Annotated in this window: 37 protein-coding genes and 1 rRNA gene; 3 read left to right on the forward strand and 35 right to left on the reverse strand. The window is 69.7% G+C overall.

From position 1 onward, the window contains the following. Together VFE28_11270 and tyrS are read right to left on the reverse strand one after the other, a co-directional pair. Positions 1–133 (reverse strand): 16S ribosomal RNA (locus tag VFE28_11270); the annotation flags it as partial. Between the two features lie 459 nt (positions 134–592). After that, positions 593–1819 (reverse strand): tyrosine--tRNA ligase, encoded by a 1227-nt coding sequence (gene tyrS, locus VFE28_11275; GenBank protein ID HZM16572.1) that lies wholly within the window; start codon positions 1817–1819, stop codon positions 593–595. Between the two features lie 220 nt (positions 1820–2039). On the opposite strand from tyrS, the gene VFE28_11280 reads away from it, so the two are divergent. Further along, positions 2040–4169 (forward strand): PBP1A family penicillin-binding protein, encoded by a 2130-nt coding sequence (locus tag VFE28_11280; GenBank protein ID HZM16573.1) that lies wholly within the window; start codon positions 2040–2042, stop codon positions 4167–4169. Between the two features lie 15 nt (positions 4170–4184). Here VFE28_11280 and VFE28_11285 read toward each other — a convergent pair whose 3' ends face one another. The 29 genes from VFE28_11285 to VFE28_11425 form a co-directional block, all read right to left on the reverse strand. After that, on the reverse strand, positions 4185–5090 hold the full coding sequence (locus tag VFE28_11285) for a proline dehydrogenase family protein (GenBank protein ID HZM16574.1): 906 nt from the start codon (positions 5088–5090) through the stop codon (positions 4185–4187). A 77-nt stretch (positions 5091–5167) separates the two neighbouring features. Then, positions 5168–6481 carry a thymidine phosphorylase gene (locus VFE28_11290; GenBank protein HZM16575.1) on the reverse strand — a complete coding sequence of 438 codons (1314 nt, stop codon included), beginning with the start codon at positions 6479–6481 and terminating at the stop codon, positions 5168–5170. Next, complete coding sequence (gene deoC, locus VFE28_11295; protein ID HZM16576.1) at positions 6478–7173, reverse strand: deoxyribose-phosphate aldolase; 696 nt, start codon at positions 7171–7173, stop codon at positions 6478–6480. Before deoC ends, VFE28_11290 begins: the two co-directional genes overlap by 4 nt. A 241-nt stretch (positions 7174–7414) precedes the next feature. Then, positions 7415–7990 (reverse strand): RpiB/LacA/LacB family sugar-phosphate isomerase, encoded by a 576-nt coding sequence (locus VFE28_11300; protein HZM16577.1) that lies wholly within the window; start codon positions 7988–7990, stop codon positions 7415–7417. Between the two features lie 3 nt (positions 7991–7993). Beyond that, positions 7994–8428, reverse strand: a complete 435-nt coding sequence (gene cdd / locus VFE28_11305) for a cytidine deaminase (GenBank protein ID HZM16578.1) — start codon at positions 8426–8428, stop codon at positions 7994–7996. Further along, positions 8425–9603 (reverse strand): phosphopentomutase, encoded by a 1179-nt coding sequence (locus VFE28_11310; GenBank protein ID HZM16579.1) that lies wholly within the window; start codon positions 9601–9603, stop codon positions 8425–8427. The genes cdd and VFE28_11310 overlap by 4 nt, the downstream gene beginning before the upstream one ends. A gap of 11 nt (positions 9604–9614) precedes the next feature. Further along, a complete protein-coding gene (alr, locus tag VFE28_11315) occupies positions 9615–10787 on the reverse strand; it encodes an alanine racemase (protein ID HZM16580.1) in 1173 nt (390 codons plus the stop codon). Between the two features lie 31 nt (positions 10788–10818). After that, the gene (locus tag VFE28_11320) at positions 10819–11823 is read right to left on the reverse strand and encodes an HD domain-containing protein (protein HZM16581.1); all 1005 of its coding nucleotides are present in this window, start codon (positions 11821–11823) and stop codon (positions 10819–10821) included. A gap of 15 nt (positions 11824–11838) precedes the next feature. Beyond that, a complete protein-coding gene (locus VFE28_11325; GenBank protein ID HZM16582.1) occupies positions 11839–12879 on the reverse strand; it encodes a DUF933 domain-containing protein in 1041 nt (346 codons plus the stop codon). Positions 12880–12940: 61 nt separating this feature from the next. Continuing rightward, positions 12941–13429, reverse strand: a complete 489-nt coding sequence (locus tag VFE28_11330; protein ID HZM16583.1) for a hypothetical protein — start codon at positions 13427–13429, stop codon at positions 12941–12943. Positions 13430–13448: 19 nt separating this feature from the next. Next, the gene (locus VFE28_11335) at positions 13449–14270 is read right to left on the reverse strand and encodes a zf-HC2 domain-containing protein (protein HZM16584.1); all 822 of its coding nucleotides are present in this window, start codon (positions 14268–14270) and stop codon (positions 13449–13451) included. Continuing rightward, positions 14267–14848 (reverse strand): sigma-70 family RNA polymerase sigma factor, encoded by a 582-nt coding sequence (locus VFE28_11340; protein HZM16585.1) that lies wholly within the window; start codon positions 14846–14848, stop codon positions 14267–14269. Before VFE28_11340 ends, VFE28_11335 begins: the two co-directional genes overlap by 4 nt. A 61-nt stretch (positions 14849–14909) precedes the next feature. After that, positions 14910–16022, reverse strand: coding sequence for a KpsF/GutQ family sugar-phosphate isomerase (locus tag VFE28_11345; protein HZM16586.1), 1113 nt, complete (start codon positions 16020–16022; stop codon positions 14910–14912). 33 nt (positions 16023–16055) lie between these two features. After that, a complete protein-coding gene (kdsA, locus tag VFE28_11350; protein ID HZM16587.1) occupies positions 16056–16910 on the reverse strand; it encodes a 3-deoxy-8-phosphooctulonate synthase in 855 nt (284 codons plus the stop codon). A gap of 11 nt (positions 16911–16921) precedes the next feature. Continuing rightward, positions 16922–18559 carry a CTP synthase gene (locus VFE28_11355; GenBank protein HZM16588.1) on the reverse strand — a complete coding sequence of 546 codons (1638 nt, stop codon included), beginning with the start codon at positions 18557–18559 and terminating at the stop codon, positions 16922–16924. 31 nt (positions 18560–18590) lie between these two features. Beyond that, positions 18591–19355 (reverse strand): 3-deoxy-manno-octulosonate cytidylyltransferase, encoded by a 765-nt coding sequence (gene kdsB / locus VFE28_11360; protein HZM16589.1) that lies wholly within the window; start codon positions 19353–19355, stop codon positions 18591–18593. Further along, positions 19355–20461, reverse strand: coding sequence for a hypothetical protein (locus VFE28_11365; protein HZM16590.1), 1107 nt, complete (start codon positions 20459–20461; stop codon positions 19355–19357). Before VFE28_11365 ends, kdsB begins: the two co-directional genes overlap by 1 nt. Positions 20462–20563: 102 nt before the next feature. Continuing rightward, positions 20564–20818: a 50S ribosomal protein L27 gene (gene rpmA, locus VFE28_11370; GenBank protein HZM16591.1), complete on the reverse strand. Its 255-nt coding sequence runs from the start codon at positions 20816–20818 to the stop codon at positions 20564–20566. Positions 20819–20843: 25 nt separating this feature from the next. Continuing rightward, positions 20844–21158 carry a 50S ribosomal protein L21 gene (gene rplU, locus VFE28_11375; GenBank protein ID HZM16592.1) on the reverse strand — a complete coding sequence of 105 codons (315 nt, stop codon included), beginning with the start codon at positions 21156–21158 and terminating at the stop codon, positions 20844–20846. Positions 21159–21190: 32 nt separating this feature from the next. Next, positions 21191–23107: an Rne/Rng family ribonuclease gene (locus tag VFE28_11380; GenBank protein ID HZM16593.1), complete on the reverse strand. Its 1917-nt coding sequence runs from the start codon at positions 23105–23107 to the stop codon at positions 21191–21193. 657 nt (positions 23108–23764) lie between these two features. Beyond that, entirely contained in the window at positions 23765–25306 is a 1542-nt protein-coding gene (purF, locus tag VFE28_11385) for an amidophosphoribosyltransferase (protein HZM16594.1), read from the reverse strand. A 1-nt stretch (position 25307) separates the two neighbouring features. Further along, on the reverse strand, positions 25308–25862 hold the full coding sequence (locus tag VFE28_11390; GenBank protein ID HZM16595.1) for a hypothetical protein: 555 nt from the start codon (positions 25860–25862) through the stop codon (positions 25308–25310). Further along, complete coding sequence (gene purQ / locus VFE28_11395; protein HZM16596.1) at positions 25859–26671, reverse strand: phosphoribosylformylglycinamidine synthase I; 813 nt, start codon at positions 26669–26671, stop codon at positions 25859–25861. The genes VFE28_11390 and purQ overlap by 4 nt, the downstream gene beginning before the upstream one ends. Further along, the gene (gene purL / locus VFE28_11400) at positions 26668–29058 is read right to left on the reverse strand and encodes a phosphoribosylformylglycinamidine synthase subunit PurL (protein ID HZM16597.1); all 2391 of its coding nucleotides are present in this window, start codon (positions 29056–29058) and stop codon (positions 26668–26670) included. Before purL ends, purQ begins: the two co-directional genes overlap by 4 nt. Continuing rightward, positions 29055–30368, reverse strand: coding sequence for an adenylosuccinate lyase (purB, locus tag VFE28_11405; protein ID HZM16598.1), 1314 nt, complete (start codon positions 30366–30368; stop codon positions 29055–29057). Before purB ends, purL begins: the two co-directional genes overlap by 4 nt. A gap of 73 nt (positions 30369–30441) precedes the next feature. Then, positions 30442–31695: a trypsin-like peptidase domain-containing protein gene (locus VFE28_11410; protein HZM16599.1), complete on the reverse strand. Its 1254-nt coding sequence runs from the start codon at positions 31693–31695 to the stop codon at positions 30442–30444. Positions 31696–31796: 101 nt separating this feature from the next. Further along, complete coding sequence (truA, locus tag VFE28_11415; GenBank protein ID HZM16600.1) at positions 31797–32576, reverse strand: tRNA pseudouridine(38-40) synthase TruA; 780 nt, start codon at positions 32574–32576, stop codon at positions 31797–31799. Positions 32577–32586: 10 nt separating this feature from the next. Beyond that, positions 32587–33363 (reverse strand): energy-coupling factor transporter transmembrane protein EcfT, encoded by a 777-nt coding sequence (locus VFE28_11420; GenBank protein HZM16601.1) that lies wholly within the window; start codon positions 33361–33363, stop codon positions 32587–32589. Positions 33364–33366: 3 nt separating this feature from the next. After that, entirely contained in the window at positions 33367–34380 is a 1014-nt protein-coding gene (locus tag VFE28_11425) for an aspartate-semialdehyde dehydrogenase (protein HZM16602.1), read from the reverse strand. A gap of 129 nt (positions 34381–34509) precedes the next feature. On the opposite strand from VFE28_11425, the gene VFE28_11430 reads away from it, so the two are divergent. Continuing rightward, positions 34510–36585: a peptidylprolyl isomerase gene (locus VFE28_11430; GenBank protein ID HZM16603.1), complete on the forward strand. Its 2076-nt coding sequence runs from the start codon at positions 34510–34512 to the stop codon at positions 36583–36585. Positions 36586–36601: 16 nt separating this feature from the next. On the opposite strand, the gene VFE28_11435 is transcribed toward VFE28_11430, so the two are convergent. Both VFE28_11435 and VFE28_11440 read right to left on the reverse strand, forming a co-directional pair. Then, the gene (locus tag VFE28_11435) at positions 36602–37330 is read right to left on the reverse strand and encodes a hypothetical protein (GenBank protein ID HZM16604.1); all 729 of its coding nucleotides are present in this window, start codon (positions 37328–37330) and stop codon (positions 36602–36604) included. Positions 37331–37431: 101 nt separating this feature from the next. Continuing rightward, positions 37432–38718, reverse strand: coding sequence for an alanyl-tRNA editing protein (locus VFE28_11440; protein ID HZM16605.1), 1287 nt, complete (start codon positions 38716–38718; stop codon positions 37432–37434). 162 nt (positions 38719–38880) lie between these two features. Between VFE28_11440 and VFE28_11445 the strand changes: the two genes are divergently transcribed. Then, entirely contained in the window at positions 38881–40152 is a 1272-nt protein-coding gene (locus VFE28_11445) for a BamA/TamA family outer membrane protein (GenBank protein ID HZM16606.1), read from the forward strand. Here VFE28_11445 and VFE28_11450 read toward each other — a convergent pair. Beyond that, positions 40149–41918 (reverse strand): hypothetical protein, encoded by a 1770-nt coding sequence (locus VFE28_11450; protein HZM16607.1) that lies wholly within the window; start codon positions 41916–41918, stop codon positions 40149–40151. The genes VFE28_11445 and VFE28_11450 overlap by 4 nt on opposite strands. 223 nt (positions 41919–42141) lie before the next feature. Continuing rightward, positions 42142–43740, reverse strand: a complete 1599-nt coding sequence (locus tag VFE28_11455) for a sigma 54-interacting transcriptional regulator (GenBank protein ID HZM16608.1) — start codon at positions 43738–43740, stop codon at positions 42142–42144. Positions 43741–43983: the final 243 nt, after the last annotated feature.

Raw genomic sequence — 43983 nt, forward strand, 5'->3', positions numbered from 1 at the left:
AGGCAGGTTCCTCACGCGTTACTCACCCGTTTGCCACTTTACTCAGGAGCCGAAGCCCCTTTTCACGTTCGACTTGCATGCCTAATCCACGCCGCCAGCGTTCGTTCTGAGCCAGGATCAAACTCTCCGCTGTAAACACTCGTGCCGCTCGCTTGCGCGAGCGTCGTGAGCGTGACTGGATCGTTCGACCCAGTGATTCGGAGTGTGCCGTGCGAAACACGGCACCTGTCGAAACCCACGAATCGTTTTCAGGGCCAGACGTACGCTATCCAGTTTTCAAAGAGCGCGCCGTTACCGTCTCGGAGGGCGGCAACCAACCAGCTTGCCAGCTTATGCGTGCTGCCCAACCCTGTCAACCCCTGAAGCTCGGAAACACCGCGCCGGGCGCGCGCAGGCAAGGGCCCGCGCTCCAGGCTCCATACGGTCATCCCGAAATTCCTGCGGGGGGACCGGTCCGCGACGTCAACGCCTCCAGCTTCTGGAGTGCGGCGTCGCGCGACGCCACGCAAACAACCAGCCGGCCTTGCGTGCGCCGGAAGTGCCACGGGCGTCGTGCAGCAAGGCGCAGAATAGAGAGAACTCGGCACCCCTGTCAAGTCCCGACGGCGCCGGGGAAGAGGAGGCGGGCGAAGCGCCGCTTCCCCACCTTGAGAGTGCGTTGCCCGGTTCTACCGGGCTCCACCTGCGCCGCTTCGTCGTCCACCACTTGCCCGTCCAGGAGCACCGCTCCTTGCCGGACGAGACGGCGCGCCTCGCCCAGGCTCTGCACCAACCCGGAGCGCACCATCACCTCGATGACCCGCGCCGGCTGCTGCAAACGCACCTCCAGCATCTCGTCCGGCAGCTCCCGGCGGACGAAGATGCGGTCGAAGGCCGCCTCGGCCGCAGCGCTCGCGGCTTCGCCGTGATACTGCCGGACGAGCTCGCGCCCGAGCTCGCGTTTCACCTGTACCGGATTGAGGCGTCCCGCCGCCATCTGCACTCGGCGTTGCTCCACCTCGGCGGTGGGAAGATCGCTCAACAACACGAGATAGGTCATGAGAACGCTGTCCGGTATGGACATGAGCTTGCCGAACATCTCGGCCGGCGGGTCGTCGATGCCGATATGATTGCCCAGGCTCTTGCTCATCTTCTCCACCCCGTCCGTCCCGGGCAGGAGCGGCAGGGTCATCGCCACCTGGGGTTCCAGACCGTACTCGCGCTGCAGCTGCCTTCCCATGAGGAGATTCCACTTCTGATCCGTTCCCCCCAGCTCGACATCGGCCTTGAGCGCCACCGAGTCGTATGCCTGGACGAGGGGATACATGAACTCCAGCAGGCTGATCGGCTTCTGCGCCTCGAACCGGCGGCGGAAGTCGTCCCTCTCCAGCAACCTGGCGACGGTGGCGCGGCTCGCGAGCTCGAGCACCGCCTCGAAGTGCATCGGCTCGCACCATTTCGAATTGAACTCGATCCGCGTTCGTTCCGGGGCGAGGATCTTGAACACCTGGGTCTTGTAGGTTTCGGCGTTGGCCAGCACTTCCTCCCGGCCGAGCTGCTTGCGCGTTTCCGTGCGTCCCGAGGGGTCGCCGATGCGGCCGGTGAAGTCGCCGATGAGGAAGACCACGTCGTGACCCAGACGCTGGAAGTCACGCAACTTGCGTAGGGTGATGGTGTGGCCGAGATGGAGCTCCGGGGCGGTGGGATCGAAGCCCTCTTTGATCACCAGGGGGCGCCCGGTCCGCACGCTGTGGCGCAGCTTGGTCTCCAGCTCCTCCAGCGGGATGATCTCCTCCACGCCGCGCTGGAGGAGCGCGAGCTGTTGTTCCGCCGGGAGCACCTGGGGCCACCTCCGCCGCCGGCACTGGGGCCGGCCCGCCGGGGCCCATCGTCCACGGCCGGGAACCGGGGCGCAAGTCCATTGGTAAGGCGAAGGTGCCGGCTTCGCGCTTCGGGCTTGACGGGGGCACTCCCAGGGGGCCGGAATGCAACGGTCGGCGCGGCCCAAAAGGGGCGCACCGGAGGCCTGAAGGCCGCGAGGTAGCGCGAGGGGAAGACGGATGCCGCTGTTGGATTCCTGGCGTGCCAGCCGCTGGCGCCGGCCGCTCCCGGCCCGCGTCGCGCGGCTGGCGCTGCTCATCAGCCTGGTCCTGGTGACCGCGGGCGCCGGCATGCTTTGGGCGACCTACCGGGCGCTCGCCCCACAGCTCAAGCGCCTGCTGGAGCAGGTCGACTCGGTGAGCCCTGTAGGCGCCACCCTGGTGTTCGCCGGCTCGGGCGACACGCTCACCTCCTTCTATCGCCAGAAGCGGGTGAACGTGGACCTCGCCGATGTCCCCACGGATCTGCGGCAGGCGGTGCTGTCCGTCGAGGACTGGCGCTTCTACCACCACTGGGGCATCGACCTCTGGGGTCTGGCCCGCGCCGTCGTCGCCAACCTGCGCCACGGTTGGGGCAGCCAGGGGGCGAGCACGCTCACCCAGCAGCTGGCCCGCAATCTCATCCTCAAGTCCCACGAGCAGACGCTGACGCGGAAACTGAAGGAAGCGATGCTGACGCTGCGGCTCGAGCGCACCTACACCAAGGACGAGATCCTGCGCATGTACCTGAACGAGATCTATTTCGGCGAGGGGGCCTACGGCATCGAGGCGGCGGCGCGCACCTATTTCTCCAAGTCCGTCCGCGACCTGAATCTGCTCGAGTGCGTCACCCTGGCAGGGGTGCCGAAGAACCCCAACAACTACTCGCCGACGCGCAACCCGGAACGGGCACTGCGGCGGCGCAACCTGGTGCTACGCACCCTGGTGGATCACGACGTCTTGAGCGAGGCGAGCTACGACAGCATGGCGGCGCGCCCGCTCGGCACGCATCCCGCCGCCGGCGGTGACCAGCTCGGCGCCTACTTCGTCGAGGAGGTGCGCAAACACCTGGAGAGCGCCTACGGCGATTCCCTCCTCTACGAAGGCGAGCTGCGCGTCTACACGCGCATCGATCTCCGGCTCCAGGCCAGCATGGAGCGGGCCTTGGAGAAACGGCTGCACGAGATCGAGACCACCTACGACCTGCCCTACGAGCGCAACCTGGCCGATACCCTCGCTGCCGAAGAGCAACCGAAATACCTCCAGGGTGCGGCCATCGCCATCGACCCGCGCAGCGGCGCCGTCCTCGGCATGGTGGGAGGCAGGAGCTTCCACGACAGCCGCTTCAACCGTGCCACCCAGGCGCTCCGGCAACCGGGCTCCTGCTTCAAGCCCTTCGTCTACACCGCCGCCATCCTGGCGCACCGGACGCCCGCCGACATCATCCTCGACACGCCCCTGGTCGTCGACGTGGGCTACGGCCTCGGCCTGTGGAAGCCGCAGAACTACGAAAAGAATTTCAACGGCCCGGTGTCGCTGCGTTATGCCTTGGCCAAGTCGCTCAACATCCCGGCCATCAAGCTGCAAGAAGAAGTGGGCACGGACAAGGTGATCGCCGCGGCGCAGCGCTTGGGCGTCCGGACCAAGCTGGAGGCGGTGAAGTCTCTCGCCCTGGGGACCTCCGAAGTGACGCTGCAGGAGCTGGTGTCGGCGTACGGTACCTTGGCCAACGGCGGCATCTCCGCCGTGCCTTGGCTCATCGAGCGCGTCGAGGATCGTACCGGGAAGATCCTGGAGGAAACCCAGCCGCACCTCCAGGAAGCCTTGGAGCCCCAGGTGGCCTACATCGTCACCAACATGCTGCAGGCGGTGATCGATTGGGGCACTGGGCACAATGCGCGCGACCTGTACGGCCTCACGCTCCCCGCGGCAGGGAAGACCGGCACCACCGACGACACCGCCGACGGTTGGTTCGTGGGCTACACGCCGGAAATCGTGGTGGGCGTCTGGGCCGGCTACGACGAGCGCCGCTCCATCGGCCTCGCCGGTTCCGCCCTCGGACTGCCACCGTGGAGCGACATCATGCGGGAGTACTACGCCGGGAAACCGGCGCCGTCCTTCACGGCGCCCCGCGGCGTCGTCTGGGAGAGCGTCTGCACCGAATCGGGCAAGCTGGCGACGCCGCAATGCCCGAAGGTACAGAGCGAGGTCTTCCTGCAAGACGCCCGGCCCGAGCAGGAGTGCGACATGCACACCACGCGGGTCATGGACCTGGAGCGGAGCAGCAGCCTCCCCAGCCTCGAAGACCTCACGCCGCGCCAGCAACCTTGAGCACGACGGCGCGCCTCAACGACGCTCGAACAGACTCCGCAGCACGTGGCCGGCGATGGCCGGGTTCTCCTTGAGTCGCCGGATGGAGTAGGCGTACCAGTGGCTGCCGAAGGGAACGTAGACGCGGAGCGGATAGCCGGCGGCACGCAGGCGGCGGCGCCGATCCTCGCGGACACCGAGCAGCATCTGGAACTCGTAGCGGTCGCGCTCGACGCCCAGCTGGTGCACCAGCGCGCGGCTGCGCTCGATGAGGACATCGTCGTGGGTGGCGATGCCGACGAAACCGCCGCCGCGCAGCAGACGCTCGACCAGGGCGAGGAAGTTGCGGCGGATCTCCTCTCGGTCCTGAAAGGCGATGGCCCCGGGCTCCACGTAGATCCCCTTGCAGATGCGCACGCTCGGCTGCAGCGGCAGCAGCGCCTCCAGGTCGGCGCCGCTGCGGCGCAGGCGTGCCTGCAGCACCGCGCTCACCTGGGGGCTGTCGCGGCGGAGCGTTCGGTAGAGCTCCAGTGTCGCGTCGGTGCAGCTGCTGTCCTCCATGTCCAGGGTGACCAGGGTTCCCAGCTCCCGCGCGCGTTGCACCAGGGCGCGGAAATGCGACAGGCATGCTGCCGGGTCGAGCTTGAGGCCGAGCTGCGTCGGCTTCACCGATACCTGCGCGTCGAGCTGCTGCACCGCCAGGCCCTCCAGCAAGGCGAGATACTCCCGCCGCGCCGCGGCCGCTTCGTCGAGAGCCGTGACGAACTCGCCGAGCACGTCCACCGTGGCGCTGGCGCCGCTCTCGTTGAGAGCGCGCACCGTCGCCAGCGCATCCTGCAGAGCCTCGCCCGCGATGTAACGCGCCGACACCCGACCCACGACGGCGCGCGGGACGTAGGGCAGCACTTGCGCCACCACTCGATCGAGAGTTCCCAGGGCCACTCCTCCGTCCGCCGGCGCGCCGGTCACCCTCCTTGCCCGCGACGCCAGCGGTCACGAGCTCCTCGGTAGGGCCGCCTTCACACGCTCTCGGGATAACGTCCCAGGATCCAGGGCTTCGGCTCCGGGGCCGTGTCCCCCCAGGCGAGCGCTGCCTGCAACCGCGACACCACTCGCTTCGTGTCCGTCCCGGGCCGGGCCAGCACCTCGGCCACGGTCTCCCCCGCCTCGGCGTGGGCTCCGATCTCGACGTGCCAGCGCAACCCCACGCTCGGGTCGATGCTCTCGCCCTTGCGCTGCCGCCCGCCACCCAGTTCCACCACCGCCCAACCCACCTCGGTGCCCTGCACGGCGTGCAGCCAGGCACGGCGCGGAGCGCGCACCAGCGCCGCTACTGGCGCCAGGGGCAGACCACAATCCGGACGCTCCCAGTCGAGCCGGCCGCCCTGTCCTTCCACCATGCGGCGGAAGCGGTCGAGGGCACTGCCGTCGGCGAGGGTGGCGGCGGCGCGCCCCTTCGCCGCTGCCGCATCGCTTTCGAGACCGCCGAGCTGCAGCATCGCCGCCGCGAGCTCCAGCGTCACCTCGCGCAGCGCCGCCGGGCCGCGGCCGCGCAAGAGCTCCACCGACTCGATCACCTCGCTGGCGTTGCCTACCGCCATGCCGAGAGGTTCGTCCATACGGGTGAAGAGCACGCTCATGCGCAAGCCGAAATACTTTCCCGTCGCCACCAGGGCCTCGGCCAGGGAGCGAGCCTCCGGCAGGCTCTGCATGAAGGCACCGCTTCCGACCTTGACATCCATCACCACCGCACGCACTCCCGCCGCCAGCTTCTTGGAGAGGATGCTGGCGACGATGAGGGGGACGCAGTCCACCGTGGCGGTGACATCCCGCAGGGCATAGAGCTCCCGGTCCGCGGGGACGAGATCGTCACCCTGGCCGACGATGCTGCCGCCCGGAGCGGCGAGGAGACGCAAGAAACGCTGGCGCTCGAACACCGTCGAGTAGCCCGGGATCGATTCGAGCTTGTCCAGGGTGCCGCCGGTGTGACCGAGGGCCCGTCCGGAGAGCATGGGCACGCGCAAGCCGCAGGCCATGGCGATGCCGATGAGGGGCAGCGACACCTTGTCCCCGACCCCACCGGTGGAGTGCTTGTCCACCTTCGGCTCGGGGACGGAGGCGAGATCGATCTCGCTGCCGCTCTTCCACATCGCCCGCGTCAGCGCCGCCGTTTCCTCGACATCGAGACCACGGAACCACACCGCCATGAGGAAGGCGGCCAGCTGGTAGTCCGGGATGCGGCCGGCGACCGTATCCTCGACGAGGGCGGTGATCTCGCCGGCAGCGAGCTTGCCGCCCCGTTTCTTTCGTTCCAGGAGCTCGCGCAGGCTCATCGGCCTTGGCCGCCACCCTCCCGCATGATCTTCACCGAGGCGCTGGCGCCGACGCGATCGGCGCCGGCGCGGATCATGCGCTCCGCGGTTTCCCGGTCACGAATACCGCCGGCAGCCTTGACCCCCAGGTCCTCGCCGACGACGCGCCGCATGAGCTCCACGTCGGCGATGGTGGCGCCGCCGGGGCCAAATCCCGTCGAGGTCTTGACGAAATCGGCGCCAGCGAGCTGGGCGATGGCACAGGCCTGCACCTTCTCCTCGTCCGTGAGCAGTGCGGCTTCGATGATCACCTTGAGCAGAGCGGTGGCACCACAAGCCGCGGCGACGCGCCGAATGTCGCTCTCCACCGTGACGAAGTCGCCGGACTTGAGCGCCCCGACGTGCAACACCATGTCGATCTCGGTGGCGCCGGCGGCGATGGCCTGGCTGGTTTCGAACACCTTCACTTCCGTCGTGGTGGCGCCGAGGGGGAAGCCGACCACGGTGCAGACGGCGACGCCGGAGCCGGCGAGGAGCGCCCTCGCTTTCGCCACGTGCACCGGGTTCAAGCAGACGCTGGCGAAGCGGAACTCCCGGGCTTCGTGGCAGAGCTGCTCCACCTGGGTGTGGGTGGCCTCGGGACGCAGCAAGGTGTGGTCGATGCAGGGTGCGAGCTCGTCGGCGACCGGACCGGCGGGATAGCGCGCCGCCACCCGGCAGGCGCCTGCTTCCAGGATGCGTCGCACGGTGACGGGCCGGCGGCGGTGGCATTCGCCCCGGCCGGTGCAATGGAAGCAGGTCCCGTCGTCGGCCTCTGCTCCGGCGTGGGTCAGCGTTTCGAAGTCCTGGCGGAGGTCCTGCTCGTGCTGCGGTTCGAGCCTGGCCAGCACGAGCGCCGCGACGCGCTCGATGATTTCCTCGTCACCCATCCATCCTCCCCGGGACGGCAGGATCCTAGGGCACGCCGCCACCCCGCGCCAGCGGCGGCTTCTCCTGCCGCGCCGCATCCAAGCCCGCGAGCTTGGCCACCCGGAGGGCGTGCCGGCCAGCGGCGAAGGGCGTGCGCAACCACAGACGCAGCAATCGTCGCGCCTGTCCCGGGTGCAGCACCCGCGCGCCCAGGACCAGCACATTGGCGTCGTTGTGTTCGCGGCTATTGCGGGCGGTGGCTTCGTCGTGGCAGGTGGCGGCGCGGATGCCGGGAATCTTGTTCGCCGCCATGCAGGAGCCGAGCCCGGCGGCATCGATGACGATCCCGAAGCGACAGTCCCCGCTGGCGACGCGGCGAGCCACCGCGGCAGCGATGTCGGGGTAGTCCACAGGCTTCGTGTCCCCGGTACCGAGATCCTCCACCTCGACACCGAGCTCGACGAGCGTATGGTGCAGCTGGGCTTTGAGCGCCACACCGCCGTGATCGGCACCGAGGGCGACGCGGAGCCCGGCGCCCGCGTTCGAGCCCAGGCTGCGGTGCAGCGCCCGGCCGCGCCGGCGCCGCGCGCGCAACTGCTCCTGGATCTCCTCGAGGCGCATCGTTCACCCGCCGCGGGAGCGCAGCGCCCGCCGCCGCGCCGCGCCCGGGAAGCGCCGGAAGGGCCGCGGCAGCAACGCCGTGAGGTGTACCGTCTCCACCCGCCGCGGTCCAGCCAGGTGGATGGGCAGCTCGCGGGCGAACTCGACGAGGAATTGCAAGCACATGCCGCACGGTGGCGTCGGCGTGCCAGCGGCGGTATAGATGGCGAGCGCTTGCAGCTCGCCGACTCGCGTGCCGGCGGCCACCGCTTGCAGGAGCGCCGCGCGCTCGGCACAGATCCCGGCGCCGAAGCTGGCGTTCTCCACGTTGCAGCCGGCGAAGATCCGGCCATCCCGACGGCGCAGTGCCGCGCCCACCTTGAAACCCGAGTACGGCGCGTAGGCTCGCTGCCGCACCGCCCGCGCTGCGGCCACGAGGGCCTGTTCTGGGCGACTCATGGCGACTCCAGTGCGGGGAGGAAGCTGTGGCCCCCGAGCCTTTCCGGCCGTTGCAGGTGCTCCAGCACCGTGGCGGCGACATCCATGTAGCCGCGCCGATCGCCGAGAGCCGCGCCTTCGGCGTGCTGGGCCCGTTGTGCCAGCAGCGGCACGTATTCGCGCGAGTGGTCCGTGCTCGGTGTGGTCGGATCGTTGCCATGGTCCGCGGTCACCAGGAAGAGATCGCCTGACCGCAGTGCCGGCAGGAAGTCCGCGAGCCAGGCGTCGAAGTGGCGCAAGCCCTCGGCGTAACCGGCGACGTCGTTGCGATGCCCCCAGAGGGTGTCGAAGTCGTTGAGGTTGGCGAGGACGAGGCTGCCCGACGGCGCCTCCTGCACCCAGTGCTGCAACGCTGCCATGCCCGCCGCGTTCGTCGTGGTGTGGTCGGTGATGGCGAGGCCGCGACCGGAGAAGAGATCGTCGATTTTTCCGATGCCGACGACGGTGTGACCGGCGTCGTGCAACAGGTCGAGGAGCGAGGGCGCCGGCGGGGGCACGGTGAAATCCCGCCGCCGCGGCGTGCGCTGGTAGCTGCCGCTTGCCCCGGTGAACGGCCGGGCGATGACACGGCCGACACGATGCTCGCCGACGAGCTGCTCCCGCGCCAGGGCGCACCAGCGGTACAGCTCCTCCACCGGCACCACCTCCTCGTGCGCCGCGAGCTGGAAAACACTGTCCGCGGAGGTGTAGACGATCGGGCGCCCGCTCCGCACGTGCTCGTCCCCGAGCTCGTCGAGCAGCACCGTACCCGAAGCGGCGCGGTTGCCGAGCACGCCGCGACCGATGGCGCGCTCGAAGGGCTCGAGCACCGCCGCCGGGAATCCTTGCGGGTAGGTGGGAAAGGGTTGGGCGGTCACGATGCCGCACAGCTCCCAGTGCCCCGTGGTGCTGTCCTTGCCGGCGGAGACCGACGCCAGCCGCCCATGCGCGCCGGCGGGATGCGCCGCGGGTGGCGTCCCCGGAATGGCGGTGAGGTGCCCGAGGCCGAGGCTGCCGAGCACGGGCAACTCCAGCGCCCCGACCGCACGGGCGGTGTTGCCGACCGAATCGCTGCCGGCGTCGCCATAAGCGGCGGCATCCGGTGCTTCGCCGACCCCGACACCATCGAGAACGATGAGGAAGACCCGGCCGAGCAAGAGCCCTCCCGCTAGGCTTGGAGCTGGCGCACGCCGGTGAGGCCGCGCATGGACTCGACGCCGCCGTGACGCCGGAAGACACGCACGACGCGCTTCGAGATCCCGCACAGCACCTCGTAACCGATGACCCCGGTATGGGCGGCGATCTCGTCGACGCTGATCCTTTCCTCCCCCTGAGCGCCGAAGAGGACCACTTCTTCCCCCACCTGCGGCGCCTCGCTGCCGGTGAGGTCGACCATGGTCATGTCCATCGTCACCCGTCCGAGGATGGGGACCCGACGGCCGCGAAAGAGCATGCAGCCCCGCCCGGAAAAGGCCCGCGACAATCCGTGGCCGTAGCCCACCGGGACCACACCGATGTCCGCGGCGCGCCAGGTGTGGACATCGCCGCCGTAGCTGATGGGCGAGCGGGCAGGCAGATGCCGCACTTGCACCAAGCGGGCGTGGAAGCTCATCACCGGCCGCAGCGCCACCGGCGTTGCCAGATTCGGGTACGGCAAGCAGCCGTAGAGCATGCCGCCGGGGCGCACCATGTCCAGATCGGCTTCCCGCAGGTCCAGGATGCCGGCGCTGTTGCTGGCGTGCACCAACGGCACCTGGATGCCCGCGGCGCGCAGCCGCGCCACCAAGGCGGTGAAGGCAGTGCACTGGGCACGGGTGAACTCGGGGTCGGTATCGGAGACGGGGAAATGGGTGAACACGCCTTCGAGGAGGAGTCCCGGCAAACGGCTCAATTGCTCGATGCAGGGGGCGGCAAGGCTGGCGTGGATGCCGCTCCGACCCATGCCCGTGTCCACCTCCACGTGCACGGGGGCCAGCTGGTGCCGCCGCCGCGCCGCCTCGGCGAGCCGGGCGGCGAATTCCAGGTCGGGAACGGTGGTGCGTAGCTGCGCTTCCAGGAGCGCCGGGATCTCTTCCGGGAGACAGGGCGACAGCACCAGGATCGCCGCGTCGGTGCCGGCGGCGCGCAGCTCGCGGCCCTCGTCGACCGTAGCCACGCCGAGCATGTGCACCCCGGCACGCACCGCCTCGCGGGCCACCTCGACAGCTCCATGCCCGTAGGCGTCGGCCTTGACGATGAAGAGGATGCGCGTCTGCGGCCGGATGAGACGGCGAACCGCGCCGACGTTGTGGGCGAGAGCGTCGAGATCCACTTCCACCCACGCCGGCAGCGTGGTCGTCATCGCCACCCACCTCCGCTCTGGCGTCGCGGCTTCACGGCGATTCCCGGCGTCTTCCCCGACTGCCGCGATAGAGCGGCCGCTCCAGGAGTCGCACCGTCTCGGTCCAGCCATCCTCGCCGTGGCTGTCCAACAAGACCTGCGCCACCGCCTGCGTCTGTGCATCCAGATGGTCCAGGAGATGGGTGGCCATGGCCTCCAGGGTCATCGGCGGTTTCGGCGATCCCCGCTCCACGGCGCCATGGTGAGCGACGATGTTGTGTAGCACCCGCGTGCGCAGCTCGTCGGGGAATCCCTCGATGCGGTCGATGAACCGGGCCACCAGGATGCAGCCTTGCACCAGGTGCCCGAGCAGCTTGCCCGCGTTCGAATAGTCGATGCTGCTGTGCACCACCAGTTCCTCGATCTTGCCGATGTCGTGCAGGAGCACGCCCCCGACCAGGAGATCCTGGTCGAGGCTCGGATAGTTGTGGGCGAGGACCGCGGCCAGATCCAACATGGAGAGCACGTGCTCCAACAGGCCGCCGACGTAGGCGTGGTGCCAGCCTTTGCCCGCCGGTGCAACTTGGAAACGCCGGCGCACCTCGGGATCGCGGAAGAGGTCGCCGTAGAGCCGGCGCAACCAGGGATCCTGCACGCCGTCCACCGCCGTGAGCAAGCGCTCGTAGAGGGCGTCTAGATCCTGCCGCGACGTCGGCAGGAAGGCGGCCAGATCGTAGGCGCCGGGATCGGCGCGCTCCATGCGCTGCACCTTGATCTGCCGGGTATTCTGGTAGAGCTGCACCTCGCCGCGCACCCGCGCCAGGTCACCCGCTGCGATCTGCGCATCCACGAGTTCGGCGCCGTGCCAGAGCACGGCGTTGATTTGCCCGCTGCGATCGCCGAGCTGGAAGAGCAGGTAGCGCGAACCGTCCGGCTGCTCCCGTCGCACTTTCTTCTTCACCACCAGCACGCCGTCGGGATGCATGCCCGGCGCCAGATCGGCCACGCGCAGCGGCGGCACCGGTCCCGCGTCCCGCGTCTTCTCCTCCAGCGTCATCGCCGCCTCCGCGCCTCAGGAATGCCGCACGTGCATGATGTCGCCGTCCTGCACCACGTACTGTTTGCCTTCGAGTCGGAGCACGCCTTGCTCTCGCGCCGCGCCGAGGCTCCCGACCCGGAGGAACTCATCGTAGTGGATCACCTCGGCTCGGATGAAGCCCTTCTGCAGGTCCGAGTGGATCTTGCCCGCCGCCTCCGGCGCCTGGGCCCCGCGCCGCACCTGCCAGGCGCGCACTTCGTCCTCCCCGACGGTGAAGAAGCAGATGAGGTCGAGGAGATGGAAGGCGCGGCGCACGAAGGCGTCCCGCGCCTCTTCCACCAGGCCCAAGGAGGCCAGGTACTCCTGTCGTTCCGCCGCCTCCAAGGCGGCCAGCTCGCTTTCGATGCGGGCAGAGAGCACCAGTGCCTGCCGCCCCGGCCGCGTCTCCGGCAGCGGTGGCGGCGCCTGCAGATCTTCCTCACCCACGTTCCACACCACCAGCGCCGGCTTCAGACTGAGGAACTGGAAGCCCCGCAGGCGCACTTGCTCGGCCTCGCTCCACGCCCCCTCACGCAGAGGGATCTCGCTTTCCAGCGCGGTTCGCACCTTCTCCAGTAGCTGCCGTTCCGCTGCCGTCTCGGGTTTCTTGCCCTCCTTCGTCAAGCGCCGCAGACGGGTGTCCACGCGCTCCAGGTCGCGGAGAACGAGCTCCTCTTCCAAGCACTGCAGGTCCGCGCTGGCGGAGACCGAGCCTCGCGGTCGCGGCACCTCCGGCGCCTCGAAGGCGCGCACCACGAGCACGAGGACGTCCACGTCGCGCACGGCCGCCAGCATCGGTTCGGGCAAGACCGGCCCGTCGGCGCCGCGTTCGACGGCGGGATCGAGAAACACGATCTCGGCGAAGGTGGTCTTAGCGGGCGCGAAGAGGGCGGACAAGCGCTCCACCCGCGCATCCGGGACGCGCACCACGCCCGTCGCGGTCGGCGCCGTGCCGCGCCCCGGGGCGCGGCCGGCGACGGCGGCGAAGAGGGTGCTCTTCCCCGCGCCTTGCAAGCCCAGGAAACCGACGCGCACGGCTTCCTCCCTCGGCGGGCGCGACGGCGCCGCGCGGCAGACGACGATGCGAGTGAGAGGGCTACTTGGAAGTGATGGTCAACACCGCGGGAGCACAGGACCACTTCTCGAAGTTCTCGTCGCGGCAGGCCACGATCCCCAGGAAATCGGTCTTGTTTTCCGGCACCGTGCGCAGCGTCGCGCGCTCCAGGGGCTTGGTGGCCACCATCTTGAAGCGGTACACCGGCACCTGCTTCTGCTCCAGGCAATGGAAAGCCAAGTGCATGCCGGCGCGCGGCGTGCCCAGGGCCACCAAGGATTCCACCAGGAGATCCTCGCCCATGACCACGACGCCGTCGGGCACTTCGAGCTTGAACGCCACGGTCGAGATCTGCGGCTTCTCCGCGTCGCGCTCCGCCACCAGGTACACGGTGAAGGGCTTGCGGATCCCCACCGAGACTTGCTGCGCCCTGCTTTCCAGGTCGCTGAGCAGGAGCAAGCGTTCCCCGGCGGACGCCGCGACGGGCCCGAGAGCCAGGGCAAAGAGGACGAGGGCAGAGAGTCGGTTCATCGTACCTGGCGCCATCCGCTCACTCCAAGCGCTGCAAGAGGCCGAGCGCTCGGTCATACTCCGTGCTTCCGTGCGGGCCGACCCACTCGTAGACGAGTCCGCGCCGTTCCCAGAGAGCCACCGCACTGTCGTGCACGCGAAAGCGGGCGTGCCGCAGGCCGCCCTCGCTCCGCAGGTGCAGTGCCTGGAATTTTTCCGCCAAACCGTCGCTGATGTAAAGCGAAAAGAGGGCGCCGCTGCCAGAGCGATAGCAGATCTGGTTCACCGGCGTTCCTCCCCCGCACTGGCTCACCATGACGAGCTCCAGTCCAGCCCCCCGCAAGTCCCGCACCACGGCACCTGCCGATGGCGCCTCGAGGCGGTCGCCGAGACCACGATGGAGGTCGCGGCAGCATCGCGGCACCGGGCCGCCGAAGCTGCGCGCGTGCGCCTCGTGGCGCTGGACCGAATCCTCGGCCAGCGCCGGGGCCCGCAGCACACTGCGAACGGGCAAGAAGACCAGACATGCAAGGACCGTGACCATGGCGAGGCGCGGCGTCCACGGCGAGGCCAGCAGCCGCTGCCAGGGTGCGGCACCGCCGGCTCCCGGGACCGCCGCCGCGGGCCCTGGCGCTGCTCCGGTGCCGAAAGCGGAGCGCAGACGGCGGGAGAAGGCCGGGTTCGCCGCTGGCGCGGGCGGCAACTTCTGGCGCAACAAGCCGGCGAACTCCGGGGGCAGCAAGGGTTCTGCCTGGCAGGTGGGGCACGTCTCCAGGTGGAGCGCCACCTGCGCCGCCGCCGCCGCGGGCAAGGCACCACGCAGGAAGAGGAGCAGCTGGTCGTGCTCCAGGTTGCAACTCATGGATTCGTTTCCTTCAACACCCCGCGACGGCGCGCGTAGCCGCGGAGCGCCGTTTGCAGCAGTTTGCGCGCGCGGAAGAGGCGCGACATCACCGTGCCGATCGGGATGTCGAGGATCGTGGCGATCTCCTTGTACGCGTACCCTTCCTCGGCGTAGAGAAGGAGTATCAGAAGGAACTCTTCCGGCAACTGCTCCAGGGCCGCGGCGAACTCGTCGTCCAGGAGCGCGGCGAAAGCCGCCAGATCGCCGTGGTTCGGCGTTTCGTCCGGCGCTGGCGCCGCCCCAGGCACCGCCGCCGCGACCGCGTCGAAATCGACCTGCGGCGGTTGCTTGGCCTCCTTGACTGCCTGGTTGATCCGCGTGTTCGTCAGGATCTTGAGCAGCCAGGCCTTGCAATGGGTGCCGGGCTCGTACCGATCCCAGAAGCGATAGGCCTTGAAGTAGGTTTCCTGGACCAGGTCCTCGGCATCGCTGGTGTTTCGCGTCAGGCGCACCGCGGTGCGGTAGAGGGCCTCCAGGTGCGGCAAGGCCTCGGCCTCGAAGCGGCGCCGGCGCGCCACCTCGTCCTCGTACGCCATCGCGTCCCCCCGAAAAAAGCATCGCGAGAGCGTTTTTTATTCCAGGGCGCCGCAGCGGCGCTCAAGGCGGCGGCGCCGTGGCGAGTCCCACACGGACGATGTCGTGGAGATGGATGGCCCCGAGCAGCCTCCCCTCCTCATCCACCACCGCGAGCTGGGTGATGGCGCCGCCGGGGTTCTCCTCCATCCGCCGCAGCGCTTGCACCACCAGGGCTGCCGCCTCGATGCGCTTCGGCCCCTGGACCATGACGCTGTGCACCGGCCGCTGCAGCCCCTCGGCATCACGCACCAAGATGCGCTTCAGATCCCCATCGGTGATGATCCCGAGCAGCTTCTCGCCCGAATCCACGACGAAGACGCAGCCCAAGCGCTTCTCCATCATGACGAACAAGGCGTTGCGCAGCGTGGTGTCGGGCTGCACCCGGGGCAGTTCCTCGCCGCGCTTCATCACCTCCCCCACCGTGAGAACGAGGCGGCGGCCGAGAACGCCGCTCGGATGCACGGCGGCGAAGTCCTCGGGCTGGAAGCCCCGACGCTGCAGCAGCGCCACCGCCAGGGCATCGCCCACAGCGAGCGTCGCCGTGGTGCTGGCGGTGGGCGCCAAATTGAGGGGACAGGCTTCCTCGGGAACGCGGCAGTCGATGACCAGTTGGCTCGCTCGAGCGATCCAGGATTCCCGATTCCCGGTGAGCGCGAGGAGCGGGAGATGCATGCGTTTCGCCGCCGTCACCAGCTCCTCGAATTCCTCGTTGGCGCCGCTGTAGGAGACGGCGACCACCACGTCACCAGCGGCGAGGAGCCCCAGGTCGCCGTGGGCTGCTTCCACCGGATGCAGGTAGAAACTCGGCGTTCCCGTGCTCGTCAGCGTCGCGGCGATCTTCTTGGCCGCGATGCCGGACTTGCCGACACCGGAAACCACGACGCGGCCGCTGCAGGCCTCGAGGAGGTCCACGGCGGCCACGAACGAGGCACCCAGGCGCTGTTGCACCGCGCGCAAGCCCGCGATTTCCTTGTCGAAGACGAGATGGGCGTCCTGCAGCGCCTGACGGGCGGCGGCACTCGCTGCCGCGCCGGATCCACCCGGCGCCGCCTCGGATTCATCCTGCCCGGCGGCGGTGACCGCCCCGCCGGCCGGACGCCGGTGGCCCAGGGTGCGACGCTCTGGCCGATCCATCTGCTCCTCCACCGTCGGCTCGACTTCTCGACTCTAGTGTTGCGTTTGCTGGCTGCGACGGCGCGTCTCGTGGAACTCCCGCGCCTCGGCGAGCAGCGCTGGCACCGCCGGCAAGGGAATCTGGGTGTGCCGGTCGCTCCAGGCGCGTTCCGGCTCCGGATGGGCTTCCAAGAAGAGGGCGTCGACGCCAGCGGCGCACGCCGCCCGCGCCAGCACGGGGGCGAATTCGCGCTCGCCGCCGCTTTCGCGGCCGGCGCCACCGGGCCGCTGCAAGCTGTGGGTGACATCGAAGACCACGGGATGCCCGAAGCGACGCAGGATGGCGAGGCTGCGCATGTCCACCACCAGGTTGCCGTAGCCGAAGGTGGTGCCGCGCTCGGTGAGCAGGAGACCGCCGCTGCCGCGAGCCTCGTATTTGCGCACCAAGTGCTCCACATCGTCGGGGGCGAGGAACTGCCCCTTCTTCACGTTCACGCACCGCCCGGTGGCCGCCGCTTCCAGCAGCAAGCGGGTCTGGCGGCAGAGGAACGCCGGGATCTGCAGCACGTCCAGAACCTGGGCCGCCGCGGCGATCTCGCCGCGTTCGTGCACATCCGAGAGCACCGGCACGCCGATCTCGGCGCGCACTCGCTCCAGCACGCGCAAGCCTTCTTCCAACCCGGGGCCCACCGGGGAATCCACGGCGGTACGATTGTCCTTCAGGTAGCTCGACTTGAAGACGAAACCCAGCTCCAAGCCGCGACAGAGCTGGGCCAGGGTGGCGGCGGTGCGCAGCGCTTGGTCGGCGCTCTCGATGACGCAGGGACCGGCGATGACCAGCAACGGCGCCTGCCCGCCCACGCGTGCCGGCGTGCCGGCATCGCCGCCGATGACGAATTCCCGCGCCATGGAGCTCCTCGTCAGTGCAGACCCGCCTGCGCCGCTTCGGGCGCTCCGGGGGCGCCGGCATCACGCTGCGCCTTGGCGGCGGCCACGAAGCGCCGGAAGAGCGGGTGCGGGCGTTCGGGCCGGCTCTTCAGCTCCGGGTGGAACTGGACCGCCAGGAAGAATGGATGCTCGGGGATCTCGACGATCTCGACCAGCTGACCGTCGGGAGACACGCCGGAGATCGCCATCCCCGCAGCGGCGAGACGTTCGGCGTAGGCCGGGCTCACTTCCCAGCGATGCCGGTGGCGTTCGTGCACCTCCGCGGTGCCGTAGGCTGCGGCCGCCAGCGACCCCGCGCGCAGCTTGCAAGGGTAGCTCCCGAGTCGCATGGTGCCGCCTTTCACGACCCCGTTCTGGTCCGGCAGGAGATCGATGACCGGATCCGGAGTGGTGGGAGCGAACTCGGAGCTGTTGGCTTCGGCGAGACCGAGGACGTTGCGGGCGAACTCGATCACCGCGCACTGCAGCCCCAAGCAGATGCCGAAGAGCGGCACCCGGTGCTCTCGCGCCCAACGACAAGCGGCGATCTTGCCCTCGATTCCCCGCTCGCCGAAACCGCCGGGGACGAGAACCCCGCTCACCCCGCGCAGCAGTGCGGCGGCGCCCCGACCCTCCACTTCCTCCGAGCTCACCCAGCGGATGCGGACCCGGACGCGATTCTCCACCCCGGCGTGGGTGAAGGCCTCGATGATGCTCTTGTAGGCGTCCTGCAGCTGCACGTACTTGCCACAGACGGCGATCTCCACTTCGTCGCGGATCTCGCGCAGGCGCTGCACCATCTGCCGCCAGGAGTCCAGCTGCAGGGGCTGCGCTTCCACGCCCAGTCGCTCCAGGACGATGGCGTCGAGCTCCTGCTCGGAGAGCAAGAGCGGCACCTCGTAAATGGATTGCACGTCCGGGACGGCGATGACGGCACGGGTCTCGACGTTGCAATAGAGGCCGATCTTGCGCAACACCGCTTCGCCGAGCGCCATCTCGGTGCGGCAGAGCAGCACGTCGGGCTGCAGCCCGATGGAGCGCAAGGTGGCGACGCTGTGCTGCGTCGGCTTGGTCTTCACTTCCTTGGCGGCCCGAATGTAGGGCACCAAGGTGGCGTGCACGTTCATGCACTGCCGCGGTCCCACCTCGAGGCGGAACTGGCGCACGGCTTCCAGGAAGGGCAGGCCCTCGATGTCGCCCACGGTGCCGCCGATCTCGGTGACCACGATGTCGTTGCCGTCGGCGGCGGCGCGGATGCGTTCTTTGATCGCATCGGTGACGTGCGGCACGACCTGCACCGTGTGTCCGAGGAAATCGCCGCGGCGCTCCTTGCGGATGAGGGACTCGTAGATCTGTCCTGCCGTGGTGTTGTGCTGACGCCCGAGGTTGACATCGGTGAAGCGCTCGTAGTGGCCCAGATCGAGATCGGTCTCGGTGCCGTCGTCGGTGACGAACACCTCGCCGTGCTGGAAAGGACTCATGGTCCCGGGGTCGACGTTCAGATAGGGGTCGAACTTCTGCAGCGCTACCTGCAGCCCCCGGCGCTTGAGCAACAGGCCGAGAGAGGCGGTGACGATTCCTTTCCCCAGGGAGGAAACGACACCGCCGGTGATGAAAACGTACCTGGTCATGCTGCGCCCCTCGGTCCCGGCATGCACCCTCTCAAATGTGCGGCACTCCTGGCGATTCTAGGGAGGGCTGCAGGCGCGTGGCAACGGCTTTCAGGTCGGCCGGCGTATCCACGCCCCGTGTGGCGTGGGCGGTAACGAGCACGTGGATGGGGATGCCATGCTCCAGGGCCCGGAGCTGCTCCAGGTTCTCCCGGCGTTCCAGCGGGCCCGGGGCCAAGCTCACGAAACGGAGCAGCGTCTGCCGCTGGAAAGCGTAGAGGCCGATGTGATGCAAGAACGTCGTCTCCCCGCCGTCGTCATGGGGCAAAGGGGCGCGGGAAAAGTACAGTGCCTTGCCGGCCGCGTCGGTCACCACCTTGACCACCTGCGGAGCGTGGAAATCCTCCACCACGGTGCTGGGATGTGCCGCGGTCGCCATCTCGACCTGCGGCTGCGACTCGACGAAACGCACGAGTTCGCCCAGCAATGCCGGGGGCAGCAAGGGTTCGTCGCCTTGCACGTTGTAGACCCAGGCATCGGAGGGGAAAGCCGCGGCCACTTCGGCGACGCGCTCGGTCCCGGTGCGGTGTGCCATGCTCGTCAGTCGCGCCTCCCCGCCGGCGGCACCGACGGCGGCGGCGATCCGTGCGTCGTCGGTGGCGACGCACACCGTGTCGAAGAGAGCGGCGGCGTGCACGCGCTCGAGCACGTGCACCACCATGGGCTTGCCGGCGAGCAACGCCAGGGGCTTGCCGGGGAAACGGGTGGAAGCGAAGCGGGCGGGGATCACTGCGGCGCGGTGGCGTCGGGTGGCCATCATTTCCTCGGCGGCAGGTTCAGCGTGTCGCCGGCGTGCACCCGGTAGACCTCGGGTTGCGGCTCCAACCGCCGCCAGCGGATCTTCTCGGCGCCCTCCAGCATCGCCACCAACACCCGTGTCGGCAACACTTGCGCCACGCCGTCCCGTTGGTCCACGAAAGCGATCTGGCCCCGGTTGCTCACGTCCAGCTTGCCGGGCGCGGCGCCGGGGATCTGGCCCCGGATCTCCCAGCGCCCGACGCGGCGGAGGCTGCTGCGTTCGAGCAGCAGCAGCGCTCCGGCTCCGGCGTCGGTGAGAACGACGAACCGATCCTGATCCACGTAAGCCTCTTTCCCCTCCGTGGGCAGGATCATGAACGGCGGCACCTCGACACCGCCCGTGCCCTGGACGCCGAGGGACGCTGCTGTGGCCGAGCGTAGACGCCGGTAGGTGCCGTTGGCATCGAGGTCGTAGACGGCCACACACACCGAGCCGCGGCCGGCGACGACGATTTCCGCCCCGGCGCTCACGGCCACACCCACCGCGGGCAGCAGGTCCGCTTCCAGGCTGAAGCGCCATGCCGGCGGGCTCGGGAAGCCGAGGAAAACCAGGACTTCCTTTCCCCAGAGGACGGCGAGGAGGCCGGAGCCGTTGGCGTCCACGTCGGTCGAGGTGGCGATGCCCTTGCCCACGCGCAGGCTATCGGCGCGGCCGCCACGCCAGAGCCACAACCGGCCGTCGGCGTCGAGAACGTAGGCACCTTCCTGGCCGGAGCGCACGTGCGTCGCCACGCCGCCCCGGAGCTCTGTGCCGCCAAGCCGACCCATGGCCTCGCCGGCCTTGGCGGTGTCGCGGATCGGGCGGCAGGCGATCCCGGCGAGACCGGGTGCGGTCGGATCCAGGATCCACACCACGTCGTCGGGCTTCACCGAGCCCGTGTTCCCCTGGCCGAAGGAGAGGTCCAGCGCCTTGCCCGGCGCCGCCACACGAACGATCTCGCTGAAGAGGATGTACTCCTTGACCTCCGCCGGGCTTGGCTCGGGTGTGGTGGTTTGCGCGCCGGCGTTGCCGGCGGCGAGCAGAGCAAGGAGGCCGAGGAGAACGGGGCGATGCATTCGCTGCACCCAGCTTCGTAAGTTCCGGGCCCAAAAAAGGACACGGGGGCTATCGTGCGAGCCCCCGTGTTCATGTTCGCGTACGCTGCGCCGGCGCGCAAGGTCTCGGGCTCAGCTCGTCTCGATGCGGACCGCTTTGCGCTCGCGCCCGACCCGCTCGAAGACCACGCGGCCGTCGACCAGAGCGAACAGGGTGTGGTCGCGCCCGCTGCCGACATTGTCGCCCGCGTGGATGCGCGTACCGCGCTGGCGCACCAGGATGTTGCCAGCCCGCACCTGCTGGCCGTCGCCGCGCTTGACGCCGAGGTATTTCGGGTTGCTGTCGCGCCCGTTGCGCGTCGAACCTTGACCTTTTTTGTGTGCCACGTCTTGGACTCCCGCCGCGACGACTCTAGGGCAGTCGGATCGCCTGGATCTCGATGGAGGAATACGGCTGCCGGTGCCCGTTGCGCTTCTTGGAATCCTTGCGCCGGCGCTTGCGGAAAACGATGATCTTGCGCTCCCGCGAGTGCTCCAGCACCCGGGCGGTGACGCGCGCGCCCTCCACCGTCGGGGCGCCGGTGAGCATGGCCGCGTCGCTCCGGACGAGGAGAACGTGGTCGAACTCCACTTCAGCCCCCGGCGCGGCGTCGAGCCGGGGCACCCGGAGGCGCTGCTCGGGCCTCACCTCGAACTGCTTGCCTGCGATCTGAACGACTGCGAACACGGCTCATTCCTCTCGCCAAACGCTCTTCTCTATCAATCCGGGGGGCCATCCGTCAAGCCCGAGGGGCTCGGCGGGCCCTGGCTGGGCTCGGCAGTCCGCGTCCCGGCTTCGTTCAGCCGCGGGTTGTCTTCCAGGTACGGCCGGCCCCGCCTGCCGCGCCCGCGCCCGCCGCGGCGCCGCCTGCCGCCGCTACCGCCGCTGCCGTAACCCTCCCGCGGCGGCCCGCCGCGGCGTCCGGGGTCGCCGTTCGGCCGCCGGCGCTCGGGCGGCCGCGCCGGCTCGGGCCGCGCCACATCCGGTCGCGCCACCGGGCCGGCTTCACCGCTCGCGACTCCGGCCGGAGCCGGGCCGCGCCGTCCCCGCAACGGCGCCGGGCGCCGGCGCGGTCCCAGGTCCGGCGGGCCTGGCCGTGCATCGCCGTTGCCGCGCAGATGGGAGACGAAGCGCATGAGGTCCTCGCCGCTCTCCACCGACACGAGGCGGAAGTCCTCCCGGTGCAGCCGCGGATCGTCGACGAGATCCACCATCACCCCGGTCACCTGCATGAGCTCGCGCAAGCGCTGCCAGCGCTCCTCGCGCAGGAAGAGCACGAGCCTGGGGCTGGCCTGCAGGCGCAGCTCCCGCGCCCGGGTGTAGTGGCTCACCCGGCGGAGCATGCGCTCGATGCGGTTGGCGATGGAGTCGAGGGAGAGCACGTGCCCGGTGCTCTCGCAGTAGGAGCACTGGTCGCTCATGAAGTGGTAGAGGCTGGGGCGCACGCGCTGGCGACTCATCTCCACCAGACCCAGGTCGCTGACCTGGAAAGCCTTGGTCTTGGCCCGGTCCTGCTTCAGAGCGGAACGCAGCTCCTGGAAGACCCGCCTCTTGTTGGCCTCGCTTTCCATGTCGATGAAGTCGATGACGATGATGCCGCCGATGTCCCGCAGCCGCAGCTGCCGGGCGATCTCCCGCGCCGCCAGCATGTTGGTCTTGAGGATGGTCTCTTCTTGGTTCTTCTTCCCCGTGAACCGGCCGGTGTTGACGTCCACCGAGACCAGCGCCTCGGTCTGCTCGATGACGACGTAACCGCCCTTCTTCAACCACACCTTGCGGTCCAGGGTCTTGTCGATCTCGCTCTCCACCCCGTAGCGGTCGAAGATCGGCATGGGTTCCTCGTACAGCTTGACCTGACGCAGCATGTCCGGAGCGATGTCCTTGAGATAGGCGGTGAGCTGCTCGTGGGCCTTGCGGTCGTCCAGCACCAGGAGGCTGACGTTCTCGTTCAGGATGTCCCGCACCAGGCCGATGACCAAGCCGACGTCTTCGTGCACCAGGCTCGGGGCCGGCGCCGCCGCCGCCTTTTCCTGGATGCGCTTCCACAGGTGCACCAGGTTCTCCACGTCCACTTCCAAGGCGCGGCGTTCCACCCCCTCGCCGACGGTGCGGACGATGAGGCCGCAGCCTTGGGGCTTGAACTCCTCCACCAGGGCCTTCAGGCGCACGCGCTCGGCGCGCTCCTCGATCTTGCGGGAGACGCCCACGTGATCGGCGTTGGGCATGATCACGGCGTAGCGCCCGGGGAGCGAGATCTGCGTGGTGATGCGTGGGCCCTTGGTGGCGATGGGCTCCTTCGTCACCTGGACGAGGATCTCCATGCCCCGTTTCAGAACGTCCTGGATGGCGGGGAGCTGGCGATTGTCGCCACCGCGGCGGCGTTCGCCTGGCTCTTCCTCGTCGTCGCTGGGATCGACGAGGTCGGAAACGTGCAGGAAGGCGGCCTTCTCGGCCCCGATGTCCACGAATGCGGCTTGGATACCCGGAAGAACGGCGGTCACCACGCCCTTGAAGATGTCCCCCACCATGCGCTTGTTTTCGGCGCGTTCGATGAGGAGTTCAACCAGCTCCTTGTCTTCGAGGATGGCGATGCGAACCTCGTAGGGCGTCGAGTTGACGATGATTTCCTTTTGCATGGAATGTCACTGGATTCCCGCTCAGGCGCGAGGGTCGGGGCGCCGCGGTGGTCGGTCCGGTCGTCGCTGGTCGCAGATGTGACGGCATGGACTCTCCCTGGGGCAGGTGCGTGACCCTCGTCCAGTGGCTCACCGTGGACGTGCCGGTCCGGAGGTCGCACACGAGGTGCTGCTGGATTCGGACCCCTGCCGGCTCGGTCTCGTTCCCTGCCAGGTTCGACCGGTTTAGGACCCACGGGGTGCTCGAGCGCTCGATCCCCGTCGATCCCGCGGCTCCTCGGTGTTGTACTCCCACGGAAGCGACTGCGCTCCTGTCTCCCCCGGGTTCCGCGGCTGCCCGCCTGTTTCGGCGCCGCATGCAGGCCCTGGGGAGGTCGCTTTCCGCGACTTCTTCGAGAGTTCCGGTGTCGCCTCGGGCGTCCGGCCCGCCCGACTTCCTGGGGCGTTCGGCGCGGACCGCCGGCGGCGCTCGCCGGCTCTTCGGGGCCGTGCCGACGCGACGGTGGCGCGACCCCCGTGGCCGATCGGCCACGTCAAAGCCTGTCAATGATTTATGTAACATAGAACGGGCCTCCAACGCAATGAAGAACGCAGCCGGCGGGGGCAGACCCGCCACTCGGGCGGTCCCGCCGCTGGCTGAGGGGAGCCAGGCTCGTCTCAGTGCGTCCGGAAGTCTTGCCCGGGGCGTCCGGAAATCACCGCATCCCCTTCCGGCAGGGCGGCCCGGCGGCGCGCCTTCGCCTCCTCGGCGCCGAAGGGATCCACCGGATAGTCGCCATCGAAGCAGGCCGAGCAGTAGTTGTGCGGATCCTCGACGCAGGCGCGGAGGCCTTCCAGCGACAGGTAGCCCAGGCTGTCCACCCCGAGGGATTCCCGCATCGCCTCCAGCGACATCCGCGCCGCCAGGAGCTCGTCCCGTGCCGGGGTATCGATGCCATAGAAGCAAGGCCAGCGAATCGGCGGCGAGGCGATGCGCAGGTGGACCTCCGCGGCGCCGGCGCCACGGATCAAGCGCACCAGCTGGCGCATCGTCGTCCCCCGCACGATGGAATCGTCCACCACCACAACGCGGCGGCCGGCGAGGACGCCCTGAACCGGGTTGAACTTGACCCGTACGCCGAAGCTGCGCAGCCCGGGCTCGGGATTGATGAAGGTGCGACCGATGTAATGGTTGCGGATGAGCCCGATCTCGTAACGCAGGCCGGAGACGCGGGCGTATCCCATGGCGGCGGTGTTGCTCGAGTCGGGCACGGCGATGACGATGTCGCCGGCGGCCGGATGCTCGCGGGCGAGTTGCTTGCCGCTGCGGCGGCGAGCCCGGTCCACCTTCTCGCCGAAGACGCGGCTGTCGGGCCGGGCGAAATAGATGTGCTCGAAGATGCACTGGTGCCGGGGACCGTCGCTCTCGAGCTGCAGACTGCGCCGGCCGTTCCCATCGACGAGGAAGAGCTCCCCGGGCCGGATGTCCCGCTCGAACTCCGCTTCCAGGAGATCGAAGGCACAGGTCTCGGAGGCGACCACAGTCGCCTTCCCCACCCGGCCGAGCGCCAGGGGGCGAAAACCGTGCGGATCGCGGTAGGCCACCAGGGTGTCCCGGGTGGCGAACACCAAGGAGGCGGCGCCGTGGATCTGGCGCAGTGCCTCGCTCAGCATACCGGCGAGATCCGTGGCGCGGCTCCGGGCCGCCAGGTGCAGGATCACTTCGGTGTCGCTGTCCGATTGGAAGATCGACCCCTCCGCCTCCATCCCCCGACGCAGCGAGGCGGCGTTCACCAGGTTGCCGTTGTGCGCCACCGCCAGCTTCCCGGAACGGCAATTCACCAGCAGGGGCTGGGCGTTGCTCACGCTCACGCTGCCGTAGGTGGAATAGCGGTTGTGGCCGATGGCCACGTGCCCGGGCAACTGTGCCAGGCTGCCCCGGCCGAAGACCTCGGCCACCAGGCCCATGCCGCGGTGGCAGCGCACTTCCTTGCCGTCGCCGACCGCGATGCCGCTGCTCTCCTGGCCGCGATGCTGGAGCGAGTAGAGGCCGTAGTAGGTCATCTCCGCCGCATCGGCGTGGCCATGGACACCGAAGATGCCGCATTCCTCGTGCAGCCCGTCGTCGGTGCCCTGTGGTTCGTGCCGCCCGTCGTCCATCCGGCCCCTCTCCTGCTGCGCCCCGTCCATGTCGCCTTCCTCCCTGGCCTCGACCCTCACCTCAGTAGCGCCCCTCCTCGCCGCTCTCGTGCCGCCACACCCGCAACACCTCCAAGGTCTGCGAATGCGGGTTCATGAGCAAGCCCTGGCGGCGGCTCTTGGACACCGCGACCTCCAGGGCGAAGGCACGTGCCGCCGCCGGGTCGGCGAGCGGCGCCCACAGACGGTACAACGTGCCGTGCTGGAGGTGGAGCAGCCGGGCGCCGAGCTTGGCCGCGAAGTACGCCTGCGCCACCGGATCGTTCCCCTCGCCCTCACGGATCCATAGATCCGTCGCCGAGTGTCCAGGGGGCACCACCGCGGCGGCGGCGCTTTCGTCGAGCCAAGCGTAGACGTCCCGGTTGGTGTTGACGTAGCGCCCGGCGCGGCAGGCGGCGCGAGCGATCTCCTCTTTCCGCTGCGCCCTCTCGCCGTCCCCTTCCAGCTCGAAGCGCCAGAGCTTGCCGTGCTCCACCCGCTCCACCGCCAGACCCATGAGACCTTGTAGCGCCTCGAGACAGGTCTCGGCGGTGGCGTCGATGCCTTTGCGGCGCACGAGGAATTCGAGTCGCATCACGAGGCCTCGGACCACACTGCAGCAGCCCGGACCAACTGGATGTACACGGCGAGCCCCGGACCGGGGCCGAGGAGTTCCTGGCCCGAGGCCTGACGGCGTCGTTCTCCCCAGGCTCCCGGCAAGGTCTCTGGTACTTGATACAACCATGCCGCCCGTTCGGGGTGCGGCATGAGGGCGACGACGTTGCCCGCAGCGTTGCTGAGCGCTGCGGCACCGAGCAAGCTGCCGTTCGGGTTGAGCGGGAAGTCCGACGCCTCGCCGCCGGCGGCGGTGACGTAGCGGAGCGGGATCTGCCCGTCGCGCTCCAAGCGCTGGAAGAGTTCCATCTTTCCGGTGAAGCGACCTTCGCCGTGCCCCACCGGCAGGGGGAGTGTCTCCGGCGGCAATCCCGCCAGGAAGCCCCGGTGTCGCGCCGGGCGCAAGTGCACCCAGCCGCAGTAGTAGCCGCTCCAGCCTCGGACCGCGTTGGGCGCCAGCGCCACCTCCACCCGGCCACTCTCCAGTGCCGGCACCAGGCCCGACTCCACCAGGACCTGAGCGCCGTTGCAGACGCCGAGGACGGGCTTGCCCGCCGCCGCCGCGGCGGCGATCGTCGCCAGGATCTCGTGCTTGGCGGCGATGACGCCGGCGCGCACCCGGTCCTCGTAGGCGAAGCCTCCGGCCACGACGTATGCCGCGAAGCCCGCGCCCGCCGCAGCGGGCGCATTCCAGCGCACGATCTCCGCCACCGCTCCCGCGGCCCGCAACGCTGCCGCGGTCTCGTGCATGCAGTTCGTCCCGGGAAACTCGACCACGGCCACCCGGGTCATCGAGCCACCTCCTCGAGGAGCACATCCTGGAGCGCCTGCAGCCAGAGGTGCGCCAGAGGCGCCAGAGGCAAACGCAGATCTGTGCCTTCCGCCTGCAGCTCCAGCTCCGGCCGGTCGAGGACCTCGCCGAGATGCTGGCACGGAACGCCGTGGGCAGCGCAAAGTCTTTCGAATCCGTCGAGCTCGCGGCGCGGCACGGCACAGACGTACCCCGGTGCTTCGCCGAAGAGACGCGCCGGGACGGGCAGGGCGTCCGCGCCTAGGCGCAAGCGCAGGCCGAGCCTGGGCTGGCCGCGGCGCCCGAAGCTCATCTCCAAGAGTGCGAGCAGGACGCCCCCGGCACCGAGGTCCCGGCAAGCGTGCAGCGCGCCCGCGTCGTAGGCGGCGAGCACGGCCTCGGCGCTGCGCTTTTCTGCCTCCAGATCGAGACTCGGTGGCGCGGACAGGAACAACTCCTGTTGTTCCGTGACCGCGGCGTAGAGGCTGCCGCCGAGAGCCGAACTCTGCGCTCCGAGGCGGAGCAGGACCTCCCCGGCTTCCTTCAGCGCCATCCCCCGACAGCGGCCGACCTCGAGGGCCACACCGACGCAGGCCACGATGGGCGTCGGTGGAATGGCGCGACCGGCGCGGCTCTCGTTGTACAAGCTCACGTTTCCGGAGACGAACGGCAGGGGGAAACCGCGGAAGCCGAGAGCGTCCGCTGCGTCCGCCAGACCTCGCACCGTCTCTTCCAGCTCGTGCATGCACTCGGGATTCTCCGGGCTGCCGAAGTTGAGGCAGTCGGTCAGGGCCCAGGGCGTGGCCCCCACGGCGACGACATTGCGCACCGCCTCGCACACCGTCGCTTGCGCCGCGAGGTAAGCGTCCCTGCTGCCGCGGCGCGCCGGGCCGGCCACGGCCACCGCGACGGCCAGTTCCTCGTCGCGCCAGGGCACGAGCAAACCGGCGTCCGCATCCCCGGGACGGAAGGCCGTGTGCCCCTGCACATCGCTGTCGTAGTGCGCGAACAGCGGCCAACGCGAACCACCGGCGCGGGAGCCGAGCACGGCGCGCAGGTCCTTTTCCAGGTCCCGCCGGAGCAGGCCGCGGAGCTCGGCGGGCCGCGGCGGCGTGGCGCGACGGGCCGTGCGCGGCCAATGCATCTCCTCCGCCTGGGTCACCCATTCGGTGGGCAGATCCACGTGCACGAGGCCGTGCTGCAGCACCCGCACCCGCCCGCTCGAGTCGAAGCGGCCGATGACGCGAGCCCCGGCACCGCGCACCATCCGGCCGAGTTCGAAGTCTTCCTCGTAGAGCCGGCGCAGCTCGGTGGCCAGCGACGCCGGAACGGCGAAGACATAGCGCTCCTGCGTCTCCGCCACCAGGAGCACCGCCGCGCTCCGCTCCGGCTGATCGCGGTGCACGGCGTCGAGGTCGAGGACGAGGCCCAGGCTGCCAGCGATCTCGGTCGCCGCGCCCCCCAAGCCGGCGGCGCCGAGATCCTTCATGGCGAAGGGACGGCCGCTCTGGCGAAGCAAGGCGAGCGCCGCCCGGTTCGCTTCGCTGAGCACACGCTTGAAGAAGGGGTCGGGGAGCTGCACCGCGCCCCGTTCCTGGGTGGCCTCGTCGGTGTCGAGAATGCCGGAAGCGAAGGCCGCACCGCCGAGGCCGCTGTCATCGGTGGGCTTGCCCACCAGGAGGAGGACATAGTCTGCCTCGCCCGCGACCGCCGGGGCGCGGCTCGGCACCAGATCCGACTCCTCCATGCTGCCCAGGGCGACCACGTTGACCAAACAGTTGTCGTCGAAGGCGCCGTCGAACTCCACCTCGCCGCCCAGGTTGGGAACGCCGAGGGCATTGCCGTAGTGGGCGATTCCTGCCACTACACCGCGCACGATCTGCCGCACCACTTCGGCCTGGGGGCCGTCGGGATCGCCGAAACGCAGGGCATCGAGGACTCCGATCACCTCCGCTCCCATGCAGTAGACGTCGCGTACGATGCCGCCGATACCGGTGGAGGCACCTTCGAAGGGCAACAGCTGGCTCGGATGGTTGTGGCTCTCGTGGCCCAGGGCGAGGCAGTGCGTCGCGCCCCGAAGCTCGAGGCTGCCGTTCTCGCTGCGCCGCGGCAGCCGCACCACCCCGGCGTCCGCACCGGGGCCGAGCACGACCTGCGGACCTTGGGTGGGGAGCAGGCGCAACAGTGCCCGGCTGCTCTTGTAGGAGCAGTGCTCGCTCCACATGCTGTCGAGAAGCGCCAGCTCCGCCAGCGTCGGCTCGCGCTCCAGCCGGCCGAGCAACCGGCGCACCTCCTCGACGCGGAGGTGGAGACCCAAATGCCGCAGAGCCTGAGCCAGATCCGCATCGTCCAGGGCGCCGAGCTGCAACGCCGGAGCACGGGTGTTCATGCGCCGTCCGCCTCCAACACCCGGGCGAAAAGCTGGTCCACGTGCCGTAGCTGGTGGTCGAGATCGAAGACTTTCTCCACCTGGGCGCGGCCGAGAACAGCCTCGATGCCTTCGGTCTCCAAAGCGACGTCGCGCAAACTGCGTTCGCCCTCGCGGGCGGCACGGCTCGCCTCCTGCACCAGGCGATAGGCCCGATCCCGGAGCAGCCCGGCGCCGACGAGGGCGAGGAGCAACGCTTGCGAGAACACCAGACCGCGGCTCGATTCGAGGTTGCGCCGCATGCGCTCGGGCCGCACCACGAGCCCGTCGACGAGCTGCGTGGCCAGGGCCAACATGTAGTCGGCAGCGAGACAGGCATCCGGAAGGATGATGCGTTCCACGGCGCTGTGGGAGATGTCGCGCTCGTGCCACAGAGCCACGTTCTCCAGCGCCGGCGTCACCTGGGAGCGCAGCACCCGCGCCAGGCCGACGAGGCGTTCGCTGCGTATGGGGTTGCGCTTGTGCGGCATGGAGGAGCTGCCCTTCTGCGTCGCCGCGAAGGCTTCCTCCACCTCGCCGACCTCGCTCCGCTGCAGGTGCCGCAGCTCGGTGGCGATTCGCTCCAAACCGGAGCCGAGCAAGGCCAGGGCGGCGACGAACTCGGCGTGCCGGTCGCGCGGCACGACCTGGGTGGCGAGGGGCTCGCAGCCGAGCTCCAAGGCGCGGCACACCCGGGCCTCCACCTCGGGTCCGAGAGCGGCAAAGGTGCCGACGGCGCCGGAGAGCTTGCCCACCGCCACGGCGTCCACGGCGCGGCCGAGACGCAGTCGGTGGCGCCGCATCTCGGCGTACCAGTGCAAGAGCTTGAGACCGAAGGTGAGGGGTTCGGCATGCATCCCATGGGTGCGCCCCACCATGGGAGTGAGGCGGAACTCTTGCGCGCGCCGCAGGAGGACGGCGGCGAAGGCGTCGACGCCGCCGAGCAGCAAGCGACCACTGTCGCGCAATTGCACGGCCAGCGCGGTGTCGAGAACATCGGAGCTGGTGAGGCCGAAGTGGAGCCAGCGCGACGCCGGACCGACCGCGGCGGCGAGAACGTCGACGAAGGCAGCGACGTCGTGGTCCGTGGCCTTCTCGCGCTCCGCCACCTGCGCCGCGTCCACCCCGGCCTGCTTCGCCTGGCGGCGGAGCGTCGCGACTTCGGCGGCCGGGATGACGCCGGTGGCCGCCAGGGCCTCGCAGGCCAGGATTTCGATCTCCGTCCACAAACGCAGGCGGTTGGCGTCGCTCCAGAGCGCCGCCATCTCGGGACGGCTGTAGCGCGGAATCAAGGCGATCCCTTCGTCTCGACCCCGCCGCAGCCGCGGGCGGGAACGCCCCCACCGCGCCGCCGCGGCGGAGCTTTCAGCTCCGCGAACGCTGGCGGCGCTGCAGCCGCTGCGCCTGCACCTTCGGGTTCTCCTCTACTTCTAACACCACGTCCAGCCGCTGTCCATCCTTCACCAACTGGGCGCGGATGCTGTCGCCGACGCGCGTCGTGAAGAGGATGCGCTCGGCGCGTGGCAGCGAGTAAGGTTCCTGGCCGTTCAATTGCATGAGCACGTCACCAGGCCGGATGCCGGCGCGCGCCGCCGGGCTCCCTGGTTCCACCGCGCTCACCAGCAGCACCCCGTCTTCCTCGGCCAGTCCTACGCGCCGGCGCGTTTCCGGCGGCATCGCCTCTTGCAAGCGCCACCCCACCCAGGGGGTGCGCACTTCCCCCACCTCGCGCAACTCCTGCACCACCCATTTCACCGTGTTGATCGGCACGGAGAAATTGACGCCCACGTTGGCGGCGCGCATTTCGACGTTGTAGAGCGCCATGTTGACGCCGATCACCTCGCCGTTGGTGTTCACCAAGGGACCGCCGCTGTTGCCGCTGTTGATCGCCGCATCGGTCTGCAGCAGATCGAAGTAAGGCCAGGCTCCGAGGTGGCCTTCCGGCGGCAGCAGGTCCCGCCGCACGGCGCTGATGACCCCAACGCTCACCGAGGGCTGCGGGTCGCCGACGGCATCGCCGAAGGGACTGCCGATGGCGATGACCCATTCGCCGACCATGATCTCGTCGCTGTCGCCGAGCTGCGCCGGGCTGGCCTCGGCGTGCGCGCCGAGCTCGGCGCGCAGGAGCGCCAGGTCGAAGCGCGGTGCGATGCCCACCACCTCGGCGAGAGCGCTGCTGCCGTCCCCGAGGCTGACGCTCAGGTCGGTGGCCCCTTGCACCACGTGCGCCATGGTGACGATGAAGCCGTCGCGATCGAGGAGGAAACCGCTCCCCACCCACTCGCGGTCCACCGTACGTGGCCGGCTCGCGGGCCAGCGGAAGAGATCGAGCATCGGCGATTTCACCGCGACGGGGCCGGCGGCGCGGATCGTCACCACCGCGCGCCGCGTCATGTCCACCGCGGTGACGATGGCGGTGGTGCGGGACTGGCGCACCACCTCGGCGGAGTGCTCGCGTCCCCGCGCCACTCCAGCAGGAGCGCCGTCCGGGCTCCGCCGCGGAGCACGAAAATGCAGCACCGCGAGCACTGCGACACCGACCAGCACGCCCGTCAGCAAACCGGCGGCATAAGGCCGCCACCGGAGAAGCGGGCTGGCCGGCCGGAAGGGTTCAGCCATGGGGCCTCCTGAGGACCGCGGGGCCCGCCTCGAGGCGACGGTCGGCACTCTGGGAGAGCTTCAGGCGCCCTCCGAGCTCACAGGCTCGACTCATTGTGAAATCACCATTTCCACTCGAGGAACGAAGCCGGCTCCAGGCCCGGACCGGGCTCCCCAGGATAGCGCACGCCCAGGAGGAAAAGCGCCTGGGGCGGCAAGCAGGGACCGCCTCGGCCGCGGTCCCTCTGCTCCAGGATGTCGCGCAACGCGCTCGGCTGCAAGCGCCCCACCCCGACCTCGAGCAAGGCTCCAGCGATCCGCCGCACCATGTTGTGCAGGAAGCGATTGGCGGTGATGTCGAGGTCCACCCAGGCGGCCTGGGAACGAACCCGGACCCGCTCCACCAGGCAGAGGCAGTGAACGCCGGCGTCGCTGGCGGCGAAGGCGGTGAAATCATGTTCGCCGAGGAGCAGGCGCGCCGCTTCGTCCATGGGTTCGGCGCGCAGCGACTCGGGCACCTCCAAGCTGTAGCGACGCCAGAAGACGCTGCTGCCGCGATGCCAGCGGTAGCGGTAGCTGCGCGCCACCGCGCTGTGACGTGCGGAGAACTCCGCCGGCACCTGCCGCACCTCGTGCACCTGGATGTCCCGCGGCAGGAGGCCACCGAGGGCCCGCCGCAGCCAGGCTGGCTCCCGCGCCTCGTCGTGGCGGAAGCTCGCCACCTGCCCCACCGCGTGCACGCCGGCGTCGGTCCTGCCGGCGCCTTCCGGCACCGCCAGGTCTCCGAACAAGTGTTCCAGCGCCTGCTGCAGTTCTCCCTGCACCGTGCGTTGGCCAGGCTGCACCTGCCAGCCATGGAAATCGCTGCCGTCGTAAGCGAGATCGATGCGGTAGTTCGTCATGCCCCGTGGTCTAGCGCCGCAGCCAGACGGACGCAAGGAGAACGAGCAGGCAGAGGGCCAGACAGGTGCCTTCCGCTCGCCCGTGACGCGGCGGAACGAAGGCGGTGCGCGGGCGCCCGGGGACGAAGCAGCGGGCGTCGAGGGCCACAGCGAGTTCGTCGGCGCGCCGCAAGACGCTCAAAAAGAGCGGTACCGCGAGAGGCACCACGGCTTGCAGCCGATGCCACCAGCGCCAGCGCGAGCCGCCCATCTTGGTACGGTGCGCGGCCACGAGGCTGCGCGCTTCGGCGAGGAAGATCGGGATGAAGCTCAAGGCGAGAACGAGGAGGAAGCCGAGCTCGTGCACCGGGAGACGCAGGCGCCGCAAAGGTCCGAGGAGTCGATCGAGGCCACGGGCGAGATCCACCGGTACGGTGGTGGCGGTGAAGAGCACGCTCAGCAGGACGAGATCCAAGAGCCTGGCCAAGAGGACGCCGAACTCGGCTGGATTCTGTTCCCGGGTCCAACCGCCGGAGACGGCCGCCCATCCGAGGTTGGCGAGGGCGACGAAAGCGAGCAGCCACGCCGCCCCGCGCAGGGCCCGCAGCAGCAAGCGCGCCGGTAGGCGGGCGAGAAGGAAAGCGGCGAGAAGAACCACTCCCTGCAACAGCTGCAGGTCGAGCCTGGAACTGCAGAGGGAAGCCGTGGCCAAACAGAAGGCACCCACGAGCTTGATGCCCGCATCCAACCGGTGCAGCGGCGAGGAACGGGGAATGTAGCGCCCGAGAGCGAGACCGACGAGACGCATGCTTCAGGTGCCGCCGCGCACTCGCGCCTGGCAAAGGTGCTCGACGATCTGCACCGCGTTCAGCGCCGCGCCCTTGCGCAGATTGTCCGACACCACCCAAAACGCCAGGCTGCGCGGCTCCTGTGGATCGAGCCGCAAGCGGCCGACCCCGACCTCGTCGCGGCCGGCGAGCTCGCGCGCCAGCGGGTAGTCCGCCTCCGGGCGCAGGGCCAGCCCGGGCTGGCGTTGCATGGCGGTGCGCAACGCCTCCAGGTCGACGGGGCTCTCGGTCTCCACGTGCACGGCTTCGCTGTGACAGCGGAACACGGGGACGCGAACACACGTGGCCGACAAACGCAGCTCCGGCATCCCGAGGATCTTGCGGCTTTCCTGGCGCATCTTGGTTTCCTCGCGACTCCAGCCTGCGGCGTCGAGGACGTCGATGTGCGGCACTACGTCGAAGGCGATGCCGCGCGGATACACCTCGCGCGGTTCGGGAGTGCCCGCCAGGTAGGCGCGACTCGCGGCTTCCAGTTCTCCCATGGAGCGGCGGCCGGCACCGGACACCGACTGATACGTGGCCACGACGACGCGACGCAGACCGAAGAGGTCGCGCACCGGCTTGAGCGCCACCACCATCTGGATGGTGGAACAGTTGGGGTTGGCGACGAGACCGCGGTGCCCGTCCAAAGCCGAGGCATTGACTTCCGGAACCACCAGCGGCACCGCCGCATCCAGGCGGAAAGCGCTGCTGTTGTCCACCACCACCGCCCCTTCCTGCACGGCTTGTGGGGCGTATTGCCGGCTGCGCTCGGCGCCGGCGGAGAAGAGGGCGAAATCGAGGCCGCGGAAACAGCCCGGCTCCAGGAGGCGGAGCGGCAACGGCTCACCACGAAAAACGACCGCAGCGCCGCGCGATGGGGGCGAAGCGAAGGCGCGCAGCTCCTCCACGCCGATGCCGCGCTGCTCCAGCACCCGCAGCATCTCCTGACCCACGGCTCCTGTCGCACCGACGACGGCGATGCGCAACCTGCTCATCGGCCACCTCCCGTCCCGCTGGCGCCGCCCGATTGCAGCAGACCCCAGGCTCCCTGTCCAGCCACGGCTTCGCCTCCGGTTGAGAGCACAGGCTGGGCCGCCTATACTGCCGCGCGACTGGAGGCACCGTTGCGCGGTCAGCGTCTGGCTTTTCTGGCTCTCGTCCTTCTCCTCGGCTCGCTGCACGGCGCTTGCGGCGGCGGTCGTGTTTCCGACCACGCCGCTCCCGACAGCACCCGGGCAGCACGCCAACGTCTCGTGGCGCTGGAGAGCGCCCGCAGCTTCGGCGACAGCACGCTCTTCCAGGCCACGCGCCATCCCGATCCGCGCCTGCGCCGGGCCGCCGCCATGGCCCTCGGGCGCATCCAAGATGCGGCAGCGCTGGAGGCGCTCCTGCCGCTTCTCGACGATGCCGACTCGACGGTGGTGGAGCAGACGGCGTGGGCCTTGCGGCAGCTGCAGGGTCTGCAGGAGCCACAGCGCTCGCGCCTCGAGCTGGCGCTCGACAGCAAGATCGAAAGCGAACCGACCTCCAGACGCTGGATGTTCATCGAAGCGGTGCGCCCCCACGCGAGCGCCCTTTCCTTCGCCGCCGTGAGCCCCTGGGTGGCGGCGGGCTTGTTCGCCGGCATGGGCTCGGAAGCGCGAGCGCCACGCCTGGAGGGCATGGCAGCGCTCACGCTGGCGAACATCGACACCGAGCGGGCCCTCGATCTCCTCGCCGACCTGGGTTCCCTCACCAACCGCGAGTCGGAAGCGGCCTGGCGCATCGCCGAGGCCATGACGATCCGGCCAGACTCCACCTTCCTGCCCTCAGTGCTTTCCCTCCTCCGCCACCCCGACGCTTACGCTCGCGCGGCGGGAGCCCGGGCGCTGTCCAAATACCCCGACGCCGGGAAAGCGCCGGCGCTCTATCCGCTTCTCGCCGACCCGGAATGGGAGGTCAGGGCCAGCGCCTTGAGCGCCCTCGGACAGCTCGGCGACCCGGAGGCACGCACCTACTGTGCTTCGATGGTGGCGGACACGCACCCCCTCGTGCGCGAGGCGGCGCTCGCGGCGCTGGAAAAGCTCGGCGCCGGGAAAGACACCCATCTGGTGCGGGAAGTGCGCGCCGATCCGGCGCCGGCAGTGCGCCTCGCGGCGCTCAGAGTCCTGGCGAAAGCCGAGGGCGCCAAGGCCCGAGACGCCTTCGAGGCGGCGCGGGGAGACAGCGTCGATTTCGTCCGCGCCGAAGCGCTCGCCGTGGCGGTCGACGTCCTGGGTGCCGAACCGGCGACGACGCTCTTGCTCGCCACCCTGAGCGACGCGGGGCCGCTGGAGCGCGCCCAGGCGACGCAAGCTCTCGGCGCCCTGGGCAAGGAGCTGCCGCGTCGCGAGCGCAGCAGCGTGCGCCTGGCTCTCGAGCGGGCGCTGGAAGACGAGGACTTCGTCGTCGCCGCCCAGGCCGCGGATGCTCTCGGCTCCCTCGCCTTCGCTGAAAGCGGCCCGGCGCTGGTGGCCGCGTACCAACGCTGGCAGCAGGGCCACAACGGCATCGACGTGCGTCTCGCTGTGCTCCCGGCGCTCGCCGCCCTTCCCGGTGCGGGTCGCGCGCCTGCCACCATGGCCTGCCTCGAGAGCGCCCAGGGTGGAGCCGAACCGCGTCTCGTGCAGGTGGCGCGCGAAGCGCTCGCCAAGCTGCGCGGCCAGAAGGAAACGCCAGCACCGCCGCCGCCACAGGCACGCCCTGGTGTCGTGCCCTCGGCGCTGCCGCCCATCGACCTGGGTGCGGTGCGCGTGCGCCTGGTGACGCCCCGCGGCACGGCCGTCCTCGAGCTGGACGGCGACGATTACCCGCGCACGGTAGCCAACTTCCTGCACCTGGTGGATACGGGGTTCTACCGCGACGGCGTCTTCCATCGCGTGGTTCCGGCTTTCGTCGTGCAGGGAGGATGTCCGCGGGGCGACGGCTGGGGCGATGCGGGAGAGTTCCTGCCCTGCGAGATCGGCAACTTGCGTTACGATCGCGAGGGGATCGTCGGCATGGCGCACGCCGGCAAGGACACCGGGGGCTCGCAGTTCTTCATCACCCACCTGCCGGTACCGCGACTCGACGGCCGCTACACTGCATTCGGCCGCGTCGTCGCCGGGATGGACGTGGTGGATCGCATCCTGCGGGGCGATCGCTTCCGCCTCGAGCGCGAGACTCCGGCGACCGTGCCCTGAAGATCCCGCCCCGTTCTCACCAGTGTACGCCGATGCCGCCTTCGAAGCTCACGTTGCTCCTCGAGTCGACGGCGAAGTCGGCGAGCGCGGGGGCATGGGCGGGCGTCTCGTCCTGCGCTCCCGTGGCGCGCCCGTAGGTGAAGCCGTAGCGCACCTCACCGTAGAAAGTGTAGGGATGCTTGGCGGAGAACAGACGCACGCCCGCGGCCACCGAGGGGGCCAGCTGGTTCTCGTCCGCTTCGATCCCGGCGGCCCCCGCCCGGCCGGAACTGCGGCCGCGGGAAGTGAAGTTCACCAGGTGGACGACGAAGCCACCGCCCCCATATAGCGCCACATTCTTGCCGTGCACGACATCGGCCAGGAGTTCGGCCCGGATACCGAAATCGCTGGTTTGCTCCTCCACTTCCTCCGGCCCCGCGGTGTCGCCGGCGATCGGATCAGGCCAGTAGGTGTAGGAGGAGGACAGGTTTCGCTCGTCCTCGGTGAACTGCAACGCCCCGCGCACCCAGAGCGGCACGGCACGGATCTCCCGGCGCAAAATCCGGCGCTGGTAGTCGATGCCGATGAAGAAGTGATCGTCGTAGGTGGGATGGTCGTGGGCGGCGTAGCCGGCCCCGATGACGGCGACGTTCAGGTTGCCGACATGGATGGGGCGGGCTTTCTCTTCCGGCGTCGGCTGCGCCGCGGCCGCACCTGCGGCACCTAGGATCGCCAACCCCAGCACGAGACCTGCACGGCGCCGCATCACGTCCTCCTCTGCATCACGAGCACCTGCACCACGAGCACCGCGACGGCCAAGCCGCTGGCCGCGCTCCGTGCTGCTCCCGCACACGCCAGGTGGACAACCTAGGGACCGTTGGCAGGTTTGTCAAAGTCCGCGCCCGTGACCTGTGCCTCGATGGCGGCCCGTGCCGCCTCCAGGGCGGGGAGCAAGGCATCGACCCGCGCTCCCGAACCCTGCACGCGCTCCGCCGTTCCCCCGCCGCGACCTGCGGCGAGGGCGCAAGCCGCCTGGAGCGCCGGGCGCAGATCGATTCCGGTCCCGGACGGACAGACGAAGAGGAATTGCGCCCGCTCCCCCGCGGCGCCGAGGAGGGCGATGGCACCGCGCTCCACCAGCGCCGCCGCTGCCACCTGCAGCGCCGCGGCCTCGACTCCTTCCAGCGCTTGCAGCACCAGTGGATGACCGCCAAGACGCGGTGCCGCCGCGATCCTCGCCTCGGCGCGCCCGGTGGCGAGCTCGCGCGCCGTGCTTTCGAGCTGCCGCCGGAGCTGCCGTCCCTCCTCCTGCAGCTTGCCGACGCGCGCCAACACAGCCTCGGGGTGGCAGGTGAGGGCGCGCACCAAGGCATCCTGAAGCTGGAAACAGCGCGCCACCTCTTCCAGTGCGCGAGTGCCGCAGACGAAGTGGAGGCGCGCCGCCTCGCGCAGGCGCTCCTGCACCAGCAATTTGATCAGACCGATCTCGTGCGTGCGCCGCACGTGGGTGCCGCAGCATGGACTCGAGTCCCAGCCTTCGATCTCGACGACCCGAACACGCTCGAGGCCGGCCGGCGGCGCCTTGCGCAACCCCGCCACCTGAGCGGCGTCCAGGGAGCGCACGTGCAGCGGCCTTCCTTCCCAGATCACGGCGTTGGCCCGCTTCTCCACCTGCTCCAGCGCCTCCGCTTCCAGGAGCGGTCCGGGAAGATCGATGCTGCAACGGCTTTCCCCCAGATGGAAGGAAACCGTCTCGCGTTGCAGGAGAGCGACGAAGGTGGCCGACAGCAGGTGCTGGCCCGAGTGCTGTTGCATGTGGTGCCGGCGGCGCGACCCATCGATCTCTCCCTCCACCGAGTCGCCGGCACGAAGGGCCAGCGCCGCCGCCTCGGCGCGCAGACAGTGCACCACCCGACCCGCCTCGTCCTCGACGACGTCGACCACCGGGCTGCCATGCAGGATCCCCGTGTCGTGGGGTTGTCCGCCGGAAGTGGGATAGAAGCAAGTCTCGGCGAGCACGAGGCCGATGCCGCCCTCGGGGAGCGACAAGCGCTCGAGCACGCGGGAGCGGAAGTGGGTGCGCTCGGGGTCGTCGAGGTACAGGCGCGTGGAGCCGCTTGACTCGGGCATGGCGCAGTATAGCGAAGCCTCCAAGCTCCTGGCTGCGCTCCAACCACCTGGCCGCTGGCGAGGCGGTACGTCCCCCGCCGTCCGCACGCGTGGAGCGGGGCGGCGCCCCGCAGACCCCGCCCACCCGCACGCGGCGCTCGGCGCCGATCCGGTACGGAGCTTCCAAGGCGAAGCAGCGGAGGTCGCATGACAGTCCGAGGCCTGCTCTTCGCTTGCACCTTGCTGCTCACAAGCGGTGCTCACGGGGCCGCCGCCGCGTCATTCGAGGCCGCGGACGGCGCCCGCGTCCTTCGCATCCAGACGCTCGGGACAGACATTCCGGCGCCGGAGCGTTTGCTCCGCCAACTCGGTCTCGAGGTCGGGGCGCGCTTCGACGCCCGCCGCGTGCAGCGCTCTCGCCAGCAAATCCTCGCCCTCGGCTGGCTCCGAGATCTCGAGGTGATACCGTCGCTGCTGGCGCCGGACTCCGTCTCCATCACCGTGAGCGCCCGGCGATCTCCCCCGGCGTCGTTGCAACCGCTGCTGCAGATCCGCGCCGATGACCGGATCGTCCTCGGCGGCAAGCTGCGTTTCTGGGGTGGCGCCGGTCGGGGCGAACGTTTTTCTCTCGAGGCCGCCGGCGGCGGCGCCAAGTTGCTGCACCTCGAATGGTCCGAGCCGCAGCCGCTCCTGGCACTGCCGCTGGGTGCGACCTTTCATGCCGACCTGGTGCAGGCACCGGAGGAAGGAGAAGGCGGCATCGTCTTCGACCGCACCGCGGTCGGAGCGAAGCTGCAACTGCCTCCCCGCGGCCCGCGCCTCGAGCTCGCCGGCGCCCTCACGCAGGTGCACGCCTCGGAAGCGGCGGGACTGCTCTCCGGCAGCAGCAGCGACCGCCTCCGCCGCGGCTCCATCGCCTTCGCCTGGGGGGCGCGACCGCAGCGTTTCCTCTGGTCCTACTGGAACGGACAACTGGCTCTCGGCGCCACCACGGGGGCGGCGGAACACCAGGACGTGGAAGCGAAGTTGCAAGGTGCCTTCCCGTTCAGCCGGCGCTTCGTCCTCGCCGCGGGTGTCGAAGTGCGCGGTGTACGCGGCACGGTGCCACGTTACGGTCGCCTGCACCTCGGCAGCGGCCCGAGCCTGCGGAGTCACAGCTACGCGGTGGCGAACGGCGATGCCGGCGGCTGGGGTGGCCTGGAAGCACGCATCCCCCTCAACTTCTGGAGCCCCGAGAGCTTCGAACGGGTCGCTCTCCCGCTCACCTTGCACGTGTTCGCCGACGCGGGCAGCGCTTGGGGCGCCTCGGCTCCCGGCGCGGTGACCGAAGCGGCGGCGTTGCGGCAGGCCCGCTTGCGTTGGGGCGTCGGACTCGGCGCCGTCGCCCATCTGCGCCAAACCCAACCGCTGCGCTTCGCAGTCGGCTGCGACGACGAGTTCCACTGGCGGACCGACATCGGCACGTCGCTTTCCTTCTAGCGAGGCGCGGGCACACTGGCGTGGCGCGCGTAGTAGAGGAACTCGAAATCCTGCAGCACCACACGCTGCAGGGTGTAGTCGCGTTGGAATTCCGCCGCGGCAACGATCTGTTGGTCTCCCGGGAAAGGCCAAGGGGTCGCCGAGCCTTGCGGGCCGCCGAGAACGATGAGATCGGGGTGGCGGGAGAGGACGTAGGCGCCGTCGCCCTTTTCGTGCCCGATCCACTGCCTCTGGTCCGGCCGCACCCGCGCGATGTGCGCATCCGTGAGGCCGAGCATGTCGATGACCGGCAGCTCGGCGAAGTAAGGCAAGCTGCCGGCGCAGTTCGTCGCCACCGTCGTCGCCGGCGGAAAGGTGCGGCGCAAGTATTCCCCCACCGGTTGGCCGAAGCGCACCGCCGGGTCGGGAACGCGGCACAAGCGCAGCGACGGATCGAGCCAGCCCGGGAGCAAGGTGAGCAGAAGCGCGCCGACCAGCGCGGCTTGCAAGGTGCGGCGCGCCGCCAGATGGCCCTGCGCCGCCTTTTGGCCGCGCACCTCGCTCTCCATCGCTCCCGGTTTTTCCGCCAGTACATGCCGGCGCCAGCGCAGCCAGAGCCCGGCGCCGCCGAGCCCCAAGGCAAGGGCACCGAGAGCGCGCATCTCCGCAACGAGTCGCACCGCGTGCGCCGCCGGCGCCTCTTGCAAGCGCGCCCAGCGTAGCGCGCCGGCCATGAGGGGCAAGAGGGTTCGTGGCGCCACCAGGAGCCAGACACCGACGAGAAGGAGAAGGGCGCTCGCGAGGCGGAGGTTTTTCCGGTGCGCCAGCAGCTGCAAGCGCCGCAATCCGGTCTCTGCACCCACGGCGAGGGCGGGCCAGGCCGGCAGCAAGAGCCGGTAGCCGGGGAATCTCTCGCCGCCGGACACGAGGGCGACGAGAAACGTGGTGGCGATCCAGCCAGCGAGGAGACGGGCCCGGGGGGCACTGCAGAGAGGGAGGCCGAACAAAGCGAACCAGAGCCAGGGGAAAGTGAGAGCGCCCTTGGTGACATAGAGAAGCCCCGAAGCGAGCGCCTCGGTTCCCGGACTCAGCTTGGCGTGCACCGGATTCGGCAGCCAATCACCGTAGTAGAGCCAGCGGAAGAGCACGAACGGCGCGAGAACGAGGGCAGCACCAAAAACGAGGCGCACCCACCAGCGTCGTGCCGCCGGGGCGGCGAGGAACAGCGGGAAGGCGTAGGCGATGCCTTCCGGACGCAACGCCGCGACGCCACCGAGAAGCATCCCCGCGCGCCAACCACCGCGGCCCTGAGGAACCTCCTCCAGAGCGCCGAAGAAGAGCGTGGCGAGGAGCGCGGTGAAGGCGAGGGTCTCCATGCCGCTCACGCTCCAGACCGCGAGCGGCGCCGCTGCGGCGACGAACAGCGCCGCCGGTCCGCCGGCGCGCCGGTCCTCCAGAGCTCGCGCCGCCAGCGCCGCGGTGAGACCGACGACGGCGAGACCGCAGAGAAAGGAAAGCACCGGCGCCACGGCGTGCGGCTCCAGACCGAGCGCGGCGAGGAGGCCGAGCAGCGCCGTCCAGGGCAAGTTGGAAACGCCCTCGACCCGTTCGCCCGCATTCATCACCGGTCCCAGACCCTCGGCCAGATGCCGGGCGTGGCGATAGGCGATGAAAGCGTCGTCGATGCGGAAGCGGCGGAAGACCACCACCTGGACACAGAGGAGCACGATGGCGGCGAAGCTGTAGAGGTCGCGGTGGGCGAGAACGTCTCGACGTTTGCGTGTCATGGACTTTAGCGGACGCACCCTGCCGCTGGAACGGCGTTTGCTGTCCGCCCAAGCGGCGGCGCCATCCTACGCAGGCGCCGCCCACGCCGGCAAGTTCGTTCCGCAGTGTGGTGGCGCGTGCTGGGCCCGCACGGATCGCGGGTCGCGCGTCGGATCGCGTCGCAACCTGGAGGTTCCCCGCGCGCCCACCCACTCTCCTGCTCCCGTCGCGCCCGCTCTCACCTCACCCCACCGGCACCGCCACCAGATCCCGCTCCGCCGTGAAGGGCAGCTCTTCCTGCCCGGGGAGGGAGCGCCGCTTGCCGCCGGCACGTCCTGCCGCATCGGGCCGCAGCAGGCGCAGGCGCTTCACCTTCTTGATCAGCCCCTGGCGGCTGATCCCCAGCTCCTGCGCCGACCGCGACTTGTTCCAGCCATGCCGCTCCAGGCTGCGGCCGATCATGGCGCGCTCCAGGTATTCGGTGGCCTGGTGCAGGTTGCGGCTCTCCTCCAGGCGGTCGAGGGACCAGTCGACGCCGCTGCCATACCGCAAGCGCTCGGAGAGCATGTAGGGCTGGATCACGCCCTCGTCGCCGTGCAAGGCCACGAGCCGCTCCACCTCGTTCTCCAGCTCGCGCACGTTCCCGGGCCAGTCGTGCTCGAGCAGGCGCTGCAAGGTCTCCTCGCTGTAGCGCAAGCTCGGGCGTCGCAGGCGCGCGCAGACCTGATCGGTGAAGTAGCGGAGGAGCAATGGCACGTCGTCGCGGCGGCGGCGCAGCGGCGGCAGCTCCAGCTTCACCACATTGAGGCGGAAGAAGAGGTCCTGGCGGAAACGGCCGCGCTCCACCTCGCGCACCAGGTTCCGATTCGTCGCCGCGATGATGCGCACCGCGACCCGGTGGGTACGCGTCTCGCCGAGCCGGCGGATCTCGCCGTCCTGCAAGACGCGCAGCATCTTGATCTGCAGCGCCATCGGCATGTCGGCGATCTCGTCGAGGAAAAAGGTGCCGCCGTGGGCTTCCTCGAACAGCCCCTTCTTGTCGAAGAGCGCCCCGGTGAAGGCCCCCTTGCAGTGGCCGAAGAGCTCGCTCTCCAGCAACGCCTCCGGGAGGGCGGCGCAGTTCTGCGCCACGAACTTGCGCCCCGCATAGAGATCACCCTCGTGGATGGCCCGAGCCACGAGCTCCTTGCCCGTACCGCTTTCGCCGAGTACCAACACGTTGACGTCCGAAGCAGCGAGCTTCTCCACCATCGAGAAGAGACGGCGCATGCACCTCGAGCGGCCGACGATGCCGGCGAAACGATGCTGCTCCCACTCTTGGTCTAGGAGACCCGTGGGAGCGACGCCTTGCTCCCGCCGTTGGGCCAAACGCGCCAGATCGCGGAACACGGCATGAGCAAAGCGCAGCGCCAGCGGCGGCTGCGACTCCGGTATCGGCGCGACGGCGACCGCCACCGCCGCCTCGCGATGCCTGCGTTCCGCCAGCACCAACGCCCCGCTCACCGGGCACTCCGCCGCGATCCCCACCGGACCCACCGCCGCGGCCGGCACCGGGCTGCCCAGGATGCACGGTCCCTGAATGCGGGCGTGCAGCGCCGCTGCCGCCGCGGCCGCGCGCTGCCCCAGTCGGGCCGATTCCTCCCCCAGGGCGGCGTGGAACACCAGCCCGCGCGGCAACACCGAAAACAAGACGGCGTCCCTGGCGGCGAGCAGCTCGCGCACCACACGCAAACCTTGCGTCAAGGACTCGGCAGCGGCGCCGGGACCCGAAACCACCTCGAGTTCCACGGGCCGCGCCGTGCCGTTTTCGACCGCGGCGAGACCCAACGGGCTTCCGTTCATCCGTCGCTCCTTTCGTGCCGGCAACTCGAATCCGGCGCCACGGGTGGTCGTGCAGTCGGGAGCAGTTCAGGGAACGAGGGGGCCATGGCAGGGTTCGTACCAAGAAGGAGAGACAAGGGCTGCGAGGCGCGCGGTGCGCGCTGGCTGGCGAGAACGGCGCGGCGTGCCGGGGCGCGCCGTGATCCCGCCACACCCGCCCTCCCGGAACGGCGCGGGCCGGAGCGGCGTTGATCCGTGGCGGTG

The sequence above is a fragment of the Candidatus Krumholzibacteriia bacterium genome (assembly GCA_035649275.1).
Classification (GTDB): Bacteria; Krumholzibacteriota; Krumholzibacteriia.

Bases quoted from the DNA above. Each gene is read 5' to 3' on its own strand.
- VFE28_11280 (HZM16573.1), top strand. From the start codon at position 2,040: ATGCCGCTGTTGGATTCCTGGCGTGCCAGCCGCTGGCGCCGGCCGCTC.
- VFE28_11290 (HZM16575.1), bottom strand. From the start codon at position 6,481: ATGAGCCTGCGCGAGCTCCTGGAACGAAAGAAACGGGGCGGCAAGCTC.
- VFE28_11300 (HZM16577.1), bottom strand. From the start codon at position 7,990: ATGCGCCTCGAGGAGATCCAGGAGCAGTTGCGCGCGCGGCGCCGGCGC.
- cdd (HZM16578.1), bottom strand. From the start codon at position 8,428: ATGAGTCGCCCAGAACAGGCCCTCGTGGCCGCAGCGCGGGCGGTGCGG.
- alr (HZM16580.1), bottom strand. From the start codon at position 10,787: ATGACGACCACGCTGCCGGCGTGGGTGGAAGTGGATCTCGACGCTCTC.
- VFE28_11320 (HZM16581.1), bottom strand. From the start codon at position 11,823: ATGACGCTGGAGGAGAAGACGCGGGACGCGGGACCGGTGCCGCCGCTG.
- VFE28_11330 (HZM16583.1), bottom strand. From the start codon at position 13,429: ATGAACCGACTCTCTGCCCTCGTCCTCTTTGCCCTGGCTCTCGGGCCC.
- VFE28_11335 (HZM16584.1), bottom strand. From the start codon at position 14,270: ATGAGTTGCAACCTGGAGCACGACCAGCTGCTCCTCTTCCTGCGTGGT.
- VFE28_11340 (HZM16585.1), bottom strand. From the start codon at position 14,848: ATGGCGTACGAGGACGAGGTGGCGCGCCGGCGCCGCTTCGAGGCCGAG.
- VFE28_11345 (HZM16586.1), bottom strand. From the start codon at position 16,022: ATGGATCGGCCAGAGCGTCGCACCCTGGGCCACCGGCGTCCGGCCGGC.
- kdsA (HZM16587.1), bottom strand. From the start codon at position 16,910: ATGGCGCGGGAATTCGTCATCGGCGGCGATGCCGGCACGCCGGCACGC.
- VFE28_11355 (HZM16588.1), bottom strand. From the start codon at position 18,559: ATGACCAGGTACGTTTTCATCACCGGCGGTGTCGTTTCCTCCCTGGGG.
- kdsB (HZM16589.1), bottom strand. From the start codon at position 19,355: ATGGCCACCCGACGCCACCGCGCCGCAGTGATCCCCGCCCGCTTCGCT.
- VFE28_11380 (HZM16593.1), bottom strand. From the start codon at position 23,107: ATGCAAAAGGAAATCATCGTCAACTCGACGCCCTACGAGGTTCGCATC.
- purQ (HZM16596.1), bottom strand. From the start codon at position 26,671: ATGACCCGGGTGGCCGTGGTCGAGTTTCCCGGGACGAACTGCATGCAC.
- purL (HZM16597.1), bottom strand. From the start codon at position 29,058: ATGAACACCCGTGCTCCGGCGTTGCAGCTCGGCGCCCTGGACGATGCG.
- VFE28_11410 (HZM16599.1), bottom strand. From the start codon at position 31,695: ATGGCTGAACCCTTCCGGCCGGCCAGCCCGCTTCTCCGGTGGCGGCCT.
- truA (HZM16600.1), bottom strand. From the start codon at position 32,576: ATGACGAACTACCGCATCGATCTCGCTTACGACGGCAGCGATTTCCAT.
- VFE28_11420 (HZM16601.1), bottom strand. From the start codon at position 33,363: ATGCGTCTCGTCGGTCTCGCTCTCGGGCGCTACATTCCCCGTTCCTCG.
- VFE28_11425 (HZM16602.1), bottom strand. From the start codon at position 34,380: ATGAGCAGGTTGCGCATCGCCGTCGTCGGTGCGACAGGAGCCGTGGGT.
- VFE28_11435 (HZM16604.1), bottom strand. From the start codon at position 37,330: ATGCGGCGCCGTGCAGGTCTCGTGCTGGGGTTGGCGATCCTAGGTGCC.
- VFE28_11445 (HZM16606.1), top strand. From the start codon at position 38,881: ATGACAGTCCGAGGCCTGCTCTTCGCTTGCACCTTGCTGCTCACAAGC.
- VFE28_11450 (HZM16607.1), bottom strand. From the start codon at position 41,918: ATGACACGCAAACGTCGAGACGTTCTCGCCCACCGCGACCTCTACAGC.
- VFE28_11455 (HZM16608.1), bottom strand. From the start codon at position 43,740: ATGAACGGAAGCCCGTTGGGTCTCGCCGCGGTCGAAAACGGCACGGCG.